General features: G+C 59.1%; 36 protein-coding genes and 1 pseudogene (2 of these 37 cut by a window edge). 14 read left to right on the top strand and 23 right to left on the bottom strand.

Annotated elements, in window-relative coordinates; translation table 11 throughout:
- On the top strand, nt 1-799 hold the 3' portion of the coding sequence (locus tag AC4ANE_RS02800) for a hypothetical protein (protein WP_002551786.1). Its footprint begins 158 nt before the window's first position; 799 of the gene's 957 nt are visible here — the last part of the coding sequence; its start codon lies beyond the left edge, outside the window; it ends in the stop codon at nt 797-799.
- Between the two features lie 47 nt (nt 800-846).
- Here AC4ANE_RS02800 and hldE read toward each other — a convergent pair whose 3' ends face one another.
- On the bottom strand, nt 847-2,271 hold the full coding sequence (gene hldE / locus AC4ANE_RS02795) for a bifunctional D-glycero-beta-D-manno-heptose-7-phosphate kinase/D-glycero-beta-D-manno-heptose 1-phosphate adenylyltransferase HldE (protein WP_002551785.1): 1,425 nt from the start codon (nt 2,269-2,271) through the stop codon (nt 847-849).
- 127 nt (nt 2,272-2,398) lie between these two features.
- Entirely contained in the window at nt 2,399-4,201 is a 1,803-nt protein-coding gene (gene msbA / locus AC4ANE_RS02790) for a lipid A export permease/ATP-binding protein MsbA (protein WP_002551784.1), read from the bottom strand.
- 178 nt (nt 4,202-4,379) lie between these two features.
- On the opposite strand from msbA, the gene AC4ANE_RS02785 reads away from it, so the two are divergent.
- On the top strand, nt 4,380-5,018 hold the full coding sequence (locus AC4ANE_RS02785; RefSeq protein WP_002551783.1) for a BUD32 family EKC/KEOPS complex subunit: 639 nt from the start codon (nt 4,380-4,382) through the stop codon (nt 5,016-5,018).
- A 45-nt stretch (nt 5,019-5,063) separates the two neighbouring features.
- Here AC4ANE_RS02785 and AC4ANE_RS02780 read toward each other — a convergent pair whose 3' ends face one another.
- The 7 genes from AC4ANE_RS02780 to AC4ANE_RS02750 are packed head-to-tail and all read right to left on the bottom strand — an operon-like array spanning nt 5,064 to nt 13,188.
- On the bottom strand, nt 5,064-6,233 hold the full coding sequence (locus tag AC4ANE_RS02780; RefSeq protein WP_002551782.1) for an O-antigen ligase family protein: 1,170 nt from the start codon (nt 6,231-6,233) through the stop codon (nt 5,064-5,066).
- Entirely contained in the window at nt 6,223-6,996 is a 774-nt protein-coding gene (locus AC4ANE_RS02775) for a glycosyltransferase family 2 protein (RefSeq protein ID WP_019742285.1), read from the bottom strand. Before AC4ANE_RS02775 ends, AC4ANE_RS02780 begins: the two co-directional genes overlap by 11 nt.
- A gap of 31 nt (nt 6,997-7,027) precedes the next feature.
- Nucleotides 7,028-7,984 (bottom strand): glycosyltransferase family protein, encoded by a 957-nt coding sequence (locus tag AC4ANE_RS02770; RefSeq protein ID WP_002551780.1) that lies wholly within the window; start codon nt 7,982-7,984, stop codon nt 7,028-7,030.
- A gap of 30 nt (nt 7,985-8,014) precedes the next feature.
- Complete coding sequence (locus tag AC4ANE_RS02765) at nt 8,015-9,424, bottom strand: PIG-L family deacetylase (RefSeq protein ID WP_031594755.1); 1,410 nt, start codon at nt 9,422-9,424, stop codon at nt 8,015-8,017.
- Nucleotides 9,421-10,317 (bottom strand): antimicrobial resistance protein Mig-14, encoded by an 897-nt coding sequence (locus tag AC4ANE_RS02760; RefSeq protein ID WP_002551778.1) that lies wholly within the window; start codon nt 10,315-10,317, stop codon nt 9,421-9,423. The genes AC4ANE_RS02765 and AC4ANE_RS02760 overlap by 4 nt, the downstream gene beginning before the upstream one ends.
- Nucleotides 10,317-11,447 carry a glycosyltransferase gene (locus AC4ANE_RS02755; protein WP_002551777.1) on the bottom strand — a complete coding sequence of 377 codons (1,131 nt, stop codon included), beginning with the start codon at nt 11,445-11,447 and terminating at the stop codon, nt 10,317-10,319. The genes AC4ANE_RS02760 and AC4ANE_RS02755 overlap by 1 nt, the downstream gene beginning before the upstream one ends.
- Nucleotides 11,431-13,188 (bottom strand): carbamoyltransferase family protein, encoded by a 1,758-nt coding sequence (locus tag AC4ANE_RS02750; protein WP_002551776.1) that lies wholly within the window; start codon nt 13,186-13,188, stop codon nt 11,431-11,433. The genes AC4ANE_RS02755 and AC4ANE_RS02750 overlap by 17 nt, the downstream gene beginning before the upstream one ends.
- A 302-nt stretch (nt 13,189-13,490) precedes the next feature.
- On the opposite strand from AC4ANE_RS02750, the gene AC4ANE_RS02745 reads away from it, so the two are divergent.
- Entirely contained in the window at nt 13,491-19,532 is a 6,042-nt protein-coding gene (locus AC4ANE_RS02745; protein ID WP_058886995.1) for a membrane-targeted effector domain-containing toxin, read from the top strand.
- Between the two features lie 10 nt (nt 19,533-19,542).
- Here AC4ANE_RS02745 and AC4ANE_RS02740 read toward each other — a convergent pair whose 3' ends face one another.
- From AC4ANE_RS02740 to glnE, 8 genes are all read right to left on the bottom strand, one after another.
- A complete protein-coding gene (locus AC4ANE_RS02740) occupies nt 19,543-20,988 on the bottom strand; it encodes a lipopolysaccharide kinase InaA family protein (RefSeq protein WP_002551774.1) in 1,446 nt (481 codons plus the stop codon).
- Nucleotides 20,988-21,767 (bottom strand): lipopolysaccharide kinase InaA family protein, encoded by a 780-nt coding sequence (locus AC4ANE_RS02735; protein ID WP_031594754.1) that lies wholly within the window; start codon nt 21,765-21,767, stop codon nt 20,988-20,990. The genes AC4ANE_RS02740 and AC4ANE_RS02735 overlap by 1 nt, the downstream gene beginning before the upstream one ends.
- Entirely contained in the window at nt 21,764-22,498 is a 735-nt protein-coding gene (locus AC4ANE_RS02730) for a lipopolysaccharide kinase InaA family protein (protein WP_002551772.1), read from the bottom strand. Before AC4ANE_RS02730 ends, AC4ANE_RS02735 begins: the two co-directional genes overlap by 4 nt.
- Complete coding sequence (gene rfaP / locus AC4ANE_RS02725) at nt 22,498-23,304, bottom strand: lipopolysaccharide core heptose(I) kinase RfaP (RefSeq protein ID WP_002551771.1); 807 nt, start codon at nt 23,302-23,304, stop codon at nt 22,498-22,500. Before rfaP ends, AC4ANE_RS02730 begins: the two co-directional genes overlap by 1 nt.
- Entirely contained in the window at nt 23,304-24,425 is a 1,122-nt protein-coding gene (locus AC4ANE_RS02720) for a glycosyltransferase family 4 protein (RefSeq protein WP_002551770.1), read from the bottom strand. The genes rfaP and AC4ANE_RS02720 overlap by 1 nt, the downstream gene beginning before the upstream one ends.
- On the bottom strand, nt 24,425-25,489 hold the full coding sequence (gene waaC / locus AC4ANE_RS02715) for a lipopolysaccharide heptosyltransferase I (protein WP_031594753.1): 1,065 nt from the start codon (nt 25,487-25,489) through the stop codon (nt 24,425-24,427). Before waaC ends, AC4ANE_RS02720 begins: the two co-directional genes overlap by 1 nt.
- Nucleotides 25,490-25,491: 2 nt before the next feature.
- On the bottom strand, nt 25,492-26,526 hold the full coding sequence (waaF, locus tag AC4ANE_RS02710; RefSeq protein WP_002551768.1) for a lipopolysaccharide heptosyltransferase II: 1,035 nt from the start codon (nt 26,524-26,526) through the stop codon (nt 25,492-25,494).
- Nucleotides 26,527-26,655: 129 nt separating this feature from the next.
- Nucleotides 26,656-29,613, bottom strand: coding sequence for a bifunctional [glutamate--ammonia ligase]-adenylyl-L-tyrosine phosphorylase/[glutamate--ammonia-ligase] adenylyltransferase (gene glnE, locus AC4ANE_RS02705; protein ID WP_460408686.1), 2,958 nt, complete (start codon nt 29,611-29,613; stop codon nt 26,656-26,658).
- Nucleotides 29,614-29,997: 384 nt separating this feature from the next.
- Between glnE and aceE the strand changes: the two genes are divergently transcribed.
- The 5 genes from aceE to yccS all read left to right on the top strand — a co-directional run bounded on the left by aceE (nt 29,998) and on the right by yccS (nt 39,921).
- Complete coding sequence (gene aceE / locus AC4ANE_RS02700) at nt 29,998-32,643, top strand: pyruvate dehydrogenase (acetyl-transferring), homodimeric type (protein ID WP_002551766.1); 2,646 nt, start codon at nt 29,998-30,000, stop codon at nt 32,641-32,643.
- A gap of 142 nt (nt 32,644-32,785) precedes the next feature.
- Entirely contained in the window at nt 32,786-34,432 is a 1,647-nt protein-coding gene (gene aceF, locus AC4ANE_RS02695; RefSeq protein WP_057442601.1) for a dihydrolipoyllysine-residue acetyltransferase, read from the top strand.
- Between the two features lie 299 nt (nt 34,433-34,731).
- The gene (gene dbpA, locus AC4ANE_RS02690; RefSeq protein ID WP_002551764.1) at nt 34,732-36,111 is read left to right on the top strand and encodes an ATP-dependent RNA helicase DbpA; all 1,380 of its coding nucleotides are present in this window, start codon (nt 34,732-34,734) and stop codon (nt 36,109-36,111) included.
- Nucleotides 36,112-36,407: 296 nt separating this feature from the next.
- A complete protein-coding gene (locus tag AC4ANE_RS02685; protein WP_002551763.1) occupies nt 36,408-37,586 on the top strand; it encodes a BaiN/RdsA family NAD(P)/FAD-dependent oxidoreductase in 1,179 nt (392 codons plus the stop codon).
- A gap of 136 nt (nt 37,587-37,722) precedes the next feature.
- The gene (gene yccS / locus AC4ANE_RS02680; protein WP_032074424.1) at nt 37,723-39,921 is read left to right on the top strand and encodes a YccS family putative transporter; all 2,199 of its coding nucleotides are present in this window, start codon (nt 37,723-37,725) and stop codon (nt 39,919-39,921) included.
- Here the strand turns inward: yccS and AC4ANE_RS02675 are convergent.
- A complete protein-coding gene (locus tag AC4ANE_RS02675; RefSeq protein WP_002551761.1) occupies nt 39,884-40,639 on the bottom strand; it encodes a substrate-binding periplasmic protein in 756 nt (251 codons plus the stop codon). The genes yccS and AC4ANE_RS02675 overlap by 38 nt on opposite strands.
- Before the next feature lie 227 nt (nt 40,640-40,866).
- On the opposite strand from AC4ANE_RS02675, the gene AC4ANE_RS02670 reads away from it, so the two are divergent.
- Together AC4ANE_RS02670 and AC4ANE_RS02665 are read left to right on the top strand one after the other, a co-directional pair.
- Nucleotides 40,867-41,325: a GNAT family N-acetyltransferase gene (locus AC4ANE_RS02670; RefSeq protein WP_002551760.1), complete on the top strand. Its 459-nt coding sequence runs from the start codon at nt 40,867-40,869 to the stop codon at nt 41,323-41,325.
- 61 nt (nt 41,326-41,386) lie between these two features.
- A complete protein-coding gene (locus AC4ANE_RS02665) occupies nt 41,387-41,683 on the top strand; it encodes a winged helix-turn-helix domain-containing protein (RefSeq protein ID WP_002551759.1) in 297 nt (98 codons plus the stop codon).
- A 16-nt stretch (nt 41,684-41,699) separates the two neighbouring features.
- Here AC4ANE_RS02665 and AC4ANE_RS02660 read toward each other — a convergent pair whose 3' ends face one another.
- Both AC4ANE_RS02660 and AC4ANE_RS02655 read right to left on the bottom strand, forming a co-directional pair.
- Nucleotides 41,700-42,224: a M48 metallopeptidase family protein gene (locus tag AC4ANE_RS02660; protein WP_002551758.1), complete on the bottom strand. Its 525-nt coding sequence runs from the start codon at nt 42,222-42,224 to the stop codon at nt 41,700-41,702.
- 33 nt (nt 42,225-42,257) lie between these two features.
- Nucleotides 42,258-44,397 (bottom strand): annotated as a pseudogene (locus AC4ANE_RS02655) (two-component system response regulator).
- A gap of 315 nt (nt 44,398-44,712) precedes the next feature.
- On the opposite strand from AC4ANE_RS02655, the gene AC4ANE_RS02650 reads away from it, so the two are divergent.
- Nucleotides 44,713-45,384: a polysaccharide lyase family 7 protein gene (locus AC4ANE_RS02650; RefSeq protein WP_004654467.1), complete on the top strand. Its 672-nt coding sequence runs from the start codon at nt 44,713-44,715 to the stop codon at nt 45,382-45,384.
- Nucleotides 45,385-45,482: 98 nt separating this feature from the next.
- Here AC4ANE_RS02650 and putP read toward each other — a convergent pair whose 3' ends face one another.
- Nucleotides 45,483-46,970 (bottom strand): sodium/proline symporter PutP, encoded by a 1,488-nt coding sequence (putP, locus tag AC4ANE_RS02645; protein ID WP_002551756.1) that lies wholly within the window; start codon nt 46,968-46,970, stop codon nt 45,483-45,485.
- A gap of 448 nt (nt 46,971-47,418) precedes the next feature.
- On the opposite strand from putP, the gene putA reads away from it, so the two are divergent.
- Both putA and AC4ANE_RS02635 read left to right on the top strand, forming a co-directional pair.
- A complete protein-coding gene (gene putA / locus AC4ANE_RS02640; RefSeq protein ID WP_002551755.1) occupies nt 47,419-51,372 on the top strand; it encodes a trifunctional transcriptional regulator/proline dehydrogenase/L-glutamate gamma-semialdehyde dehydrogenase in 3,954 nt (1,317 codons plus the stop codon).
- A 228-nt stretch (nt 51,373-51,600) separates the two neighbouring features.
- Entirely contained in the window at nt 51,601-53,403 is a 1,803-nt protein-coding gene (locus AC4ANE_RS02635) for an acyl-CoA dehydrogenase (protein WP_002551754.1), read from the top strand.
- A gap of 21 nt (nt 53,404-53,424) precedes the next feature.
- On the opposite strand, the gene AC4ANE_RS02630 is transcribed toward AC4ANE_RS02635, so the two are convergent.
- Both AC4ANE_RS02630 and AC4ANE_RS02625 read right to left on the bottom strand, forming a co-directional pair.
- Nucleotides 53,425-56,043: a dermonecrotic toxin domain-containing protein gene (locus tag AC4ANE_RS02630; protein ID WP_002551753.1), complete on the bottom strand. Its 2,619-nt coding sequence runs from the start codon at nt 56,041-56,043 to the stop codon at nt 53,425-53,427.
- A gap of 106 nt (nt 56,044-56,149) precedes the next feature.
- Nucleotides 56,150-56,323, bottom strand: a complete 174-nt coding sequence (locus tag AC4ANE_RS02625; protein ID WP_162836992.1) for a hypothetical protein — start codon at nt 56,321-56,323, stop codon at nt 56,150-56,152.
- Nucleotides 56,324-56,571: 248 nt separating this feature from the next.
- On the opposite strand from AC4ANE_RS02625, the gene AC4ANE_RS02620 reads away from it, so the two are divergent.
- Nucleotides 56,572-57,671, top strand: the 5' portion of a protein-coding gene (locus AC4ANE_RS02620; protein WP_002551752.1) for a potassium/proton antiporter. Its footprint extends 643 nt past the window's final position; 1,100 of the gene's 1,743 nt are visible here — the first part of the coding sequence; it begins with the start codon at nt 56,572-56,574; the stop codon falls past the right edge of the window.

Raw genomic sequence — 57,671 nt, 5'->3', positions numbered from 1 at the left:
CGAACGTTTCTCCACCGAGCTTGCCAATCTGGGGGTGTCCGTTCGCCTTACCGTCAGCTGGCAGAATCGCGATTACTGGGTGCTGGTTCGCCAGCGTCGCCAGGACCGTGGCGACGTCGTACTCAAGCTGATCTCGGGTTATGTGCCGGCCCACGAACTGACCCTGCCACTGCATACCGCCATTCAGGAAGTGGCCGAAGAGTGCATGATCGAAACGCCTCAGGGCTGGCTGAGTGGACTGTTCAAAGAGACCTGGCTGCCTGCGCCATATGCCGCTGCGCTGCATTATCGCGAGGCCATGCCCTTTCGTCTGAGCCCGCTCTCCGGCGCAGCGCGGCCGGTGCGAAGCGGCAGCCTGACACTGCTGGAACGCCCACGGGCTTATGTGCATTTACCCACCGCGTCCTTGCAGCTGATTTACGACATGCGCCTGGAAATCCCCAAGGAAGCGCGCCCGGTCAGCCTTTTCCATGTCGATGAAGTGCTTGAAAACGATCAACTGGTCGCCCGCCTCAACCGCAGCAAACCCGACCTGTACCTGATGCCGCTGGAAAATGGAGTGCCGCTGCCCGAGCTGTACACGCTCAAGCGCGACAAACTGATTCCGGCTGGCACCCGAGGGCTGTACCTGGCCGAAAGTTTCGCCGCGCAGGATGGCTGGATCGTGCGTGAGGAACGAATTCGCTGGAAAGACTGGCTACGCCAGCAGGGCATGGCCCCACCGGCGAAGAAGTCAGGACTGAAACGCCTGACCGGAAAAGCCCGTGAGCTGCTGCACGCCATGAGCGGCAAGCTATGAGCCTCAAGCCTTTTGATTTGCCTTGGCTTACGGCTTGCAGCTAAAAACTATCCCTGCCCGCGGATCTTCTCGACAATTGCCGTAGTCGAGCTGTTTTCCACCAGCCCCAACACACGCACATCGCCACCGTACGCCTGGACGATATCGGCACCGACCACCTGGTCAACGCCGTAATCACCGCCCTTTACCAGTACGTCCGGTTTGACGTGACTCAGCAGATTTTCAGGGGTGCCTTCAGGGAAGCTGATCACCCAGTCCACTGCACCCAACCCTGCCAGCACGGCCATACGCCGGTCGACACTGTTGATCGGACGGCCCGGCCCTTTCAGGCGGCTGACAGACGCATCATCGTTGACGGCAACGATCAGACGATCACCCTGCGCGCGCGCCTGCTCCAGGTAGGTCACATGACCCGCGTGGAGGATGTCGAAGCAGCCATTGGTGAAGACGATTTTCTCTTTGTGCGCGCGCGCATCATCGACCGCCAGCAATAGTTGCTCCAGCCCCAGCACGCCGCGCTCGGAACCTTCTTCACGCTGAATGGCGCGGCGCAGTTCCGGGGCGCTGATGGCTGCTGTACCCAGCTTGCCGACCACAATGCCTGCTGCCAGATTGGCCAGCGCCACCGCATGCGGCAGTTCCTCGCCCGCAGCAATCGCTGCTGCGAGAGTGGAAATTACCGTGTCACCGGCGCCGGTCACATCGAACACTTCGCGAGCGCGGGCTGGCAGATGCAGCGCCTGCTGATCAGGACGCAGCAGGGTCATGCCATGTTCACCACGGGTCACCAGCAGAGCGCCCAGGTCAAGCTCCTGCATCAGCTGCGCGCCTTTGGTGACCAGCTGTGCCTCGTCTTCACAATGCCCTACGATGGCTTCGAATTCGCTGAGGTTCGGCGTAATCAGGCTGGCACCGCGATAAATCGTGAAATCCTTGCCCTTGGGATCAGCCAACACCGGGATTCCGCGTTTGCGGGCAGCCTGAATCAGTGCCTGATGGTTTCTCAGCGCGCCCTTGCCGTAATCGGACAGGACCAGCACCTTGATGCCATCCAGCAGGCTGTAGACCTCTGCACTCAGTGCCAGCGGGTCAGTATTGAACGCCTCTTCGAAGTCGATACGCAGTAGCTGCTGATGGCGACTGATAACACGCAGCTTGACGATAGTGGGCTGATTGGCAATGCGCTGAAAACGCGCCAGCACACCCGCTGCTTTCAGGCTGTTGGCCAGACTTTCTGCGGCCTCGTCGTCACCCGTCACACCGACCAGCGAAGCCGGTGCGCCCAGTGCAGCGATGTTCAAGGCCACGTTGGCAGCGCCGCCCGGACGGTCTTCGATTTGATCGACCTTGACCACAGGCACCGGCGCTTCAGGGGAAATACGCGAGGTGCCGCCATGCCAGTATCTGTCGAGCATCACATCGCCAACCACCAGGACAGGGGCCTGATCAAAGCGCGGCATGGATAACTTCATGGAACTACCCGTACTTTAAAAATAGACAGGGGCGGAATCTTAGCACAGGGGTTTATAACCGACAGGCTGTTGAATCACACCGCCCGAAGGCAGGCAGGCCGCAGGGGCCCGCCCGGTGAGAGCGAGGTCAGACTGCCCCGACAGGTGCCGGCTCGTCCAGACCCATGGCATGCAGACGGGCGTAATAGCCGTTCTGTGCCAACAGCTCGGTATGCGTGCCGCGCTCGACGATCTGCCCGGCGTCCATGACCAGAATCATGTCGGCCTTTTCGATGGTCGAAAGGCGGTGAGCGATGACTAGCGTGGTTCGGCCCTTCATGACGTGATCCAGGGCCGCCTGGATGTGGCGTTCGGACTCGGTGTCGAGCGCCGACGTAGCTTCGTCGAGGATCAGCAGCGGTGCGTTTTTAAGCAGTGCGCGAGCAATGGCCAGACGCTGCCGCTGACCACCGGACAGCAGCACGCCGTTTTCGCCCACCTGAGTATCGAACCCCTGCGGCAACTGGTCGATGAACTCTTTGGCATAGGCATCGGCGGCGGCCGCTTCGATGTCGGCACGTGGAGCACCTGCCAGATCGCCATAGGCAATGTTGTTGGCGATCGTGTCGTTGAACAGCGTGACGTTCTGGTTGACCTGGGCGATGTGCCTGCGCAGGTTGCGCAGGCGGTAATCATTGACTTCAACGCCATCGAGCAGGATGTTGCCCATCTCGTGCCCGTAAAAACGCGGTATCAGATTGGCCAGGGTCGATTTACCGCTGCCGGAACGGCCTACCAGCGCAATCATCTGCCCAGGCGCTGCGGAGAAACTGATGTCGTTCAACACCTGACGCTCGGTCTGCGGGTAGAAGAAGCTGAGGTTCTTCACCTCCAGGTGGCCGGCCACGCGATCACGCTCGATCGTGCCGGTATCGACTTCTTCTTCCACGTCCAGTTGTTCGAAGATGCTCTCGGCCCCAGCGACGCCTTTCTGGATCGTCGAACTGACTTCCGACAGCTGGCGAATCGGCTTGGGCAGCAGACCGGCAGCAGTGATATAGGCAACCAGATCGCCCGCGGTAGCATCGCCTCGCAGGAACAGCACCAGAAACATCAACACCGCCATGGCGCTGTAGATCACCAGTTGCAGCATCGGTGTGTAGATGGCACCGGTTTTGGTCATGCGCAGTTGTTTGCGCGTATTGCTGTCACTGGCCTGAGCGAAGCGGTTCTGTTCGTAGGACTCGCCACCGAAGCTGCGTACCACGCGATAGCCCTGAATGGTTTCCGAGGCAACGTGCGTAACATCGCCCATCGCTACCTGAATCTTCTTGCTCTGCTTGCGGAATTTCTTGCTCGCACTGCCGACCATGACGGCAATCAGCGGCAGGATGGCGAGCATGACCAGGGTCAGCTTCCAGTTCATCATCAACAGATAGATGAACAGGAAAACCACGGTCAGACCTTCACGAATCACCACTTTGATGGCATCGGTGGCGGCACCGGTGACCATCGTGACGTTGAATGTGATACGCGAAATCAGGTGGCCGGAGTTGGTCGTATCGAAGTAACGATTGGGCAGTACCAGCAACTTGTTGAACAGCTCCACCCGCAGGTCATGGACCAACCCGAGAGACACCTTGGCCAGGAAGTAGTTACCCAGGAAAGAGCCAAGCCCCTGCCATGCGGCGATCAGAACGATCAGCAACGGCACTGCCTGCAACAGTTGCAGCTCACGCAGATAAGGCACATTGGGGAACAGCACGGCTTCAGGATTGGTCAGGCCATCGACGAAGTATTTCAGGATGCCGGCAAGCATTGGCTGGGTCGAGGCGAAGATCACGAAACCAATGATGCTGAGCAGGAAGATGCCCACATACGGACGCACATAAGACAACAGACGGAAATAGATTTTCACGCTGGAAGTCGAGGACGATTCGGAGGTTGTCATGAGAATCCGTCGTATTAAAAAGAGGCCGAATTGTATCACAGCAGTTTTCGCGGCTGCCTGCTGCGGTAACATAGGCGGCTCGTCCATTCCCAAGGGTTTCTGACCGCTGCTTGAAGCCTGCAAATCCGGCTTCTGTATGACGACCAGTAGCCCTTGGGGCGTAAAAACCGGAGTATCGATGCAAGCGCTTGACCACGCCCATTACCTTGATCTGGTTCAAGGTGCCGAAGTGCTTGAAGCCGATGGCACGGGCGACAAAGTACTACGTCTGCGTGACGGCTCCATGTTGAAATTGTTTCGACGCAAACGCCTTGTCAGCTCGGCAGCCTGGTATCCCTATGCCCAACGCTTCGCAGACAACTGTGAAACGCTGATCAAACGCGGCATTCCCTGCCCGCGCATACGCTCGGTAAGCCGCATCGCCGAAATCGAGCGCGATGCCGTGCATTATGATCCGCTGGCAGGCTTCACCCTGCGCCAGCTATTGGGCAGTGCGGTGGCCGACGACAAGCTGCGCAGGCAACTGGGAAGCTTCATTGCCCACCTGCATGAAAAGGGCATCTACTTTCGCTCGGCCCATCTGGGCAACGTTATCCTCACACCGGAAGGCACCCTCGGCCTGATCGACATTGCCGACATGAAAACCTACCGCCGCGCATTGCGTAAAAGCCTGCGCCTGCGCAACTTCAAGCACATGTTGCGCTATCAGGAAGATCGCCAATGGCTGCTGGACAACGGCAACCCGGCCTTCCTCGATGGCTACATGAGCGCTCAGAGCCTGTGCGACACGAGCGAACTGGTTCAGGCTATTCAGTAACACTTTCATAAAAAATGGCCGCTTTCAAAGCGGCCATTTTTTATCTTACTGCTGCTGCCGGAGCCGATGCGCCTGCACAATACGGCCCAGCACCATCGTTGCCGGTAACAATACCAGCACCCAAAGCTCATCCGGGTTACCGACCAGCTGGCCACCGTCAAAGTTGAGCATCAACAGCGCACAGGCCAGGTAAAGGCCCCAGGCATCACCGTTGCGCAAGGTGTTCCACAGCGTCATCGCCATCACGACCAGAAACATCACCAGCGAAGCCGCGCCGGTGTACAGCCCCAGCGACACGAAAATGTTGTGTGGATGCTGGATGGGCATACCGCCCGTTAGAGTCTGGGTGGTATAAAAATCGACACCACAACCCAGCACCCAGCCGCAGCGACGCCATTCACCGGTCATGATTTCAAACAGCTCGACGCGATAGGAGTCGCCTCTGACCATCAGCAGAGCGACCCACTGCTCATCTTTCACAAGCCAGAAGCCTATGGCAGCCACAACGCCTGTCACCACCAAGGCCACTGCTGTGCGCAGCGGAAAGCGGTAAAGCGAATACGCTGCGCACATGGCAAACAGGAAGGCTGCGCCCACCAGCGCGGTGCGGGTCTGGACGACGAAAGCCGTTAACACCAGGGTAACAAGAACTGCAGACACCGCTTCAATCCAGCGCCGCTCTCTGGCCCATAGCGGCAGTGCCAGGGCAAGGCTGCAAACCAGCCATGCGCTGGTGTAGATCACATTCTCCATACGCCCCGGAAGAATGGCCACACGCTGACCGAACTCGAATTTCCCGGTTACCCAGCTGTAAATGCTGCTGAGCAGAATGTACAGGCAGATGGCCCAGAACATGCCGCGCACGAACAAACCGCGCCGGAAGAAACCGTTTTCCGTAATACCGGCCACGACAAAGACAAACAGGCTGACGTAGACAATATGCTTGTAATACTGGAACTCCTGCGCTTGCAGCGCCGGCACCAGAAAACACGCCATGAATACAGCCCAGGCTATGCCCAGCGGCTCTGCAAACACCCCGGCGCCGCGGTACTTGATCAAGAAGAACAAGCCCGGCAAGGCGGTGAATGCGTAAAACAGATTGTTGGTGATCTTGGCTGACGGGTTAAGAATGAAACTCAGCAGGAAGACAACAATCGCTACGGTGAAATACGTCTGTACTTTGTTGCTGGGGATTGTGATTCGGTCAACTGACATTATTGAGCAACCAACCTGTTACCAGACCAGCAAGCACAGCGATGATCAGCTTGACGCGATCACGACGCTTGCGACGCTGTTTGTCGAGCCGCTCCTGCGGCACCACCACATGCTCACCGAACCCGGTGTGCAATACGGCATCATTTTCCAGAATCAGAGCGTAACGGTTTTGCGACGCGAATAATTGTGAAAGTTTCTTCTCGCCACCATGCTCGGCATACGGCGCATGCTGCTGGTAATCAGCCAGGCGGCGCAGCCCGGGATTGAAGGAAAAACCCTGCCACTCCGGCTTGTGCGAGCCCAGCTTGTAAAACGGGATACCTTCGAACACTTCACGCTCGTTCAGGTAAACGTAAGGGCTGTGGATACGCAGATCATGATTGTAGCTGCGCAACCAGACCTGCAAGGCCTGAGGGTCGTGTTCCAGCAGCGTCATCGACTCTTCGATGAAGTGCGGGCGGTAGAAATCCCAGTCGTCTTCGCAATGGAACACCCAGGACGTTTCGATCAGCGAATAGGCCGCATCGACAGAGCGCATCTGCCCCAGCTTGGGGTTGTTGATGATGAAGCGCGTATGCGGGTGCCAGTGCTCGGGAATGCACGCCTGGACCCGGGCATCGCCGGAGTCTTCGGTAATCAGCACATGGCGTATGGGCGCAGTGTTGAAATGGTCGAACGTTTCCAGAGTGCGCTTCAACAGGTCGAACCGACCACAACTGGTGACAACCAGCGTAATGTCGCTGTTTTCGCTGAATACCATCATTCGTTCCCAATCATTGAATATTCATAATTCCTTACCATCCCAACCGTGACCGCAGACGATCGAGCCAGCTCATCGCCGGCATGCTGCGCAGCGGCGAATGCATTGCGTCCACGATGGCTTTTCCAAGGGCATGGAATGTAAAGCGTTCTTCGACCAAAGTCTGCCCATTACAGGATATTTCGCTGGCCAGCAGGGTGTTCTCGCGCAACATCGCCAGCTTTTCACGAAGCTGGGGAATGTCGCGATAGAGCACGATGTTGTGCATGTCGACAAAGCCCAGCGCGCGGTTTTCTTCAGCGCCCTGATCAAAGGCCAGCAGCACGCAACCGCAGGCCATGGCCTCGAAATTCTTGATCATGTACTCGCCCATGCCGACATCGGCACTGACGAAAAAGCGGATGCGGTTAAGGGTGTCGCAATACTCTTCCCCGGACTTGGTACGCGTGACGAGCAGATTCTCGACCTGCCCCAACTCATCCAGCAACGCCTTGCGGCCGCTGTAGGCCACACTGTTGGTGCTGCCCACGAACGCCAGTTCGATGTCACGCTCACGCGCCTGCAATTGCAGCAGGCTCTGGTCATAGCCCTTGGGCACGAACACCGCGTCGAAGCCTTCCTGGCGCAGGCGCTCGCTGACCATGAACCCCGAGCAGATCACCCGCGCCCAAGGCAGCTTGCGATAGTGCGCACTGAACTTGCCGGTGTATTTGCAAGGAATGTAGTTCTGGTAGGCATCGTGTTCAAGGATGACCAGGTTGGGAATCGTGCGGATGAACCCGACCTGACGCACTTCCTGCTTGAAGCGCAGGAAAAACACGATCCGGTCATAACGGCTGACGTCCACTTCGCGGCGGAAATAGCCACGCAGGTTGCGTTGCTCCGCGGAACTCAGCCAGCGCACATCGCATTCGCAGTGTGCCGCGATGCCGTCATAGAGACGGTCCAGAATCGCACGCTGCTCTTTCTGGACCAGAAGTAGAACTTTCATGGTTTTCCTTGCAGTACTGCGCCTGCTGAATCAGATGTCACGGCTGCGCCAGAACAACTCGTGTCGTCGCACAGCTTTGCGGAAGAATTCGTTTTCGCCTTCTGCCGGCCAGTGGCGACCGGCCAGAACGCGTTGCAACGTACGGCGCACACGGCGTTTGAACGGCATCGGCGGCAACAGGTCATGCATCATACCCAGCGCCATTGCCTTGTCGCGTTGGGCCGCAACCGATAAGTGCAGGCTGTACGGTACCAGCGGCAGACTGGCATCGAATACCGGCGGCAGGCTGATGCCACTGTAGGCATCGCCCATTGGCCAACGGTCGTTGTCGTGCAAGTGGTTGGCGTAACCGAGCACCACGTCTGGCTGCCATTCAAGACCGGCCAGCGCTTCACGCACGGCTGCCTGGGCACAGATATGGTCGGGATGCGGATCGATGGCCGGGTGCGGCATGACAATAACCTGCGGCCTGGCCTTGAGGACCAGTGCACGCAGGTCGGCGAGCAGGTTATTCCAGGTCGGCAGGCCGTCATCGCCGGGCAATGGTAGCGTATTGAACTGGCGAAACAACCGCGTATCGGTCAGATCCGCCTCACGCGAAGCGACCGGCGTATCCGGCGCGGCCTGCATGGCGGGTAACTGCAGGCAGAAATAACCCAACTGCACACACTGAGACTCAGGCACACCGCCCCAACGTGCGACGGCGATGCTGTCCCAGGCCCGCAACCGGCCTTTCATGCGCGCAGCTTCGGCGCGCTGCATGCCCATCTGGCGATAATGTTCAGCCTCGATCTCACCGGCGGTCAGCGTGACAATCCAGGCTTCCTCGGCCTGGCTGTAAAGCCCGAACGCGGCGAGCTCGGCATCGTCGGCATGCGGTGCGATGACCATGACACGCTGCTTTCGCGCATCCGCCTGACGAAACAGCCAGAGGCGCGGCGTACCAGCAAGACAACAGAAACGTCCGCGCAGTTGCAGGGCACCCGCAGCAAGCGGCTCGCCAAGCCCGGTCAGGTTCAGATAACGCACGCCGCAAACGCCACGCTCGAAGGCCTGCCGGTCACTCAAGGCCTGCCCCTGCAACTCCACCACCGGGTCGAGAAAACGTCCCAGCCAAGTGCTTTTTACTGTCAGTGCCAGTATCAATGTTTCGTCGCCGTTCAGTTGCACGGCGGGGTCGATCAGCAACGTGCCACCGTCCAGGCGGACGCTTGGTACTTCGCTGTCGGCCGGAAAACTGTACTGATAGTCGTCGGCGGGTGAATAAAACAGATGATCGGCAAACCAGGCTTCATGGGCGACCCATGCGCAAACAGCCACGAGCGGCACCAGCCACCAGAACGTCAACAAGCCGATGGCAATCAACAGCAGCAGGCCACCCAGTAACGCCAGCCGCTTGTTACGGCGATGGCGCTTGAGCAACTGTTGCTTGCGACTCAAATCTGGAACACCGGAACGGGGTTGCACCATCGGTCCTTGTACTCGCGGTCGGCACGACCAAAGGAAAAACGCAGTGATTTGCCCAAGGCGCGGGCGTTCTCCCAGGCGGACTGGGTATTGACGAAACTCAGCACGCTGCCGGGGCTGAAGTCCCGGGTTTCGGGATCGACACCGCCGTTGACGTACTCGATGCTGACCCACTGCGGCGCTTCGACGCGATACACCAGTTGAATGGCAATCGGCGCATCGTTGAGAAACACCACCGAACCGATCAGCAGTTCACGCAGCAATTCGATGACCTCGGCCTTGTGCCGGGCACCGGTGGCCTCAAAGCCCCAGCGACGCTGAAACAGATCGCAATACATACTCGCCAGCTCGGCGCTGCTGAACTCGCTGACAGGTCTTACCGTGCCGCCAGCCTCCTCCAGCAAGCGAAGTTCACGACGCTGGTTGTAACGAAATTTCTTGGACAGTTCTTCGGGCGTACGCGCCATCGCCAGCGATTCGGTCTGCGGCCTGAAGGTGCTGATGCGGCCCTCGTTGAGCGCAGACACATAGCGGGCACGATGGCGGACCGGGACCTGAATGTCATCGGCCACCGGCAAAATCAGCTCGGCGTTGCCCAGGTCGAACAGGCCTTTCTTGCCGTGACGCTTGAGTTCGTCCTTGGACAGCGCCAGCGAACGCCCCCAGGTGGCAATCGCTGCCTTTACTTCGCCGCCCTGCTCCCAGGCCAGATAACGCACAGCAATACCGGAAAACGCCGACAGGCGCGCAACGACCAGCGGATGAGTGGCTACGCTGCCACCCAACCGTTGCCATGCCTGCTCGTAAGCAGCCGCGTCGATCTGCACCCAGCCACGCTCGCGCCAGCCTTTGAATCGATTGAGCATCAGGCCCCCGCCGTCAGGCTGGAGACTTGCGGCAGCCGCCAGAAGACATCGCGCACAGCATGATCGGAAAAGCGTTCGCGCAAACGCAGCAACATGCGCTCGGCGCAGTCCTGACGCTGCTCGGCGTCAAGACCGGCCATGTGTACCAGGCCGTGCGCCAGGCTGTGAACATCACCCAGCGGGAACAGCAGACCCACGTCTTCGACCACTTCCTTCGCGCCGCCGCAGGACGTTGCAACCAATGGCACACCAGCCACCATCGCCTCCAGCAGGACCATGCCGAACGGCTCGTGGTCAGAGCTCAGGGCGAATACATCGAACGCCTTGAAGTAGCGGCGGGCGTCAGGCACCTGCCCAAGAAACAGCACGTGCGGACCAATGCCCAGCTCCAGCGCAAGCGCCTTGAGGTTTTCTTCCAGGCGGCCCTTGCCGAGAATCACCAGCTGGCTGTTCTCGGGAAGATTGGGCAGAGCCTCGGCAAAACCGCGCAACAGCGTGGCCTGATCCTTGTCCGGATGCAGGCGACCGACGTTGGCGACGATCCACGCCGAGGCAGACAGGCCCAGCTCTGCGCGGGCATCTTCAGCGGAAAACTGACTGCCCTGCAGTTGCTCGACGTCGATCCGGTTGTACAACGTCTGAATGCGGTCGGCCGGCCACTTGGGCAGGCTGCTGCGCATGTCGTCGCGGACCGCATCGGAAACACCGAGCAGGCTCAGGCGCTTGCGAAACAGGTTGGCGAACAGCTTGCGACTGCGCCGGTGATAATCGCCGAACGCATGATGCACACCGATCACCGGCAGCTTCGTCGCCAACAGGGCGATGTACACCGGCTTGAAGCGGTGCGCGATGCAAAAGCTGAACGAGCGCGTCGCGGCAATTTTGCGCAGGTCACGGATGGCACCCAGCTTCAGGCCACGAATGGCGCTGGAGCTGTATTCCATGAACAGCACTTCGTCCGAACCGCAGTCAGCGACGACATCCGGATCGGCGGCACCGGTCAGAAACACCGTCGTCACCCGATAACCCTTGCCGGCGAACAGGCTGGCGTATTGCCGTGCGCAGTCCAGAAACGGCCCATCATAGCCGTGACAGAACTGCAGTACGTGACGATCAGCCGAGCGTGTCATAAGCCTCGACGCCCTCTTTGACCACCAGAATGTCTTCCATGATCAGGTACTCGAGGTCCGAGCCGAAGAACATGTTCAGCGCATCGGTCGGCGAACAGATCATCGGTTCGCCACGGCGGTTGAGCGAGGTGTTCAGGGAAACGCCATTGCCGGTCAGTTCTTCCAGCGCCTTCATCATGTCGTAGTAGCGCGGGTTGTATTCGCGCTTGAGCACCTGGGCACGGGAAGTGCCGTCTTCATGGACGACTTCCGGAACACGGGTTTTCCACTCTTCCGCCACTTCGAAAGTGAAGGTCATGAACGGTGCCGGGTGATCGATCTTGATCATCTGCGGCGCGACGGTGTCGAGCATCGACGGGCAGAAAGGCCTCCAGCGCTCGCGGAACTTGATCTGATGGTTGATACGGTCGGCTACCCCGGTAACGCTCGGGCAACCGATGATCGAGCGACCACCCAGCGCACGCGGACCGAACTCCATGCGTCCCTGGAACCAGGCGACCGGGTTGCCCTTGACCATGATTTCGGCAATCCGCTGTGGCGTATTGTCGATCTGACGCCAGACCGGCTTGCTCGGGTGACGGGCACAGGCTGCGATCACGTCTTCGTTGCTGTACGCCGGGCCAAGGTAGACGTGTTCCATCTTCTCGACCGGCACACCGCGAGCGTGGGACACATAAGCCGCGGCACCGACCGCCGTACCAGCATCGCCGGACGCAGGCTGCACGAACAGTTCCTTGACTTCAGGACGGGCAATGATGCGCTGGTTGAGCTTGACGTTCAGCGCACAGCCACCGGCGAAAGCGATCTTGCCGGTCTCCTTGAGGATGTCACCCAGGTAGTGATCCATCATCTGCAACGCGAGCTTTTCGAACAGTGCCTGCATGCTCGCGGCATAGTGAATGTAGGGCTCGTCGGCTACGTCGCCAACGCGTTTCGGGCCGAGCCACTCGATCAGCTTCGGCGAGAAGTAGAAGCCCTTGCCGTTCTCTTTATAGCGACGCAGGCCAATGACATTGGCCAGCTCGGTATTGATGATCAGCTCGCCGTTCTCGAACGTGGCCAGACGCGAAAAATCATACTTGCTGGCATCGCCGTACGGTGCCATGCCCATCACCTTGAATTCGCCGTCGAGCATCTCGAAACCGAGGAATTCGGTGATAGCGCCATACAGGCCGCCCAGCGAGTCCGGATCGAAGAATTCCTTGATCTTGTGGATCTTGCCGTTTTCGCCATAGCCGAAGAAGGTCGTGGCGTACTCACCCTTGCCGTCGATGCCCATGATCGCGGTTTTCTCGGTGAAACCGGAGCAGTGGTAGGCGCTGGATGCGTGGGCCAGGTGATGCTCGACCGGCTCGATCTTGATCTTTTTCGGATCGAAGCCCAGTTGCTCGAGGCACCAGACGATCTTGTTGCGGTAGCGCTTATAGCGGCGGTTGCCCATCAGCAACGCATCAAGGGCGCGATCCGGCGCGTACCAGTAGCGCTTGGCGTAGTGCCAGCGGGCCTTGCCGAACAGGCTGATGGGGGCGAACGGAATTGCAACCACGTCGACGTCCGAAGGCTTGATGCCTGCCTGTTCCAGACAGAACTTCGCCGACTCGTAGGGCATGCGGTTCTTCGCGTGTTTGTCACGAACGAAGCGCTCTTCTTCAGCCGCTGCTATCAGCTTGCCGTCGATATAAAGCGCTGCGGAAGGATCATGGCTAAGGGCGCCGGACAGGCCAAGGATCGTCAATGCCACTAGGGTCTAGCCTCTTTAGTCTGCATGCAGGCGCATTGCGCCCGAGAAAAGGTGTGCCCCCGCACAGCGGGCTGAGGGCAGCTAAAGGGCGGGATTATAACGTAATGACCAAGGATTGGCTCGACGCGCTGAAATGTCATCGGGGATGCCCGCCAGACGGCGTAGGAAACATCTCTTTCTCAGCATCAATAACTATCTACGACCTGACGCCCGTTGCTTCTGATTAATTGAGGTCCATCGTCGCCGGCCCTAAGGCCGTCGCTCAAACCTCAGCGCCTCAAGCGCGCAATGGAACGCCTGTCATGACACAAACACTGTCCTCTTTGGCTATAACGCCTACACCACTGAAACCTGCCGATACCTGGCCTGCCGCCTCCGCCGCACTGAAAAGGCTCGATGAACTGCGCACACTTCTGGCCATCGAGCTGAAGGCCCAGCCTGGCCCGGGCGAAGCGCTGTTGACTGCGCTTGGCGGTGCCGATGTTTCTGAAAGGGAACTGGAAATATTCAGCCTGCTGCAACAGACCGATGACTACTGGACAGACCCTGGCAAAAACGCTGAAAGCCGCCGCGACCGGCTTGTACCTGCCTTGCAGCGAGCCTTGCGTGATGAAGCCAGCGTCAGGATTCACGAGCGTGATCTGGAGAGTGGCTATCTTGTCTGCCTGCCGGACTCGCCCGATCAAAGCCCGGCGCTCACTTACGCCTCGCTGCATGTGCAACTGCACGATGACGAACACGTTGAAATGGCAGGCGCGCTGGCGATATCCGAGGAACAGGGACGCACGCTGCTGATGTTACCCGGGCTCGGTATCATGGGCTTTGCCACGCAGGCACTGATGCTCGCAACCCTGGCGCGCTGGCTCAACACAGCGACGTTGCAGGATGCTCTTCTGAACACGATGGAAAGGCGTCATCAAGATCAGCTTTTCAAGATCATCCAGGACGCCGACCTTTACCTTGAGCCATTCAAGGCTGAAGACCTGCAACTACAGCCGGTCACCACCACCCCCTTCATGCATGTCCTGGATCGCCTGCTGAACAAGCAGCGCAATGACATTCGCCATGCGTGCGAACGACCTGATACTGAAGACCGGGCAACACGTCAGGCGCTGATTCAGGCAGCCATCGACATGCGCGGCCTGCTTGGCCCTGCCTACATGCTCGAACTGCGCGAACTGACCAACAGGCAACGTCAGTATCATCGAAGCCTGCCGGACTGGATGAAGATTGCCAGCGAAGCCGACCTGCAGACCTATGCCTGGCACTTGCGACACTACGATGAGGCGCATGCAGCGATGCTCAGTGTACTGGGCAGCGCGGCCTCTCCAGAACATTTTGCCGAAGCACGTTTGCGCACCCGGCTGGCCGATGACCTGGGCCATGATCTGGACCCACGCGCATTGACCATCGACACGCGGCGCACGCTGCCATCCACGAGCGAGACCTACCGCGTGACATGTTCACTGGTCGAGCTGGCACTCTATGGCCTGCACCCGGAAGACGAGAGTGCAGGCTCGGACTTTCTCGATCACACCGTTATCACTCTTGATGGCAAACCGCTTGATGCAGCCTGCTCGGCATTGAATCCGGCTTACCTTGCCGGAGTTATCGATGAGCTCGATCTGCGGGCGGAGTTTGGCGAGTTTCAACGCAAGGCTTACCAGCAAGAGCACAACCGGCAAATGCTCTGCGCACTGGCGCGAACCCGACTGACCGCGCAGGGTTGGGCGGCGAAGATGCAGGGGCATATCCAGCCCGGTGATTTCGCCATGGTCGCGGCACTGACCGGCCCGGCAGCGCGCGCATCCGATCCAGCACTGCGTGTACAACAGATCAAACTCAACAACCGCAACGTGATGGCCAGATTGCTGGTGTTTCGCAAGCAGGGTGCCGAGGGGCGTACGCAGCGGCTGATCATGGTCGCCACCGATGCACCCGGGCAGCAGTACTTCAAAGCCTTCGACACTGAAACCCAACTGCTGCACGAGGTGGTCGGCTGGACTGCTTCGCCATCAATGGTCAACTACCTGCTCGATCAGGTGGAAGTGGATGCCCGTGCGGCACTGGCAGAGCAACTGACGGCACTGGCACTCAAACCCCAGCCTTCGAAAGACTTCATTCAGTTTATTGATCATGCGGACTGCGAGTCGGCCTTGCGCCGCTTTACCGACGAACAGACCCGCATATTGCTTTCCGAACAGGCCAGGCATACGCCGGACTGGTACCTGCGCGCCAGTCGCGCCCAGCGCCGGGAACTGCTGGCCCTTGAACAGGCCATTGGCGGAGCGCTCGACAACTATCAGGCGCAGCCACACACCGGAGTCAAGCCATTCAAGGATTACGTACACCAACGTGCCAGCCAGCAAATCGGCAAGCTGCTGAACGTACCAGCCGGCACGGTAGACCCCGACCTGATCGTAATTACCACCGAGCGCGAAACACTGACCTACACCGACATGCTGCTCAATGGCTATGACGACAGCATTGACCCCTTGCGTGCTTCCGCAGCAACCAACGCGACGTTCAGCGGCCCGGAAGGCATCGACGTGAGCGCGCTGTCAGCTGCTGCCGTTGCAGGTTCGGTGCGCGGTCAGTGGCTGGCGGACGAGTACATTGCCTTGATCAGAAACACCCTGCTGAACAGCGAAAGCGAAGGCTACGCCTACCGTCGCCAGTTCAGCGTGATAATCACGCAACTGCAGATGCAGGCAGCGGCATTGCGCAGCGTGCTGAAAGGTCATATCGAAGCAGCGCACTATGCGTGGTTGAAACAATCTCTGGATAACGCCCACCTTGACGACACCGCCTCCCGCGAGCGATATCCCCTCTACCCGCTGCAAGTGCATGTGGACAAACCGTTTATCGCCTCGGGGCTGACCGGCGTCGATCAACTGGTCATTCCCAGTACGCTGCTCACCCACGTCGAAACCGTGCAGGGCTGCGTGGTGATCCTGCCGACACAGACTCGCCATGCTGCGCTGCTCTACACGCCGCAGGCGCCTGACGGTATCGAGTTTCGTCTGTTCAGCGACTTTGTGCGCTCGCTCGTTAGCGAAGGCATGATCGATTACTACAAGGATCGCTGCCGGATCAAGGCGCGTCGAACCTTGTCGTTCTTGCTCCGCGACATGCAGCAGGGCAAGGCCAACAAACCTCCGGTCATTCCCAAGGCATTCATTGCAGACTTCGCCGACACCTGTTTCAACAGGCCGCTGGAGCGCAGGTTGCGTGATGTGGAAGAGACCACCACCGGCCGCAACGACATGCTCGTCCGGCTGATCTGGGTCAGCGTCGAGATAATTGCTACCGCCTTGACCCTGCCGTTCCCACCGGCAAGCTTTGCGGTTGGCAGCCTGCTTTCATTGCATGACAGCGGGCAGGCAGTTGCCGCCTTGACTGAAGGCGACCAGCAACGCGCTGCAACATACATGCTCTCGGCACTCTTCAACGGCATCGGCGCAGGCAGCGACTTGTTGGTTGGCATTAAGGGCTTCGGCGGCGTATTGCATCAGCTTGAGCACGGTCATCAATCACCGCCGGTCCTGCGCTCGTTCCAGCGCCAGTCCTCGCTGCCGCGTTACGAGGACCTGTACCCGGTTGAACTGCAGGAGCAGGTTTTTCTGATCGGCAAGCCCAACGCCCATGATCACGCCGCAGTTTTCCATGCACCCCACGTCGCCTCGGCGCCCCCGATGGCAACCGGTCAGTTCGCCCTGCGAGAGGCCGCTGGTGCCTGGCAGCCGCTCCTGCCACCGCCCAACGCCGTGGCGCGCGTGCCTTCGGGGTTGCGCACCGACCTGGCAGTCGACGTTTCGCTGGATAACGTGCCACGTATCACCGACGGCCACGCGAAAGGCGTGTACGCACTCAACGGAAAAAATTACATCAGGTTGTCAGATCACACCTTTCAGGTTCAATACGATGCGCATCTGCGCTGCTGGCAGATCATCGATCCGGCCAATCCATTCGCATTCTTCGGCAAACAGCCGGTTCGCCTGAATGAACAGGGCCAGTGGCTGGTCGTCGACCGGCGCTTGCGCGGCGGCGGGCTGGACGGTCCGGGGAGCTATAGGCCACTGCCTGAAGATGCCGCCGCAGGCTCGCTCAACACGTTGATCGACTATGAGATGCCAAGCACCATGAGAGCGCATCTGGACATCGTCATCAGCAAGGAAGTCTTTGACCCGACCGGCGCAGGTCTGGAAATCTATTTCGAGACCTATTTCACGGAAATACGCCAGACCTTTACAGCGTTTCGGGAAAAGCTCTACCAGGACGCTCAGGCATTTTTTGCCCGATTTTCTCCGCCGCCCAGGCCGACACTGCCCGCTTATGGCCTGCCCGGTAGAGTCGAGACGCTGATCGAGCACATCTTCACGCACAGCAACGGGTTGGTTTTCAGCGAGGCCCCAAAGTCGGTAGCCAGCAAGCGCCTGCTCCTGCTCAACATGCCATTGCTGGCAGAACAGCGTGTCGAGGTCCTGTACATCGAACACCTGCTCACCGACAAACACCTGCGCAAACTGGCCAGATATCGCCAGTTGGGCAAAAAGAGTCGCTCTGGCTCTCATGAGCTCAAGTACTACCTGCACGACGTCAATCGCGGCGCCTTGAACAACTCGAGCAGCGAATACGACTACTACCACCTGATCAAGGAAGCCCACCGTCACGGCATCGAAGTGCGCCCGTTCAGCTCGTCGATAAGCTACCCGTTTTTCGGCCATTCGGTGCTGGCCGCCGCTGATGATCCGGCAGCGGCCAGCAAAATGAGCAACTTCTTCGGGCACAGGCTCATCAGCCAGGACATCGCACCCGGCTCTTCCAAGCGCTGGGTCGCACTGCTCGACCAGAAACTTGCCACGACGCATGATCAGGTGCCCGGCATAGCCGAGACCCGCATAAGTGAAGGTACCAACGGGTCGCATCAAAGCACGCCGACTCGCTGTGACTTCACCATCGCGTTTGCCGACCCTGCGCTGCCGGGCGTTCCGCTGCCCCCCGCCACCCCTGTGGATGACATGCTGATCCGCGAGCTGAGGGTCTCCGTTGCCGAGGGCGAGCATTGGGCGGGCCAGTACGGGTTTGTCCACGGCGAAAACACTACCTGGCTACGCGTACCACCCGAAGAGTGGACTGCCGACAGCCCGATGACAGCGATCCAGCAATCCTTGGCCGACGCGACCTATGAGATGCCGCTTGATACCAGAACGACGCTTCATACATTGGCGAACTTCGAAAGGAAAGGGCTCGACATGGAGTATTTTTTTGAAGACACAAAACTCGACACTGTTCGCAATACGTTCGCCCAGCGCCGCAAAAATCTGCAAAAGGACGCCGCCACGATCAGATCAGCCCAACTGCCACCTCGCCCGACATTGCCAGCCATCGAGCCACAGACGAGCACGGCGGGGCTGCTTGAAACCCTGTACCGTCACACGGAAGGCATCGTTATCGGCGAGTCGCATTTTTCTGTTTCGAGCAAAAAACTGATTATCGACAACCTGCCATTGCTGGCGCGGCAAAACGTCAAGACGCTGTACATGGAGCACCTGCTGACCGACCTGCATCAGGCGGACCTGGATCGTTTCTTCGAAACCGGCCAGATGAGCAAAACGTTGTTGCATGACCTGAAAATCCTGGACCGTGGGCATCACACCGATCCGGACAAGGTCTATAACTTCGAACAACTGATCATCAAGGCGCGGCAGTACGGCCTGGAGGTCCGCGCTATCGACTGCGCAAGCAGCTATCACCTCAAAGGCATTGCCAGGGAAGAGTCCATCACCCGCCAGCAGATGATGAATTACTTTGCGTCGCGCACAATCCGCAGGCATCAGGACGTGATGGGTTCCCACAAATGGATCGCGCTGGTTGGCAACAGCCATTCCAATACCTACCAGGGCGTTGTACCCGGTATTGCAGAACTGCAAGGAGGGATCGGTCTGCGGGTTATCGATGTGGCACCAGGGAAATCGACCGGCGTAGTACCGGATCCGGGAGAGCTTGTTACGGGAGGCATAACCAATGAACAGGTCTACATCAAGGGCGATTACCGAGTGGCTATGGAAGTGTCGCGCCCAGAGTCAGCCAGGCTCTTGAGCATTGACCAACGCCTCTTCAAGCCGGGAATGTTTCTGGTGCAACAGGGCGAAGGCGATTTGCAGACCATCGTCCATCGTGCTCGTGACACATGGATTCATCGCACACCGGTGCAGCGCAATGCCGAGGGCAAACTGTATCTGGAGCGTGTGCGTTGGCCGCGTATCCACCTCAAACCCTTCGACGACATGGACGCGCTGGTGACGGCCCTCGAGGCGATGAACCTCACCCGCATTGCCTGAGAGGCCAGGCTCAGTCTGGCGTGATCTTCGGCAAGCGCTGCTCCAGTATCTGGTGCAGCGCACTCTGCACCGGCCAGTTGCGCATAAACCGCGCCCGGTCACGCGCGTAGGCTGCTGCAAAGGACGATTGAGAACTGTGCTGCTGCATGGCATCCAGGTCGATCATCGCCCAGCGATCGGTGCGCCAGAACAGGTTATGCCCCTTGAAATCACCATGACTGATACGCGCCTGGATAAGCTGTGCGAACAGCGTGTCCAGCGCCAGCAGTTCGGCCTCTGGTGCATCACCGGTTGCCACATGGGGAGCGAAGCGCTCGATGATGTCCGGTCCCTCGATAAACTCGGTCACCAGCCAGGCTTTGCTGCGCAAGCCGAGAAAACGCTTTTCCTGAACTGCCAGCGGTTTTGGCGTGGCGATGCCGAGAAACATCAGGCGGTTACCTTCGCGCCATGAATGCCAGGCCCGGCTGGGACGCCAGAAGCGCTTGAGCCAGTGACTGAAATTCTTGATGTTGTAACGCTTGATGACCAGCGTACGACCACTGATTTCGACACGGCCGACGCTCGCAGCGCCACCGGTCTTGTACAGATGCCCCTTGCCGAGCAGGGCATCAGCCTGAGCCAGCACCGGTAGCATCGCGGGTTCTTCCTCGCGACGAACAGCACGGAACACCGAAGCGCTGTCCTCGACGCTGAACAGACTGCAATCGCGCACGGTCTTGCTCATGAAGTCCTTGAGCCGCCAGCTGCGAACCTTGTCGATCTGCTTTTGCAGCGCCTCCATCGGCAAACCATGTTCGGCGTTGCTCAACAGGTAATGCACCAGCAACTCTTCAGTGAAGGGCTCGAAAGACCTGGGCAACTGGGCGAAGAACACGCCGAGGTTTTCCAGCACCTTTTGCCGGGACAACGGTTTGCCGGCCTGCTCGGCGCGAATGCCAGCACCATCAATCAGGTACAGCCGGCCTTGGTGGCGCAGCAGATTGTCCAGATGCAGATCTTCCTGCCACAAGCCTTTGGCGTGCTGTTGAGCGATGGCGCTCAGCGCCTCGCCGAGCACGGCTTGCTGCTCATCCGCCAGCGGTGGCAGGTGCTGGACAGCATTCCAGGCATCGCCCAGGCTTGACGCCTGCTCCAGAAACTCGAACAGCAGCCAGCCACCCTCGCCATCCTGCAAACCGTCGGCAAGCAGCAGCGGAGTGGTCAGCCCCTGTTCGGCAAGCAGACGCACCCCGGCCAGTTCACGCTGAAAGTGCCGGGCCGCCTTGTCGCCCACCAGCAGTTTTGCCAGCACCGTTCGGCCTCGCCAAACGCCTGCGCCCACATAGCGCTGCCCCGGCAATACCCGCAGCAGGGTCAATAATTGCAGTTCAGCCGAACCGGCAGCATCGGCCAGCGTCAGACTCATCGGCAACTCGGGGGTACGTCCGGCATTCTTGAGTTCAGACAAGCGCATCAACGGGTCTCTTTATCATCGCGGTGTTGAAGGTCTCGTTTGTGAGCGCTGCGCTTGCCCAAACGCGCATTCCAGGCATCGACCAGCAAGCTGTCCGGAGTGGCTTGCAGATAAGCCGCCAACAGTTCGCGGCGATCGGCCTCATTCCACATCGGCGCGCGGCGCAGCAGCGGTTCGAGGTCCCGGGCAAGGTCACGCTTGCCGAAGATCACCGGACGGGTTTTCTCCAGGTCGATCAGTTGCGCCTGGTAGCCCTTTCCCACCGCCTGCAGAAAAATATGCTTGGGATAAAAGCAGCCATGAACCTGTCCGGCGCCGTGCAGCGTGCGCGCCAACTGGCCGCAGGCGTGAAGTACCGCCAGACGCTGGACGCTCTCCATCTGGTTCCACTGCTGCAACAGTTCGTCAAGATCGGTCCAGCCGTCCAGCGCACGCGTCATGAGGATCGCCCGGTATTCCCCGTCGACCTTGCGCTCGCCATAAAACACCGCTTGCAGCGCTGGAATGCCCAGCTTGCGGTAGCGACTGATGTTACGAAACTCACGAGAGAAGGACGGCTCGCCAAACGGATGATGCAACGTGTGGGTCAGGTAATTGCTCTGGCGCTTGAGGTAAAACCCCTGACCGTCCAGGTCGAGACGGAACACACTGCTCCAGCCGCCGCGCCCGGTATTGGGCTCGTCGACCGCATCAAGCCTGATGTTCCAAAGCGATTCAAAATCAGCCAGGTTGTGACGCGCCAGTAACGGCTGGTCAGCACTGGCAATAAAAACGCTCATTCACGGCCCTCGAAAAAGCTGACGATATGTCGAATACGTTTCTTGTCGGAGGCGTTCAACCGCGTTCGCTGACGGTACTGCAGGTAGAAGCGCAGACGCTGGGTAGCTGACAAGTGATACTTGGCGACCTTGTCCAGGCACGCCAGATCCTTGGTGATCCGATAGCGCAGCATGAAGCTCCACCAGAATGCGCCATTGGGGCAATCGATGAAAAACAGCTTGCCTTCGTCATCGACCAACAGGTTGCGCCATTTCAAATCATTATGTGTGAAATGGTTGTCGTGCATGGTCCGGGTACAGGCAGCCAGCTGATGACTTACAGCGTCGACCCATTGCCGGTCGGCCAGTCGCGGATCCTTGCGTTGCGCCAGCGCAGACAAGTCTTCGGTATTGGGCAAGCCGCGAGTGATCAGTGCGCCGCGATCATACGCTGCGCCGTTGCGCTCCAGCCCCCAGGCCACCACTTCTGCCGTGGGAATGCCCCATTTGGCAAAACGTTTGAGGTTCTGCCACTCGGACTTGACCCTGGGCTTGCCGATGTAACGGCGCAGGCCTTTGCCCGCACCTACGTAGCGTTTGACGTAGTAGTAAACCCCGGCGCGCTCGACGCGGATGACGTCGGACAGCGGGTCTCGGGTCAACTGCTGGCCTTGCAAGGCAAACACGGAATCCAGACTGCCGAAATCCTGCTGCAGAAAAGCGTACTCGGGCTCAAGCTTCCAGCCCGCCATCAGAGCGCATCCCCGTAGCGCACTTTGCGCTGATACAGCTTGTCGGCCTTCTTCTCCAGCCAGCTCAGCAGCGGCGCTTCCTTAAGCAGTATTTCGCGCAGCGGTTTCTGGAAATAACCCTTGAGAAAACGCAGCTTGTCGCGTCGCGTGAGACCAATGTCCAGCGCTGAAAAATACAACGCGGCCAGGTCCTTGTTGCGCCAGCGTGGTGTTATTGCTCGACGCGTCTGGGCACGGTGCAGGTCGATGACTGACAATCTGAAATCGTCAGCGGTGACCGGTGTGTCGGTGTGCAACAAAAAATGACAGATGTAACAGTCGCGATGGTTCACGCCGGCGCGATGCATCATACCGACCAAACGGGCAACTTCGGCGATAAACGCTCTTTTCAGACGGGGCTCCGGCGGCTCGTTGCGCCAGTTGATACTGACGTCTTCCAGGCTGGTAGTCGGGGCCAGCTCTTCAGTGACAATAAACGAATGCTGCGCGGCAGGGTTGCTGCCACGTTCACCATAGGCCACGGCCGTCATGGTCGGGACGCCGACTTCATGCAGACGCTCGATGGCGTCCCACTCCTTGCCAGCGCCCAGCACTGGCAACTTGGCAGTTGCCAGGTTCTTGGCGATTTCACCCCAGCCGATACCACGGTGGATCTTGACGAAATAACCACGCCCGTTGACCTCGGTGCGCAGCGTGCGGCGTCCTTCCAGCTCGCGGTAGACCTCGCCGCTCAGGCCCTCGACCTCGACGAACGCATCGCGTCCGGCCCACAGGCTCTTGAACGGTTCAGCCAGGAACAGCTTCATCAATAGTGCTCCGCCAGAATCACATCCGCAGCGTGTTGCGGCATGCTGTAAAGGTCCGCTGTGTCAGCAAAGGCCAGGCCATTACGACCCCAGGCGCTGCGCGCGTCATCATCCTCAAGCATGTCCGACAGGTAGCGATTGAGTTGTACCTGATCGAACGGCTCGTCCAGCACCCGCCCGCAGTCAGCTTCGGCTATGTAATGGGCGTACCCGCAGACTGCACTGACCAGAACCGGCAAACCGGCGACCAGTGCTTCAAGCAATACGGTGCCAGTATTCTCGTTGTAAGCCGGATGAATCAGCAGGTCGGCGCCCAGCAGAAAACGCGGAATATCGCTGCGCCCTTTCATGAACGTCACCTGGTCGCCCAGGCCCAGCGCCGCGCTTTGCAACTGGAATACTTTGGGGTCGTCCTGGCCGATTACAAACAGGCGGGTACGCTTTTTGAGCTCGGCAGGCAACGCCGCTAGCGCCTTCAGGCTGCGATCGACGCCCTTTGTCTTGAAACCGGAGCCGATCTGCACCAATAACAGGTCTTCGTCGGCAAGCCCGAATTCCTTGCGAAAGCCAGCACGGATGTCTGGTGCGTCCGGCGGTGCGCGGCGATCCTGGGAAATGCCCGGTGGCAACAAATGAAAGCGCGACGGCGGGGTGTCGTAATGCTTGATGAACAGCGGCTGCTGTACTTCGGAAATCATCAACACCTGAGTTTTCGAGTCTTTAGCAAACACCGCGCGCTCGTAGTCAGCAAAGTGGCGATAACGGCCCCACTTGCGATACAGCGGGCTGCGCAGGTTCTGCGCCTTGTCCTCGAAGCAGCCGTCGGCGGCGTAATACACATCCAGACCGGGCATCTTGTTGAAACCGATCAGACGGTCCACCGGGCGCCTGGCCAGGTCTGCTTCCATCCACGCCGTGAGCTTTTCATTGCGTCGATGATTGAAGAAAGCCTTGACCGGCGCTACCAGCACTTCAAAACCGGGCGGCACATCGCCTTCCCAGATCAGGGTGTAGACGCGGATCTGGTGGCCGCGCTGCTGGCACTCCAGAGCAATGCGCATGAAATCGCGTTGCAGACCGCCGAACGGAAAGTATTTGTAGAGTACAAAAGCCAGTTGCATCAGCCAGGTTCCTTTGCCAGCAACAGCGCGCCCAGTTGGCTCGCTACTCGCTCGGGATTCAGGCGAGTGAAGCACATCGGCCACTCGCGTTTAAGGTCGAACCGGCGCTGATCATCGGCGGTCGGTTGGTACGTGCATTTCTTTTGCAGGCAAGGTGTGCAGCCCGGATAGTCGCTGGCCAGATGCACCTGCGACTTGCCATACGCTCCGGTCAGGCCCGGGTTGGTCGGGCCGAACAGGGAAATGGTCGGCACGTCCAGTGCGGCGGCCAGGTGTCCGATTCCGGTATCCACCGCAACGCAGGCCTGTGCGCTGGCCAATACCCGCGCTACACCCGCCAGATTCAATTTCGGCAGCACGTGTGCGCTGTCCAGACCGTCGGCAATGCGCTCGGCGCGTGCCTTTTCTGCCGGGTTGCCCCATGGCAATTGCACCTGCAAACCGCGAGCCGCCATCAGTTCGGCCAGTTGTCGCCAGTACAACTCGGGCCAGTGCTTGGTGTCCCAGGTTGTGCCATGCAGAAACAGCACGAACGGAGCCTGCAACGTGTCATCCAGAGTCGCCAGCGGCTTGAGGCCGTAGTCGCCCATACCGGACGGCTGTGAATAACCCAATGCCTGAGCGAACAACTGACGCAGTCGTTCGACCGCATGCTGCCCGCGTGGCACTGCAAAAGCGCGGTCATAAAAGCGACTGGCGACCGGTTCGCGTGCCGAGTCGCGGTCCAGCCCCGCCACCGGCGCATCGACATAACGTGTCAGCCAGGCACTTTTGAACAAGCCCTGAGCGTCAATCACCAGATCGTAGCGCTGTTCGCGCACCTGCTGTTTGAAGCGCCGCCACTCCCCCGACCTGAAGGTCTGCCAGAGGTGCTTGCGCCAGCGGCGGATCGCCACCGGGATCACCCTGTCGACCGCTGGGTGCCAGGCGGGAATTTCGGCGAAACCCTCTTCCACTACCCAGTCAAAGCGGATGCCGGGCAGCGCTCGCTGCGCATCGGTCAGTGCGGGCAAGGCATGGATCACATCGCCCAGCGAAGAAGTCTTGATCAGCAGTACCCGCAAAATCAGGCGACCTCCACCGGCGTGCTGTTCAGGCGGCTCAGCGCCTGAATCACGGCGTCCGGTTCAAGCAGACGCATACAGTTGTAATGGCCGAAACGGCAGGTGCGCTCAAAGCACGGGCTGCACTCTATACCCAGGCGCACCACTTCCACTGCGTCGGCCAGCGGTGGCGTGAAGCCCGGCGAGGTCGAACCGTAGACGGCCACCAGCGGGCGGTTCAGCGCTGCGGCCACATGCATCAGGCCGGAATCGTTGGACACCACCGCGTCAGCACACGAGAGCAGGTCGATGGCTTCGGCCAGCGAGGTTTCACCACTGAGGTTGACCGACTCCTCACGCAGACCGGGAATCAGTTCCTGGCGAATACTCTCGCCGACCGGGTGATCCTTTTTCGAGCCGAACAGCCAGACTTGCCAGCCTTCGCGAATGCTGGCGTCGGCGACTTGTGCGTAATGCTCGGCAGGCCAGCGCTTGGACTCGCCGAACTCTGCACCTGGGCATAGTGCCAGCACCGGACGATCGAGGGTCAGCCCGAACTTGCTCAATGCCGCATCGCGAGTCGCGGTGTCGATGCGCAGGCTGGGCTTGGGATAAGGACGCGGCAACTCGGTGCTCTTGTCGAATGCCAAAGCCATGAAACGCTCGATCATCAGCGGATAGCGCTGTTTGTCGAGGGTGCGCACGTCATTGAGCAGGCCATAGCGGAATTCACCGCGCCAGCCGGTACGCTTCGGTATACCGGCAAAAAAGGGCACCAAAGCGGATTTCAGCGAGTTGGGCAGCAGGATAGCCTGATCGTATTGGCCAGCCAGGGACTTGCCGATCCGGCGACGGGTCGCCAGCTCGAGGGCGCCGTGACCCAGCGGGAAACTGAGCGCAGCACGAACCTGCGGCATGCGTTCCAGTATCGGACGGCTCCATTCAGGGGCCAGCACGTCGATTTCGCACTCGGGATGACGCTGTTTCAGACACTGGAACAGCGTTTGTGCCATCACCATGTCACCGACCCAGCTAGGCCCAACGATCAGAATTTTCATGTTCTATCCAAAAACGACCAGAAACGATCAGGGAGGCCGATCAGACTGCGTGACATTCCCACACAACCTGTCGCCTCCCTGTCATAGCTTTATATAGTGTTGCAGCGGAATATGGCGTTGCCGCGCGGCTCAGCTCAAACCCATCTGCGTCCAGATCCGCATCACCTCACGCCGCTGGGCATGAAACTGATCGCCGCTGACCACGCCCGCCTGCTTCTGTAAAGCCTGACGATGCGCTGCCGAGCGGTACGCCTTGTAGGCTTCGCGCAACAGGCCGGCGTCCGTGTCAGGCAACAGCCCGGCGTCCTCAAGCCCTTCGAGAATCCGAATGTTGTCGGTGTATTGCAGCAGCGCTGGATGCTCTCTGGACCACGCCAAGGCGGCGTATTGCACCATAAATTCGATATCGACGATACCTCCGGCGTCCTGCTTGAGGTCGAACGGCACCGACGCCTCGAAGGCACTGGCCGCCCTTCCGGCTGCTGTCACGCGGGTGCCGAGGTTGTCGCGCATCTTGCCGCGCATCTCTCTGACTTCGGCGCGCAGCTTGTCCAGATCACGCTCGCGCCCCAGCACATCGGCACGGACTTTTTCGAACTGCTCGCCAACATCGCGACTGCCGGTCATCACCCGCGCACGCACCAGCGCCTGATGCTCCCAGGTCCAGGCTTCATTGGCCTGATAACGGGCGAAGGCCCCCAGCGAACTGACCAGCAACCCGGATGCACCCGACGGCCGCAGGCGCATGTCGACGTCATACAGCTGACCGGAGTTGGTTTGCGTGGTCAGCAAATGGATCACCCGCTGCCCCAGACGAGTGAAGAACTGCGCGGTGTCGATCGGTTTGGCACCGTCGGTCTCGGCCTCCAGATCGCCATCATGAATGAACACCAGATCCAGATCGGAGCCGTGCCCCAGCTCGATGCCGCCGACCTTGCCGTAGCCGACAATCACGAAACCTGGGTCGCACAACGTGCCGTCCGGACGTAAAGGCGTACCGTGCCGGGCCACGCTGTAGCGCCAAGCCAGAGCGAGCACCTGATCGAGAATCGCCTCGGCCAGCCAGGTCAGGTAATCACTGACTTTCATCAACGGCAGGCTGCCGGATATCTCGGACGCCGCAACCCGCAGGCTGTGGGCCAGCTTGAAATGCCGCAGGGCTTCCATCTGCTGCTCGAGGTCGTCCTCCGGGATACGAATCAGTCGCTCACGAAGCTCGGCCGCCAACTCTGGTGCCAACGGCGGATTGAACAGGCGACCTTCATTGAGCAGCTCATCGAGCAGCAGCGGGAAGCGTGCGATCTGCTCCGCAATCCATGGGCTGGCAGCGCACAGGGTCAGCAGTTGTCGCAACGCATCGGGGTTTTCGGTCAGCAACACCAGATACGCCGAGCGCCGGGCGACCGCTTCTACCAGCGGCAGCACACGCTCCAGCACCAGGTCGGGCTTCTCATGCTCTACCGCCTGAGCCAGCAACCGAGGGATGAACGCATCCAGCCGCTCACGACTCAGACGCTGCATCGAACGCAGGTTGGGACTGCTGCGCAGGCTGGCCAGATTCTTCAGTGCCTTTTCCGCATCGACGAAACCGGCCTGCAACAGCTGGCGACCCGCGGCGTCCTCGTCCTGGGACTCTTCCCACAGGGGCAGCCACTCGCCACCCACCGCGACTTCACTGTCGTCCTGCTGCTCGTCGTCGGGATCCGAATCGGGGTCGGCGATGACCTGACGGAAATGCCAGGACACCCGACTGCGCCAGTACATAAGGCGCTCGTGAAAACTGACCCAGTCGGCAAAGCCCATGATCAGGGCAATGCGTGCCTGATCCTGATCGTTGTCCGGCAACATTTGCGTCTGACGGTCGGCAATCGCCTGAATGGCGTGCTCGGTGTAACGCAAAAATTCGTAACCCTCGCGCAGCTCTTCAGTCACCGCCGAAGGCAGATAACCCTGCCCTTCAAGGGTTTTCAGCACTTTGAACAGCGGGCGCTGTTGCAGGCTCAGGTCGCGGCCGCCGTGGATCAGCTGGAACGCCTGGGCGATAAACTCGACTTCGCGAATCCCCCCCGCACCGAGCTTGATGTTTTCCGCCATGCCCTTGCGCTTCACTTCCTGCTGAATCAGCTGCTTCATGGTGCGCAGCGCTTCAATGGCCGAGAAGTCCAGGTAACGGCGATACACGAACGGGCGCAACATATCCAGCAGCTCGGCACCTGCGGCCTGATCGCCGCCGACCACTCGTGCCTTGATCATCGCGTAACGTTCCCAGTCCCGGCCCTGATCCTGGTAATACTGCTCCAGCGCGTTGAAACTGAGCACCAGCGCCCCGGAAGAACCGTAGGGCCGCAGGCGCATGTCGACCCTGAACACGAAACCATCGACGGTTACCGGGTCCAGAGCCTTGATCAGCCGCTGCCCCAGGCGAATGAAAAACTCCTGGTTATCCAGCGCACGCTTGGTGCCCAGCGTCTCGCCACCCTCCGGGTAGGCAAAGATCAGGTCAATGTCCGACGAAAGGTTCAGTTCGACCGCGCCTAGTTTGCCCATGCCCAGAATGACCATGTGCTGCGGCTGCCCAGAGTGACGACCGGTCGGTGTGCCGAACTGCTCGCAGTGCCGTGGATACAGCCATTGGTAGGCCAGGTCGATCGAAGCATCGGCCATTTCCGATAGATCACGGCAGGTTTCGATCAGATCTGCCTGACGGGTCAGATCGCGCCAGATGATTCGCACTTGCTGGCGTGCGCGCTGCCGACGTAGATTACGCCCCAACTCGTCATCACTGGTGGCGCTCGACAGGGCATCGGCAATCTGACCGCGCAATTGGCCGGCAGAGAGGCTACGCTCCAGCTCGCCCGAATCGGCCAGTTGCAGGAGCATCTGTGGGTCACGGCAAACTTGCTCGGTGACAAAATCACTGGCGGCGCAAACCCGGTCGAACGCCTTGCGGCGCGCTTCGGGCCAGGCCTCGAAAGACGCCAGCGCGTCCTCTGACAAAGCAGTGAGCGCGGCCTGGAAAGTCTGGCGGGCACGGGTAATCAATGGCAGCAGAATGGCCGGAAATTCAGCCAGTAAAGGTAGGCTCATGGTCTATCCTTGATCGGCGTGCAAACGCCCGTCTGTCATGACGGCAAGACGCGTCTGCCAGCACCGCTTGTCGAACAAAGGTTATAAATTGCTGGAAAAATCAAATTAGAAGCATAAAAATCCGCTTTTTCCCTGCAAGATATTCAATAGCAATCAACAGTAACGTTTTAAGTTACAAGACAACAGGAGCGATTGAGTCGCTTCTCTGTAGTTTTACTACTGGGTCCGATACTCGGAGGGCTGAAATCGTCGTCGATTTGTAGTAAAACTACACGCCGCCGGATCCCACCCTCCGGTAATCCAAGAATTTATGTCGTCTGCCCACAAGGCCAGTCGCAAACTCAGGCAACCGATTCTGGAAGCCTTTCCGCCCTGGAGCAAGCCATGCAAGACCTCGATCCCGTCGAAACCCAGGAATGGCTGGACGCCCTGGAATCGGTTCTCGACAAAGAAGGCGAAGACCGCGCTCACTACCTGATGACCCGTTTGGGCGAGCTGGCCACCCGTAGTGGTTCGCAGCTGCCGTACGCCATCACTACGCCATACCGCAACACGATTCCTGTCACCCACGAAGCACGCATGCCTGGCGACCTGTTCATGGAACGCCGCATTCGCTCGCTGGTGCGCTGGAACGCATTGGCAATGGTCGTCAAAACCAACCTGAACGACCCGGATCTGGGCGGCCACATCTCCAGCTTCGCCTCCAGCGCCACGCTGTACGACATCGGCTTCAACTACTTCTTCCAGGCCCCGACCGACGAACACGGCGGCGACCTGATCTACTTCCAGGGTCACGCATCGCCAGGCGTCTATGCCCGTGCGTTCCTCGAAGGCCGTATCACCGAAGACCAGATGAACAACTTCCGCCAGGAAGTCGACGGCAATGGCCTGTCGTCTTACCCACACCCGTGGCTGATGAAGGATTTCTGGCAGTTCCCGACTGTATCGATGGGCCTTGGCCCGATCCAGGCGATCTACCAGGCGCGCTTCATGAAGTACCTGGAGCACCGCGGTTACATCCCGGAAGGCAAGCAGAAAGTCTGGTGCTTCCTGGGTGACGGCGAGACCGACGAGCCAGAATCCCTGGGCGCCATCGCTCTGGCCGGTCGCGAGAAGCTCGACAACCTGATCTTCGTCGTCAACTGCAACCTGCAGCGCCTCGACGGCCCGGTTCGCGGCAACGCCAAGATCATCCAGGAACTGGAAGGCGTGTTCCGTGGTGCTCAGTGGAACGTCACCAAAGTCATCTGGGGCCGTTTCTGGGACCCGCTGCTGGCCAAGGACGTCGACGGTATCCTGCAACGTCGTATGGACGAAGTCATCGACGGCGAATACCAGAACTACAAGGCCAAGGACGGCGCGTTCGTCCGCGAGCACTTCTTCAACTCGCCTGAACTCAAGGCAATGGTTGCCGATCTGTCCGACGACGAGATCTGGAAACTCAACCGTGGTGGCCACGATCCGTACAAGGTTTATGCGGCCTACCACGAAGCCGTCAACCACAAGGGTCAACCGACCGTGGTTCTGGCCAAGACCATCAAAGGTTATGGCACCGGCGCCGGCGAAGCGAAAAACACTGCACACAACACCAAGAAGGTCGATGTCGACAGCCTGCGTCACTTCCGTGACCGTTTCGACATCCCGGTCAAGGACTCCGAACTCGAAGCCCTGCCGTTCTACAAGCCGGAAGAAGGCAGCGCCGAAGCCCGTTACCTGAGCGAGCGTCGTGCTGCGCTGGGTGGCTTCGTACCTCAGCGCCGCGCGCAGAGCTTCAGCCTGCCGACGCCGCCACTCGATACCCTCAAGGCCATCCTTGACGGTTCGGGCGACCGTGAAATTTCCACCACCATGGCTTTCGTGCGCATCCTGGCGCAGCTGGTCAAGGACAAGGAAGTCGGTCAGCGCATCGTGCCGATCATCCCGGACGAAGCCCGTACCTTCGGTATGGAAGGCATGTTCCGCCAGCTGGGCATCTACTCGTCGGTCGGCCAGCTCTACGAGCCAGTCGATAAAGAACAGGTAATGTTCTATCGCGAAGACAAGAAAGGCCAGATTCTCGAAGAAGGCATCAACGAAGCGGGCGCCATGTCCTCCTTCATCGCTGCCGGTACTTCGTATTCCAGCCACAACCAGCCGATGATTCCGTTCTACATCTTCTACTCGATGTTCGGTTTCCAGCGTATCGGCGATCTGGCATGGGCTGCTGGCGACAGCCGCACCCGTGGTTTCCTGATCGGCGGCACCGCCGGCCGTACCACGCTGAACGGCGAAGGCCTGCAGCACGAAGACGGTCACAGCCACATTCTGGCGTCGACCATCCCGAACTGCCGCACCTTCGACCCGACTTACGGTTACGAACTGGCAGTGATCATCCAGGACGGTATGCGCCGGATGTTCGAAGAGCAGCAGGACGTTTTCTACTACCTGACCGTGATGAACGAGTCCTACACCCAGCCAGCCATGCCGGCCGGTGCGGAAGAAGGCATCGTCAAGGGCATGTACCTGCTCGAAGAAGACACAAGGGAAGCGGCGCACCACGTCCAGTTGCTGGGCTCGGGCACCATCCTGCGTGAAGTTCGCGAAGCGGCGAAGATTCTCCGTGACGAGTTCAACATCGGCGCTGACGTCTGGAGCGTTACCAGCTTCAACGAACTGCGTCGCGACGGTCTGGCTGTAGAGCGTAACAACCGCCTGCACCCTGGCCAGAAGCCGGAACTGAGCTATGTTGAGCAGTGCCTCAACGGTCGCAAAGGCCCGGTCATTGCATCGACGGATTACATGAAGCTGTTCGCTGACCAGATTCGTCAGTGGGTTCCAACCAAGGAGTATAAAGTCCTGGGCACCGACGGTTTCGGCCGTAGCGACAGCCGCAAGAAGCTGCGTCACTTCTTTGAAGTCGATCGTCACTTCGTTGTGCTGGCAGCCCTGGAAGCTTTGGCGGATCGTGGCGATATCGAACCTAAAGTGGTGGCGGAAGCCATCGCCAAGTTCGGCATCGATCCTGAAAAACGCAATCCACTGGACTGCTAAGAGTCTGCTTCAAGAGCGCTGATCAGAGCGTAAACAGCCGAGGATGCGGAATTTACCTACCGTAAATGAGCATCCAACGCTGTTTCGTTGTAACTGAACCAGCGTATTGGTGAGTGAACAGGTTCTCCTAAGGAGAGACATAGTGAGTGAGTTAATTCGTGTACCCTACATCGGCAACGGTGAAGGCGAAGTCATTGAATTGATGGTCAAGGTCGGTGATCGCATCGAAGCCGACCAGAGCATTCTGACGCTGGAATCAGACAAGGCGAGCATGGAAATCCCTGCTCCCAAGGCTGGCGTCATCAAGGCCATGAAGGTCAAGCTGGGCGACCGCCTGAAAGAAGGCGACGAGCTGTTCGAGCTGGAAGTGGAAGGCGAAGCGGCTGCCGCACCTGCCCCCGCAGCCGAACCTGCCGCGGCACCTGCTGCTGCCGAAAAACCGGCTGAAGCTGCACCGGCACCTGCCGCTGCTGCGCCTGCTCCGGCAGCCAGCGCCAGCGTTCAGGACATCCACGTGCCGGACATCGGCTCGTCGGGCAAGGCCAAAATCATCGAGCTGATGGTCAAGGTCGGTGACTCCATTCAGGCTGATCAGTCGTTGATCACCCTGGAATCCGACAAGGCCAGCATGGAGATCCCATCTCCGGCAGCAGGCGTTGTCGAGAGCATCGAAGTCAAGCTGGACCAGGAAGTCGGTACCGGCGACCTGATCCTCAAACTGAAAGTCGAAGGCGCAGCGCCCGCCGCAGCTCCGGCACCTGCTGCCAGCGCACCGGCTGCCGCTCCTGCCAAGGCTGAAGCGGCTGCACCGGCCGCTGCTCCAGCGCCGAAAGCCGAAGCAGCACCTGCTCCGGCTGCACCGGCCAAAGACGGCGCCAAGGTTCACGCAGGCCCGGCTGTTCGTCAGCTGGCACGCGAGTTCGGCGTCGAGCTGAGCGCGGTCAGCGCCACCGGCCCACACGGCCGCGTGCTGAAAGAAGACGTTCAGGTTTACGTCAAGACCATGATGCAGAAGGCCAAGGACGCTCCGGCTGGCGGCGCAAGCGGCGGCTCGGGCATTCCGCCGATCCCGGAAGTCGATTTCAGCCGTTTCGGCGAGATCGAAGAAGTACCGATGACGCGCCTGATGCAACTCGGCGCTTCGGGTCTGCACCGCAGCTGGCTGAACATTCCGCACGTCACGCAATTCGACCAGGCCGACATTACCGACCTGGAAGCTTTCCGTGTTGCGCAGAAAGGTGCTGCAGAGAAGGCTGGCGTCAAGCTGACCGTTCTGCCACTGCTGCTCAAGTCCTGCGCCCACTTGCTCAAGGAGCTGCCGGACTTCAACGCTTCGCTGGCACCTAGCGGCAAGGCCGTGATTCGCAAGAAGTACGTGCACATCGGCTTTGCCGTGGACACCCCGGATGGCCTGTTGGTACCGGTTATCCGCGACGTCGATCAGAAGAGCCTGTTGCAGCTGGCCGCCGAAGCCGCAGCACTGGCTGAAAAGGCACGTAACAAAAAGCTGACTGCAAACGACATGCAGGGCGCGTGCTTCACCATCTCCAGCCTCGGCCACATTGGCGGCACCGGCTTCACGCCGATCGTCAACGCGCCGGAAGTGGCGATCCTCGGTGTTTCCAAGGCAACCATCCAGCCCGTCTGGGACGGTAAAGCCTTCCAGCCGAAACTGATGCTGCCGCTGTCGCTGTCCTACGATCACCGCGTGATCAACGGCGCAGCTGCTGCCCGCTTCACCAAGCGCTTGAGCGAATTGCTGGCGGACATCCGCACAATCCTGCTGTAAGCCCTGCAGGCCCGTTCCCGGACGGGCCTTGCTATACACCTTTGCGAGCTGCCACGCTCGAACCTCAACCCCGCCCTCCAGCGGGGATTTTTTTGCCTGGCTATCGCGCCCATGCTCCGCGCTCATTGCTGGATTCTGTGGGAGTGACCGGGGCGGCGATCCGCATTGCTCACGACCATCTTCTGGGGTTGTACGGACCCCTTCGCGAGCAAGCTCGCTCCCACGACCTTTATCGCGGTGCCAGGTCTGACTGGCGGGTGATACACTACGCGACATTTTTGTTTTGCAGGTCCACCGTCGTGACTAACACCGCTTTCAATTCTCTGCCTCTGTCCGCTGCCATGCTGGCTAACCTGGAGTCGCTTGGTTACGCCGAGATGACACCGATTCAGGCGCAGAGCCTGCCGGTGATCCTCAAGGGCATGGACCTGATCGCGCAAGCCAAGACCGGCAGCGGCAAGACCGCTGCCTTCGGTATCGGCCTGCTCAACCCGATCAACCCGCGGTTCTTCGGTTGCCAGGCACTGGTCATGTGCCCGACCCGCGAACTGGCGGATCAGGTCGCCAAGGAAATCCGCCGTCTGGCGCGCTCGGAAGACAACATCAAGGTGCTGACCCTCTGCGGCGGCGTGTCTTTCGGCCCGCAGATCGGCTCGCTGGAGCACGGCGCGCACATCATCGTCGGTACGCCGGGGCGTATTCAGCAACATTTGCGCAAGGGTTCGCTGGTGCTGGACGGCCTGAACACGCTGATCCTCGATGAAGCCGACCGCATGCTGGACATGGGCTTCTACGACGCCATCGCCGACATCATCGAGCAGACCCCGCAGCGCCGTCAGACCCTGCTGTTCTCCGCGACCTACCCGGTCGGCATCAAGCAGCTGTCGTCGAAATTCATGCGTGACCCACAGACCGTAAAAGTCGAAGCGCTGCACGCCGACAGCCAGATCGAGCAGATTTTCTATGAAATCTCTCCGGAGCAGCGTCTGGAAGCGGTGGTCAAGGTACTCGGTCATTTCCGTCCGGCGTCCTGTGTGGCGTTCTGCTTCACCAAGCAGCAGGTTCAGGAAGTGGTCGACCACCTGACCGCCAAAGGCATGTCTGCCGTCGGTCTGCATGGTGATCTGGAACAGCGCGACCGCGATCAGGTACTGGCGATGTTCGCCAACCGCAGCACCTCGGTACTGGTCGCCACCGACGTGGCCGCGCGCGGTCTGGACATCGACGCACTGGACATGGTGATCAACGTCGAGCTGGCGCGCGATTCGGAAATCCACATTCACCGCGTAGGCCGTACCGGTCGCGCAGGCGAAAAAGGCATCGCGGTCAGCCTTGTGGCACCGTCGGAAAGCCAGCGCGCCCGCGCTATCGAAGAATTGCAGAAAGCCCCGTTGAACTGGCAGCAGTACGATCAGCTAAGCGTTAAGGAAGGCGGCAAACTGCTGCCGACCATGACGACGCTGTGCATCGGTTCGGGTCGCAAGGACAAACTGCGCCCGGGCGACATTCTTGGCGCGCTGACCGGCGAAGCGGGTATTGCAGGCACTCAGGTGGGCAAGATCGCGATCTTCGATTTCCAGGCGTACGTCGCCGTCGAGCGCAGCATGGCCAAACAGGCTCTGGAGCGTTTGAACAACGGCAAGATCAAAGGCAAGTCGCTGCGCGTGCGGATTTTGTAAAGTTTATAGTTGACCCTGATAGTCCCTACACTCCGCGCCGAGCATCATATACAGGCCCCGAAGGTCCTGAAAACGCGGTTTTCAGGCCTCTGCCCGTAGGGCGTGGGAGCGAACTTGTTCGCGAAGACGGTAGTTCAGACGATAAATCTTCGGAGAACATACCGGCCCTTTCGCGAACAAGCGAAGCGTCGCCCGGTCCGCTCCCACGGCCTTCGGCCAGAATCAAAAACAGGCTTGTATATAGCTTAGCGCGGAGCATGGGAACGATCGTGACCTACAGATCGAGGAAACACGCTGTGCCCGTTACCGACGTTGTAATCATTGGCGCTGGCGCCGCTGGTCTGATGTGTGCGTTCACCGCTGCCGCTCGCGGGCGCCGGGTGATGTTGATCGATCACGCCAACAAACCCGGCAAGAAGATCCTCATGTCCGGTGGCGGGCGCTGCAACTTCACCAACATGTACACCGAGCCGGCCAACTTCCTGTCGCAGAACCCGCACTTCTGCAAATCGGCCCTGGCGCGCTACACCCAGTGGGATTTCATCGCGATGGTCGCCAAACATGGCGTGCCTTATAACGAGAAGAAGCTTGGTCAGCTTTTCTGTGACAACAAGTCCAGCGACATTCTGGAAATGCTCCTGGAGGAATGTCGACAGGCCGGTGTCAGCCTGCACATGGATACCTCCGTGCAGCAGATCGAAAAGACCGAATCCGGCTACAGCCTGCAAACCACGCTGGGCACGTTGAGCTGCGAGGCACTGGTCATCGCCACGGGCGGGCTGTCGATTCCGACGCTGGGCGCAACCGGTTTCGGCTATCAGGTCGGCAAGCAGTTCGGCCACACGCTGCTGCCCACCCGCGCAGGCCTGGTGCCGTTCACCATCACCGATCAGCTCAAGGAGCTGTGCACAGAGCTTTCAGGCACATCGGTGGATTGCCTGGTCAGTTGCAATGACACCAGCTTCCGCGAAAACATCCTGTTCACGCATCGCGGCCTCAGTGGTCCGGCGATCCTGCAGATCTCTTCGTTCTGGCAGCCCGGTGACACCGTGGAAATCAACCTGCTGCCCGATCACGATGTGCCCACCTGGCTCAGTCAGCAACAGGCCGAGCGTCCCAACAGCGAATTGAAAACCCTGCTGGGCGAGATTTTCACCAAGAAGATGGCCAATCTGATCGCCGAACACTGGTTCGTGTCCAAACCCATGAAGCAGTACACCCATGCCGAACTGGCCGACATCGCCGAAAAGCTGGCGAGCTGGCAGGTGGTCCCGGCAGGCACCGAGGGTTATCGCACCGCTGAAGTGACGCTGGGCGGTATTGATACCCGTGAAGTGTCGTCCAAGACCATGGAGTCACTGAAATCCCCCGGCCTCTATTTCGTCGGCGAAGTGCTCGATGTGAGCGGTCATCTGGGCGGCTTCAACTTTCAGTGGGCGTGGGCCTCGGCGTACGCAGCGGCGCAGTACGTGTGACGTAGTGCGCGTGGCGTAACATCACGACACTGCAAATCGGTATAAATTTTGCCAAGCGGATGTACAGCCAGTCGTTTGGTCTGTACATATCCTCCTGCAGAATTGATCAATTGCGAACAGGGCCGTCAGCTTACCCATGGCATCGAAATCTCTCCGTCATACATTCCGTCGATTGTGGGCGCTGGATAAATTCAGCTATAGCGTTCGAGTCTTTATCGCACTGACCGGCAGCATGGCGCTGTGCTGGTACCAAAACGAGATGGCATTGCTGATCCCGCTGTTTCTGGGGATTATTGCCTGCGCACTGGCAGAGACTGACGATAGCTGGCAAGGCCGACTCAATGCCCTGGCCGTGACACTGGTGTGTTTCAGCATCGCCGCCCTCGCCGTCGAATTGCTCTTCCCCTACCCCATCCTGTTTGTCTGCTCGCTGGCGCTGGCCAGCTTCTGCCTGACCATGCTCGGCGCGCTGGGTGAGCGGTATGGCGCAATCGCCTACGGCACGCTGATCCTCTCGGTCTACACCATGATCGGCGTCGATCAGCGCGGCGGTGAGGTACTGGACTTCTGGCATGAGCCGATGCTGCTGGTGGCGGGTGCAACCTGGTATGGCCTGCTGTCAGTGCTGTGGCAGATGCTGTTTTCCAACCAGCCGGTGCAACAGGCGCTGGCCCGGCTGTTCCGTGAGCTGGGGCAGTACCTGAAACTCAAGTCGACGCTGTTTGAGCCGATCCGCACACTCAATGTAGAGGCCCGTCGTCTGGAACTGGCGCAGCAGAATGGCAAAGTGGTCGCCGCGCTGAACTCCACCAAGGAAATCATCCTGCACCGCGTTGGCAGCGGCCGCCCCGGTTCGAAAGTCAGCCGCTACCTGAAGCTGTATTTCATCGCCCAGGACATCCACGAGCGCGCCAGCTCGTCGCACTACCCCTACAACTCACTGGCCGACGCCTTTTTCCACAGCGATGTGCTGTTCCGCTGCCAGCGCCTGCTGCGTCAACAGGGCGTTGCCTGCCAGGCGCTGTCAGAATCCATCCAGCTGCGGCAGCCGTTCGTGTATGACCCCAGCTTCGCCGAAGCCATGGAAGACCTGCACGCCTCTCTGGAACACCTGCGCATCCAGAGCAACCCTGCGTGGCGTGGCCTGTTGCGTTCGCTGCGTGCGCTGGCTGCCAACCTCGGCACACTGGATCGCCTGATCAGCGACGCCAGCAACCCGGACGCCGTGGCCGATGCCACCGACAGCAGCCTGCTGGACCGCTCGCCGCGCAACCTCAAGGATGTCTGGACCCGCCTGCGCCTGCAGATGACCCCGACCTCACTGCTGTTCCGCCACGCCCTGCGCCTGCCGCTGGCGCTGACCATCGGTTATGCGATGGTGCACCTGATTCACCCGTCACAGGGCTACTGGATCATCCTGACCACGGTGTTTGTCTGCCAGCCGAGCTACGGCGCCACCCGGCGCAAACTCGGCCAGCGGATCATTGGTACGGCAATAGGTCTGACGGTCGGCTGGGTACTGTTCGATCTGGTTACCAGTCCGATTCTGCAATCGATGTGCGCGGTGTTGGCCGGTGTGGTGTTCTTCGTCAATCGCACCACGCGCTACACCCTGTCGACCGCCGCCATCACAGTCATGGTGCTGTTCTGTTTCAATCAGGTCGGCGACGGTTACGGGCTGTTCCTGCCACGGCTGTTCGATACGCTGCTGGGCAGCTTGATCGCCGGGCTCGCGGTGTTCCTGTTCCTGCCGGACTGGCAAGGACGACGCCTGAACAAGGTGCTGGCCAACACCCTGACCTGCAACAGCATTTACCTGCGGCAGATCATGCAGCAGTACGCCAAGGGCAAGAGTGACGACCTTGCCTATCGACTGGCGCGACGCAACGCACACAATGCCGACGCTGCGCTGTCGACCACATTGGCAAACATGCTTATGGAGCCCGGTCACTTCCGCAAGGAGGCCGATGTCGGTTTCCGCTTTCTGGTCCTGTCACATACGCTGCTGAGCTACCTTTCCGGCCTCGGCGCGCACCGTGATACACAGTTGCCTGGCGATGTCCGCGAACACCTGATCGATAACGTCGGCGCTACGCTGGCAGCCAGTATCGACGAAATCGCCGCAGGGCTGGCCGAGAAGAAACCTGTCGCCGTACAGAGTGACGCAGAGGAAGCACTGGCCGCGCAACTGGAACAGCTACCGGAAGAGATGGACGAAAGCCAGCGTCTGGTACAGGCTCAGCTAGCCTTGATCTGCCGCCAGCTGGCACCGCTACGCACCCTTGCCGCCCACCTGATCAAAGCTCCGGAGGCTGTTGCAGCCCATGCAGTCTGAACAGCTCGTCGTAGGTGCCGTCGGCCTTCATGGCGGCAATTTCACGATCAAAATCGGCGACGATTTTTGCGTGCTGAGGGTTTTTCAGGCTGACCAGAATATGCAGACTGTTCTCGCTCAACGAGCCGGGTAGAAACTCGACACGGTCGCGAACCTCGTCGGGCTCCATCGCCAGGTTATAGCGAGCGACGTATTCGTCCTCCAGTGTCAGGTCCACACGTTCGGCAGCGAGCATGCGTACGGCTGTGGAGAAGTTTTGTACGGGAACCTTCTTGAGCAGACTGTCGCTGTCAAACGCAGGGGAATAGGCATAACCGCGTACAACCGCAATCATGTAATTGTGCAGTTGTTCATGGCTCCGAACCTCGATAGCCGATTCCTTGCGTTTGATGAAGCGCACCCTATTAAGCAGGTATTCGGCTGAAAACTGACCAATTTTTGTGCGATCTTCGCTGAACCATGCGTTGATCAGAACATCGTGCCGCCCTTCACTCAACCCCAGCATTGCCCGCGCCCAAGGCACTTGCTCATACAGAGTGGTGTATCCGGCGCGGCGCAACGCCGTATTGACGATATCGGTCGCAAGTCCGCCGTTGAGCAGCAGCGCATCGGTAAAAGGTGGCCAAGGGTCAGCGACGAGGCGCAGTTTCTCGGCTGCACTGGCATGCGCCATCAGCAAAAAGACCAGCAACCCAACCGCTCGAAGCCACTGCGACATGCTCAGGTTCCTGAAAAGGGCGGTATACCCGATTTAATCCTATCGGCAGCAAAACCATCACTCATGAGAGTGCCAGCAGCTTTTAATTGAAGACCTGAAGCGGTCAGTAGACAAGCCGGAAGAAGAACATGCTCAGTAAAGCTGTACGCACATCGTTGACAGCGTTTATTGGGAATGTCGGCGGATACGTTTAGACTTCTCTTCTGGTTTCCCTGCGAGTCTGCGACATGTCTATCAAATGGATCTGCAAACATCACACCGAGTTGAGCATCCAGCAGCTGTATGCCGTGCTGCAACTGCGCGCCGAGGTGTTTGTGGTCGAGCAGCAATGTGTGTATCTGGACGTGGACGGGCAGGACCTGACGGGCGATACCTGCCACCTGATGGCCTGGCAGGAAGACAAGCTGGTCGCCTACCTGCGCTTGCTGGACCCTATCCAGCAGGGCGGCGACGTCACTATTGGGCGAGTCGTGACAGCCCCTTCGATTCGCAGCCGGGGCATTGGCCATGAACTGATGGAACAGGCTCTGGAAAACGCCGAACGCAAATGGCCTGACCAGCCCATCTATCTGTCGGCACAAGCCCACCTGCAAGGCTATTACAGCCGCTACGGTTTCAACCCGGTGGGCGAGGTCTACCTGGAAGACGACATCCCCCACATCGGCATGCGCCGCGATCTGGACTAAGAGCAGTTGCACGCCTTGAGCTGCAAGCTGCACATTGAAAGCATTGAAAAGGGATTCGTCGATGGAGGTCAGCAAGACCAAAAGCAGTTTCTATCGCCGCCTGTACGTGGCGTACCTGATTGATTCGAAGCTCGCCAGCAGCGTACCCGAACTGACCGCCGTAACCGGCATGCCACGCCGCACCGCGCAGGACACCATCAGCGCGCTCTCCGATCTGGACATCGTGTGTGAATTCGAACAGCAGGAAGGTGCCCGCAATCACGCAGGCAATTACCGTATTCGCAACTGGGGCGCCATCGACAAAACATGGATCGCCCGCAACCTGAACAGCATCAAGGCCGTGCTCGGGTATCCCTAGCAGGGCAGTTGCGAGCTTAAAGCTTGCCGTTCGAAGCCTGCAGCTCGTTATAGGTCAGGTAGACGCGCAGGTCGAATTCCAGCTGGTGATACCCGGGCAGCATGTGCTCGCATAACTGGTAGAACGCCTTGTTGTGGTCTGACTCGCGAAAATGTGCGAGCTCATGAACCACGATCATCTTCAGGAATTGTGCAGGGGCTTCCTTGAACAAGGCGGCTACCCTAATTTCATTGCTTGCCTTGAGCTTGCCGCCCTGCACTCTGGATATTTTAGTGTGCAACCCGAGCGCGCGATGGGTCAGGTCCAGGCGACTATCGAAGAGCACCTTCCTGATGGCCGGCGCGTTGCGCAGGTAATCCTGCTTGAGCGCCAGCGCGTAGGCGTAAAGAGCCTTGTCGCTTTGTATCTGATGACGCTCAGGGTAGCGCTGCTCCAGATAGTCCGCCAGACGGTTCTGGGCAATCAGCTGATGCACTTGATCCTGCAGGGTCTGCGGATAGGCCTGCAGGTATTTGAGCGGAGCATGGCTGGCGGCAGTCATGGGGCCTTTTGCATGATGACGAAAGACGCCATTCTACAGCAATCCACTCGATCTCAAGCCTGCCACCTCAAAGTGCCCGGGGAAGCGCAGCGCGTCTTCGGGCACCATCGGATGCGCGATCAGAAAGCCCTGCATGACCTGACAGCCGTTGTCCGCCAGCCACTGGTATTGCTCGGGGGTCTCGACCCCTTCGGCAATAACCAGCATATCGAGGTTGCGACTCAGGTCGATGATGCTGCTGGCCATCGCCGCCTCGCGCCTGGACTCGACAATGTTGGCGACAAAACGCCTGTCCAGCTTCAAGGTGTCTAGCTGAAGATTGCGCAAGTGCGACAGCGAGCATTCGCCGGTCCCGAAATCGTCCAGCGCAATACGCACGCCGACGTCATGCAGCAACTTCAGCTGTTTATGGCTATGCGTAAGGTTATGCACCAGAGAGCTTTCAGTGATTTCCACCTCGATCTGCCCTGGTTTGAGCTCGAAGCGATCCATGGCACGCTTCAGCTCCGAAGCCAGGTTGGGCATGCAGAATTGCGTGGGGCTGACACAGACACTCAGTACCACATCGGCAGCAAACACCCGACTCCACGCCTGACGCTGTTCGGCACCCTGATCGAAAATCCAGCTGCCTAGCCGGTTGATCAACCTGGTCTCCTCAAGCAAGGGAATGAACAGTGCAGGAGGTACCTCGCCGACCGCCGGATGCTGCCAGCGCAACAACGCTTCGAAACCACGCAGGCGGCCATCCGCAACGTGGACCTGGGGCTGGTACACCACCGAAAAATCCTTGCCATCGATGGCCGTGCGCACGCTTTCCTCAAGCATCAGCCGTGAGCGGGCGCGTCCGTTCATGTTCTGGTCGTAGAACCGGTATTGCTGACGCCCTGCACGCTTGGCCTCGTACATGGCGATATCTGCCGCACGCAGCAAACCGTCCAGATTCGAGCCGCAGTCCGGAAAGGTCGCAATACCGACACTGGCACCCAAGGTGATATCGACACCGTCGACCCTGGCGTCTTCCCGACACCCGTTCAATGAGCTTTTCGGCGATTTTGGCCGCCTGTTCGGGGTAATCAAGCCCATCGATCACGACCGTGAATTCGTCGCCGCCAATGCGCGCCAGAACATCATAGGGGCGCATGCTGTCCTTGAACTGCTCGGCGACCCAGAGCAATACCTGATCACCGGCGTCATGACCCAGCGCATCATTGATCTGCTTGAAGCCGTCCAGGTCCATGAACAGCACAACCAGGTATTTGTCTGTCTGCTCCTTTCGCAGGAGCATGCCTTCAACGGCCTGATAAAGCCCGCGGCGATTGAGCAGGCCTGTCAAAGCGTCGGTAACGGCCTGTTTTTCAAGTTGCTGATAAAGATCACGGACTACCGACATATCCAGAACCGTCATCACCATCGCCTTCTGCTCCGCAGGCAGCGCCGCGCAAGACAAGGCAACCGGCAACTGTGTACCTTGTGCGGTACGCAGAACGGCATCGTGCACCCGGTAGGTGTCGGCCTTGCGATAGTGCTTGTAGAAGCCAGACTCCAGCCAGTCGCCCACTTGCGGTTCGATAATGTAATCCAGCACTTGCGTACCGCGCAGTTGATCGACCGAAGCGCTCAACAACTGGCAGATGGCGGGATTGGCAAAACTGATGGTGCCCGCCTCATCAACGACCAGAATGCCTTCGGCGACGTTGGCCAGCACTGACGCGTTGAACGCTCGGGCCGATTCAAGCTCCAGCGAGAGCTGTTGCAGCGCACGACGGTTACGCTGCTGCTCAAGCAGGGTCTGCACCTTGGGCTTGAGAACGTTCGGGTCGAAGGGTTTGAACAGGTAATCCGTCGCGCCATTCGCATACCCCTTCTGCACGGCATCCTGAGTCTGCTCATTGGCCGTGAGAAAGATAATCGGCGTCAGACGGGTGCGCTGACTGCCTCGCATTAGCCGAGCGACTTCGAAGCCGTCCATGCCCGGCATCTGCACATCCAGCAGAACCAGGTCGACTTCCTGCTCAAGAAGTACCGTCAATGCTTCGATGCCTGAACTCGCAGTCACAATGTGCCAGTCCGTTCTTTGCAGAACAGCGCACATCGTCACCAGATTTTCCGGGTAATCGTCTACAACCAGTAAAACCGAAGAGCCATCATGTGGCTGTGTTGGCACGCGTTCCATGCTGCTTCTCTATGTGGGCATGACGCCTGGGTTTCAGGACGACCGTCATACTTTGGAATAACTCTAGCCCCGTCTCGCAAAAAGCAGAAGCAAGGCACCCCTTCCCTACCATCAAAGTTCGATCTACCCGACTAACGGTCATTCCCTGTACGCCGTGCACACTCTGCTCTGCAGGAAAAGTGACAGCACTTTGACGTCATTGGTTCGACAACTTTTAATTAACAAATCGCCCTACAATCCGTATAAAACGCGCTCAAACCCTCTTGCTAGAGGCCACCCCTTGGTAGCAAACAGACATGCGCGGAAGGATTGAACATGATCGATCTCGGATCGTACCAACTCAGCATTCCAGTGGGCTCCCCCCCCCAAACCATTACCACCGCTCAGCTTGTTAAGGGTTATGACGGCAAATACTTCAAATCAAAATCGGACTCCATTGTGTTCTGGTCTCCGGTGACCGGGACCAAAACCGAAAACGCTAAATATTCGCGCAGCGAGTTACGGGAAACATGGTCAGATGGATCACTGCACAATTGGGTATATCCCGACGCGGACAACTATCTGAACGCTAAACTGGAAGTCGATCAGGTGCCCTCTTCCGGCAAGATCGTGATCGGCCAGATACATGCCTACGAGAGCACCGAGCCTCTTCTGAAAGTCGAGTATCAATACAAGGAAGACACCAAGACCGGAGACATCGTTGCGAAAGTTCGCAATCGTTTCGATGACGACGAAAGCAAGGTCTATAAGATAGTCGAAGGTGTGAAGCTCAATCAGACATTCAGTTACGTCATTCACCTGAGCAAGGGTGGAAAATTGACTGTCAGTGTCAACGACACCGACTGGAGCAAGCGCATCAGCGAGACCTGGCGCGACAAGCCTTTGTATTTCAAAGCCGGTGTTTATACCCAGGACAACACCGGGTATACCTCGGAAGGCGGCAAGGCCACGTTCTATAATCTGGATATTGATCACAACAAGAGCTGAGTCGCACGCAGGCCTTGAATCAAACGATCAAAAAAACGGCCCGCACTTGCAGAAAGTGCGGGCCGCTTTTCATTTCATCGGTTATTCAAGCAGCATTATCAGCGGTTGGCTTTGAACTCCTGCTCAGCCGCCAGGAAACGTGTCTGCATGGACGCAGACGCAGGCTTGCCGATCAGACTGAATACCACGATGGCAATGCTGGCAAGGATGAAACCCGGGATGATTTCATACAGGCCAAGGGTACTGAACTGCTTCCAGAGTACGACAGTCGCAGCGCCGACTATTACCCCAGCCAGCGCACCATTGCGCGTCATGCCTTTCCACAGCACAGATATCAGCACCACAGGGCCGAATGCAGCGCCAAACCCTGCCCAGGCATAGCTCACCAGCCCCAGTACGCGATTCTCGGGATTGGCGGCCAGCAGAATGGCAATGACAGCGATCAGCAACACCATCGCACGCCCGACCCACACCAACTCAAGCTGCGAAGCCCCCTTGCGCAGGTAAGCCTTGTAGAAGTCTTCGGTCAGCGCGCTGGAGCACACCAGCAACTGGCAACTCAGCGTACTCATCACCGCAGCCAGAATGGCCGACAGCAATACACCGGCGATCCATGGATTGAACAGCAGCTTGGCCAGTTCGATGAAGACCCGCTCCGGGTTCTCGGTCACCGGCCCGGCCACATCCGGGTGCGCGGAGAAGTAAGCGATACCAAAGAAGCCTACCGCCACAGTACCGCCAAGGCACAGGATCATCCAGGCCATGGAGATGCGTCGGGCGCTGGCAATCGACTTGACCGAATCAGCCGCCATGAAGCGCGCCAGGATATGCGGCTGACCGAAATAACCCAGTCCCCAGCCAAGCAGGGAAATGATGCCGATGAAAGTCGTGTTCTTGAACATGTCGAAGCTGGTCGGATCTTTCGCTTCAATGGCCAGGAAGGTGGTATCGACCCCGCCTGTTGCCAGCAGGACGATGATCGGCGTCAGGATGAGGGCGAAGATCATCAGCGTGGCTTGTACGGTGTCGGTCCAGCTCACGGCCAGAAAACCACCGACGAAGGTGTACGCAATGGTAGCCGCAGCGCCGGCCCACAGGGCGGTTTCGTAGGACATGCCGAAGGTGCTTTCAAACAGACGCGCGCCCGCAACGATGCCCGAGGCGCAATAGATGGTGAAGAACACCAGAATCACGACGGCCGAGATGATGCGCAGCAGGCCGCTGCTGTCTTCGAAGCGGCTGCTGAAGTAATCCGGCAGGGTCAGCGCGTCACCGTTGTGCTCGGTCTGCACACGCAGACGACCGGCCACGAACAGCCAGTTCAGGTAGGCGCCGATGATCAGACCAATGGCGATCCAGCTTTCCGACAGGCCGGACATATAGATAGCCCCCGGCAACCCCATCAACAGCCAGCCGCTCATGTCCGAGGCCCCTGCTGAAAGCGCTGTTACCACGCTGCCCAGGCTGCGCCCGCCGAGGATGTAATCCGAAAGGTTGTTGGTAGAGCGATAGGCCATCAAGCCGATCAAGACCATTGCCGCTATATAGATCACAAACGTGATCAAGGTAGGGTTACTGACACTCATGAGTTCTGCCTTGGCATTGTTTTTATGTTGGCACCCGATGCCAAAGGGAATAGCGACCGATATACGGCGCATCCGTGCTTTTGCACCCGACACCGCGTTGACTGATCGCTCCGCAAGGATCGGCAATCAATGACTGGCGGTCGCACCGCGGGAATGAATCCTATTAAACAAACCAAACAAGGTGCAACCCATTTCACCGTGCAAGTTGCACCTGTTACAAAAAAACCAATAAAGGCGTTTTTCTGCTCCATTTTAGGGCGCTTTCGACCCTCTCTACAAACAATCGCGCACCAGCTCTGAGCAAAGCAGCACTTTTGCGGGTCACTTGCCGGGAATGTCACAAAATATTATCGAAACAGGGTTGCACTCGGTTGCACCTGACCCCGTCACAGCGCTAATCTTCGCCAAAGCCGATGCCACCGTTGCGTGGCTATAATGAGGACAACACATGGCCACCACTACTCTGGGCGTCAAACTTGACGACCCGACCCGCGAGCGATTGAAAGCCGCCGCCCATTCGATCGACCGCACACCGCACTGGTTGATCAAGCAGGCGATTTTCAATTACCTGGAAAAACTGGAGAGTGGTGCAACCTTGCTGGAGCTCAATGGCGCGACTGGCAAAGACAGCGAAGACCGAGGCGAAGTGGCGGAAGACACAGGCCTGCAATGCTTCCTGTATTTTGCCGAGAGCATTCAACCGCAGTCGGTACTGCGGGCGGCCATCACCTCCGCCTACCGCCGCCCCGAGCAGGAAGTGGTGCCGATGCTGCTGGAGCAGGCGCGCCTGACTGCACCTGTTGCCGAAGCCACCAACAAGGTGGCCGCGTCTATTGCCGAAAAGCTGCGCAACCAAAAAAGCGCTGGCGGCCGCGCTGGCATTGTTCAAGGCCTGTTGCAGGAATTTTCGCTGTCCTCGCAGGAAGGCGTTGCACTCATGTGCCTGGCCGAGGCGTTGCTGCGCATTCCGGACAAGGGCACGCGCGATGCCCTGATTCGCGACAAGATCAGCAACGGCAACTGGCAGCCGCACTTGGGCAACAGCCCCTCGCTGTTCGTCAACGCTGCCACCTGGGGCCTGCTGCTGACCGGCAAGCTGGTCGCCACTCACAATGAGGCAGGCCTCACTTCTTCACTGAGCCGCATCATCGGCAAGAGCGGCGAACCGATGATCCGCAAGGGCGTCGACATGGCCATGCGCCTGATGGGCGAGCAGTTCGTCACCGGCGAAACCATCGGCGAAGCCCTGGCCAATGCCAGCCGTTTTGAAGCCAAGAGCTTCCGCTATTCCTACGACATGCTGGGTGAAGCGGCGCTTACCGAGCATGATGCGCAGAAGTATCTCGCGTCCTACGAGCAGGCCATACACTCCATCGGCAAGGCCTCCCACGGCCGCGGTATCTACGAAGGCCCGGGCATTTCCATCAAGCTGTCGGCACTGCACCCGCGCTATAGCCGCGCCCAGTACGAGCGCGTGATGGAAGAACTGTACCCGCGCCTGCTGTCGCTGACCCTGCTGGCCAAGCAGTACGACATCGGCCTGAACATCGATGCCGAAGAGGCTGATCGTCTGGAGCTGTCACTGGATCTGCTCGAGCGCCTGTGCTTCGAACCGCAGCTCACTGGCTGGAACGGCATTGGCTTCGTGATTCAGGCTTACCAGAAGCGCTGCCCTTATTTGATCGATTACGTGATCGATCTGGCTCGGCGCAGCCGTCACCGCCTGATGATCCGTCTGGTCAAGGGCGCGTACTGGGACAGCGAGATCAAGCGCGCCCAGGTCGAAGGTCTGGAAGGCTATCCGGTGTACACGCGCAAGGTGTACACCGACGTCTCGTACATCGCCTGTGCCCGCAAGCTGCTGGCGGCACCAGAAGTCATTTATCCACAATTCGCCACACACAACGCCCACACCCTGGCGGCTATTTACCAGATCGCCGGGCAGAATTATTACCCAGGTCAGTATGAGTTCCAGTGCCTGCACGGCATGGGCGAGCCTTTGTACGAGCAGGTCGTAGGCAAGGTCGCAGACGGCAAGCTGAACCGTCCATGCCGCGTGTACGCTCCGGTCGGCACGCATGAAACGCTGTTGGCCTATCTGGTCCGTCGTCTGCTGGAAAACGGTGCCAACACGTCGTTCGTCAACCGGATTGCCGACCATTCGATCTCCATTCAGGAACTGGTGGCCGACCCGGTCAGCCAGATCGAACGCATGGCAACACAGGAAGGCGGTTTCGGCTTGCCGCACCCGCGCATTCCGCTGCCGCGCGACCTGTATGGCACCGAGCGCGCCAACTCCAGCGGCATCGACATGGCCAACGAGCATCGTCTGGCTTCGCTGTCATCGGCCCTGCTCGCCACAGCGCACAATGACTGGAAAGCTGCCCCCATGCTCGGCTGCCCGGCCAGCGCAGGCACACTGACTGCCGCGTTGAACCCATCGGACCTGCGTGATGTGGTCGGTCATATTCAGGAAGCCTCGCTGCAGGATGTCGAGAACGCCATCCAGTGCGCCTTGAGCGCTGGCCCGATCTGGCAGGCAACACCGCCTGCCGAACGCGCCGCAATTCTGGAACGTGCTGCCGATTTGATGGAAAGCGACATCCAGCCCTTGATGGGCCTGCTGGTCCGCGAGGCGGGCAAGACCTTCGCCAACGCCATCGCCGAGGTGCGCGAAGCCGTCGACTTCCTGCGTTACTACGCCGTACAGGCGCGCAATGATTTCACCAACGACGCCCATCGTCCGCTGGGGCCGGTGGTCTGCATCAGCCCGTGGAACTTCCCGCTGGCAATTTTCAGCGGTCAGGTCGCTGCTGCACTGGCTGCGGGCAACCCGGTGCTGGCCAAACCGGCCGAGCAAACACCGTTGATTGCCGCCCAGGCCGTGCGCCTGCTGCTTGAAGCCGGCATCCCGGAAGGCGTGGTGCAATTGTTACCGGGGCGCGGTGAAACCGTAGGTGCCGGGCTGGTCGGCGACGAACGCGTCAAAGGCGTGATGTTCACCGGTTCCACTGAAGTCGCCCGCCTGCTGCAACGCAACGTGGCGGGTCGCCTGGACTCGCAGGGCCGCCCCATCCCGTTGATCGCCGAAACCGGCGGTCAGAACGCGATGATCGTCGACTCTTCGGCGCTGACCGAACAGGTTGTCATCGACGTGGTTTCTTCGGCGTTCGACAGCGCCGGGCAACGCTGCTCGGCACTGCGCGTGCTGTGCCTGCAGGAAGACTCTGCCGACCGCGTCATCGAAATGCTCAAGGGGGCGATGGCCGAGAGCCGCCTCGGCAACCCGGAGCGCCTGTCCGTGGACATCGGCCCGGTGATCGATGCCGAGGCCAAGGCGGGTATCGAAAAACACATCCAGGCCATGCGCGACAAAGGCCGTACGGTTTATCAGGTGGCCATTGCCGACAGCACGGAGCTTAAGCGTGGCACCTACGTGATGCCGACCCTGATCGAGCTGGAAAGCTTCGATGAGCTGCAACGCGAAATCTTCGGCCCGGTGCTGCATGTGGTGCGCTACAAGCGCAAGGAACTGGGCCTGCTGATCGACCAGATCAATGCATCCGGCTACGGCCTGACCCTTGGTGTTCATACCCGCATCGACGAGACCATCGCCAAGGTCATCGACAACGTCAACGCAGGCAACGTCTATGTAAACCGTAACATCGTCGGTGCTGTGGTGGGCGTCCAGCCATTTGGCGGCGAAGGCTTGTCCGGTACCGGCCCTAAAGCCGGTGGCCCGCTGTACCTGTACCGCCTGCTGTCGACGCGTCCGCAGGATGCCATCGAGAAATCGTTCGTGCGCAGTGATGCACTGTCTGCTCCGGACACCCGCCTGCGTGACATCCTCAACAAACCGTTGCAAGCCTTGAAGGCCTGGGCAGCCAGTAATCAGCAAAGCGATCTGGATGCCCTGTGCAGCCAATACGCCGAGCAATCGCAAAGCGGCATCACTCGCCAGCTGGCGGGGCCGACCGGCGAGCGCAACAGCTATGCGATTCTGCCGCGTGAACACGTGCTTTGCCTGGCGGATGACGAGAACGACCTGCTGATTCAACTGGCGGCCGTGCTGGCTGTCGGCAGCTCTGCCGTGTGGCCGGAAACAGACATCAGCAAGCCATTGCGCGCTCGTCTGCCAAAGGACGTTCAGGCACGCATCAAGCTGATCCCTGACTGGACCAAGGACGAAGTCGCTATCGACGCCGTCCTGCACCACGGCGATTCCGATCAGCTACGCGCCATCTGCCAGCAGATCGCACAACGCAGCGGTGCAATCGTCGGCGTCAATGGCCTGTCCCACGGCGAAACCAACGTGCCGCTGGAACGTCTGGTGATAGAGCGGGCATTGAGCGTCAACACCGCGGCGGCGGGTGGCAATGCGAGCCTGATGACGATCGGCTGATGCCGCTAGGTAACAGATGACGCAGAGCGTCAAGAAAGGCATTCCCACGCTGGAGCGTGCGGAACGAGAGGTGTCCGAAAGACACCGACCGTTCCCATGCTCTGGACGCTCCGCGTCCGCTCTCGATACCCCCCCGCACACGCTCGACCATCACCCGAATCAATCTTGCTACCCTCCCCCCCTCAACCCGACCTAGACTTGGGTCATTCCAAGAATAGGTACGCCATCATGTCCGAGTCGCTGCTCAGTTCACGAAACCTGGCTTTCGAGCTGTATGAAGTGCTGGACGCCGAAGGGCTGACGCGGCGTGAGCGGTTTGCCGAGCATTCGCGGGAAACCTTCGATGCAGCGCTGGGGACGGCGCGTACTATCGCGGAAAAATATTTTGCGCCGCACAACCGCAAGGCTGACGAAAACGAGCCGCGCTATGAAAATGGCGAAGCGATTCTGATCCCCGAGGTCAAGCCTGCGGTGGATGCGTTTCTCGCCGCTGGTTTTCTCAATGCATCGCGTGATTTTGAAGCGGGCGGCATGCAGTTGCCGACCTTGCTGTCACAGGCCTGCTTTGCCCACTTTCAGGCAGCCAATGTCGGAACCACGGCCTACCCGTTCCTGACCATGGGCGCGGCGAACCTGATTGAGAGTTTTGGCAACGACGAACAAAAACAGCGCTTTCTGCAATCGATGATCGAGGGGCGCTTTTTCGGCACCATGGCGCTGACCGAGCCACACGCAGGCTCGTCGCTGTCAGACATCCGCACCCGCGCCGAACCGGCAGAAGACGGCACCTATCGGCTGCGCGGCAACAAGATTTTCATCTCGGGTGGTGATCACGCACTTTCGGAAAATATCGTGCACATGGTATTGGCAAAGCTGCCGGATGCGCCTGGCGGGGTCAAAGGTATCTCGCTGTTCATCGTGCCCAAGTTTCTGGTCAACGACGACGGCAGCCTCGGCAAGCATAACGATGTGCTGCTGGCTGGCCTGTTTCACAAGATGGGCTGGAAAGGCACGACCTCTACCGCGCTGAATTTCGGCGATAACGGTGAGTGTGTTGGCTATCTGGTCGGCAAGCCTCATCACGGTTTGAGTTACATGTTCCAGATGATGAACGAAGCACGCATCGGCGTCGGCCTGGGCGCGGTCATGCTCGGCTATTCGGGGTATCTGTATTCTCTGGATTATGCCCGCGACCGACCTCAAGGTCGGCTGCCCGACAGCAAGAGCCCCGAGAGCACGCCTGTTCCGATCATTCAGCACGCCGACGTGCGACGCATGCTGCTGACCCAGAAAGCGTATGTAGAAGGCGCGTTCGACCTGTGCCTGTATGCCTCGCGACTGTTCGACGACACACAGACCGGAGAAGCCGAAGACGCCCGCAAGCATGCCCATGAACTGTTGGACCTGCTGACTCCGGTGGTCAAGTCATGGCCCTCGGAGTTCTGCCTGAAGGCTAACGAGCTGGCGATTCAGGTTCTAGGCGGTCATGGCTATACCCGCGAATACCCTGTTGAGCAGTACTACCGCGACAACCGGCTTAATCCGATTCATGAAGGTACTCACGGCATTCAGTCGCTGGACCTGCTTGGCCGCAAGCTGGCGCAGAACGGCGGCACCGGCCTCAAGCAACTGCTGCGCCTGATATCCGATACCTGCGAGCGGGCGCAGGGCTACGATTCACTTCATGAGCTGCGCCAACCTCTGGAGCAATTGGTCGCTCATGTGCAGGCTGTCACCCTCGGCCTGCTGACCGATCTGGCGCAAGGCAGAATCACCAGTACGCTGGCCAATTCGGCGCTGTACCTCAAGGTATTCGGCCACACCATTATCGGCTGGCGCTGGCTGGAACAGGCGATCCGCGCCGAGGAAGGTCTGGGCAAAGGTGATTCGGCCGACAGCGACTTCTACAAGGGCAAGCTGCAAGCTGCCCGCTACTTCCTGACATGGGAATTACCGGGCTGCCATCACGAGCTGAGCATTCTGGAAAACCGCGATGACACCTGCCTCGCCATGCGCGATGACTGGTTTTAAATAAAACCGGGCGGCGCTTGATCAGTGAGGGCTGAACAGGTCAGTCATCGGGTTCTGTGGAAAGAACCGGTCGACCAATACTTTCGCATCTGCCCCCAACTTGAGCGCGTATTGCTCTCGACTGAATGGCTCGCCCGTGCGCATATCGTAAAGCGCCCTTCCCTGAACCGGGCGATCGACCTCCTGCATCTGGACTTTCATGAGACGATAAAAATCGCCGACCACTTCTTGGATACTCTCGATCTGAAAATAACAACCAGGCAAAAAGATCGATTCGGCCTCATCGGGCGAGGCTGAAAATGGCGCGATCGGCGTGGCCCTCAAATACCGTCCTTTGGGTAAAACAAAGACCACCGAAGTATCATCGAACGTTATCGGCCCAATCACCGCATTAGTAGGAGCACCGGCTCGACTGCTGGCGAACGCGCTGACCACATAGGGGTTTTCACTGAACGAAGTGATATCGGTATTGACCAGCACATCGCCAACCTTGATCTGCCCGCTGCGGAACACGGCACCCGAGGTGCCCCGATCACCGCTGCCACCCCGATACAACTCGACATCATTGCTATAGCCCACCACCTGGATGTCATCGGCAAGACGCTCGATGAACCTTACCTGGTTGGGGCCCCTACGTTCGCCTGTACGCAGGAATCGATTGAACACCGTATCCTCCTGGGTATAGAGCATGATGTTAGCGCCGTAATAGTCGTCCTCGCCCAGCTTGAATACCCTGTGTTTACCGTGCCACGGGTCCCGGTACACTTCATCGCCTTCGGGTGAAGAGTCAGACTCCAGAACATCGTCCGTGGTTGGCTCCCAGATATCCATGACCTCTTTCTGACGAGCCAGGGCTCTTTCTGCATAATATTGCTCATTGAATATGTCCGTTTGCAGGTACCTGTCCCAGAACGTTGAATGCACTGTTGCATAAGGTTTTCCTGGCGGGACTGATGAGCTGGTAGACGGAACCTGCGGATCCATAGGCGAGCCACCCTGCAAGCCAGGTGATTGAATCAGCGTCCATTCTCCGTCGAGCCCCAAGCGAACCGGCTTACTGCCAACGAACGCAAAAGGATTGTCAGGGTCAACGATAAACCAGCACTGCTGTTGCTCACTGAACATCACGCGATACGGCAACCGCGCAAGCTTGATCCAGGTTTCGCCATTGCCCAACGAATAAACGCCACGAAACCTGCCTTCCTCGGCTGAGGGCGTGAGGCTGTCCAGCAGCAGGTTGCCTTCCATGTTTTCCAGCGGATCGACAATCACGCCATTCTCCACAACTTCACTGGGGAGCGACACGACATCCGCCCGCACTAATGGCACAGGCTCAGGCATGGCACGAATGGACATCAGTAGCGGCAGATTAAAAAGCAGGTAAAGGGTGTTGATAATGGCACCCAATACACCAGCGCGACGTTGCGCCGGGGTCTTGCCATTGACCGCCTGATCAATGTTCAACCCGGTATTGGCGAGGCCTGCGCCAACCAGCGTCAGAGCAACGGGCCACCCCAACGCGGCTAGCCCGCCAAAAGCCTGCATGAAGGCACTTAGATAACCGATCCATATCTGCTTGCGCAGATCGGCGTTGGACGTCAGCAACTGATGCGCGTCGGTGGTCATGACCTGACGCGCGATATCACGCAGATAAATAAAGGGATCACCCACGATGGGTGCCCGGGATTGATTGATAAGTCGGACATCGGCACGCCAGTCATGCGCGAGCAATTCACTGACCCCGCGCGCAAACCTGACGCTGTCCTGTGTTCGTGCCGCCTCGCCGCGCAGGAAATTGCCTGTCAGTGCCTTACCCGCCTGCTCGCTCGCGAACTGCCCCTTGAGCCAGTTGTACAGCGCGCGTTCGTTTTCGAACACCTGAAAAGGCTGCTCGGCATCAGGCCGGTAAATCACTTCCCGGCCATCAGCGATAACGATACGCAGCATGTCGTAAGTCTTGACGCCGTTGATATCCAGCGTATGCACCGAAAGGCCAGGCGTTACCAAGGGCGAGTCCCGCAAGGCCTTCAGCGTCGCAGGCTGCGAGGGATCAGTGACGACGAATCGAGTGACTTGCTTGAAGTCGTCTGGCGAAAGCTGACCTTTGCGCAGGCAATTACCGGCCGCAACCAAATAGTGCGCTTTGGCCAGAATGCAAAAATTCTCACTGTGCGAACTCCAGAAACGCTCCATGCGGCGGGTGTACAGCGAGCTGAAATCCAGCGTCCACATTTCTGCCAGCAAAGTCTGCGGCAGCATGGGCACCTCGTTGCGCTCGTCGAACACCTCATGATCCGGACCGTCGGTATAAAAACCGCCGTAAAGGGAAAGCTCATCACTGGCCTCTTCGTCGTGGGCGTTGAAGTTCTGCATGAGCAGTTCGATCAACGTCATCGATTGCAGCGGTTTGCCGGAATGTTGCCAGCCGGTGAATGTACGCGGACTGCTGCTTGCGCTGCCGAAACGATGCCAATAGACCTTGTCAGGGTTAAACACCTTTTGCGTGTGCTGAAGCATGATCTTGCTGACTACGCTATAGGCCAGATCGTGCAGATCGGGGTAGTCGAAAACAAATTGCTTCGCGCGTTCACGCAGCAGTTGCTGATCGGTTTTAGGTGTTTTCAGAGATTGGGTCGTCATGACTTCTTCCTGTATGAGAGAAGTCCTGCACGTAATCACTCTTTACGGCATACGTGGCACTAACTATTTATAACGCGACCCTGCGCAGGCAGGCACGTGAACTGATTCAGTCAGAGGCCCGAACAGCAAAGGCGGCGGGTGACTGCAGATTGATCGGGTTCAGCCGGAAGTAATCGCGACCGAAAGTATTTGCTCGCCCGCCTCCAGAACTCTGCATGCGGATCCCGCTTATCGCCGAACGGATTTCCGCCCCTCTTATTTCTGCAATTTCATCGTCCATGATGAAAACCTTCTATAGCTGAAGCTCGACAACAGGCCGCAAGAAGGCTTGGCTTGCGGCATATACGTCTGTGTCGACCGCAAGATTGCGACGAGTCACGTGCTCTGGAACGCCGAATCTGCGTGATCCGCCGAAAATTGATCTTTGACAGCCAAGCAATTCAACAGGTTAAATCGCTTGGCACGCGGACTGCTTGGTCAGTTTTCGCCCCTCTCGCTTCAATTCAGTTTTTCTACGGAGTACCGCCCTTGGACGCCACCACCATCAACAGCCTGTTCCTGATCGGCGCGTTGCTGGTAGCCGCAAGCATCCTGGTCAGCTCTCTTTCATCACGCCTGGGTATTCCGATCCTGGTCATCATCCTGGCCGTGGGCATGGTGGCGGGCGTGGATGGCGGCGGGATCATCTTCGACAACTACGCTACCGCCTACCTGGTCGGCAACCTTGCGCTGGCGGTGATCCTGCTCGATGGCGGGCTGCGAACGCGGGTGGCCAGTTTCCGGGTTGCGCTGTGGCCTGCCTTGTCGCTGGCAACGGTGGGCGTGCTGATCACCACCGTACTGACCGGCATGGTGGCTGCCTGGCTGTTCAATCTGAGCGTTATCCAGGGGCTGCTGATCGGTGCAATCGTCGGTTCGACAGACGCTGCTGCGGTGTTCTCCCTGCTGGGCGGCAAAGGCCTGAACGAGCGGGTCACCGCCAGCCTTGAGATAGAATCGGGCAGCAACGACCCTATGGCCGTGTTCCTGACCGTCACCCTGATCGGCATGCTGGCCAGCGGTCAGACCGGCTTGCACTGGGGGCTGCTGGGACATTTGATCCAGGAATTCGGTATCGGCAGTTTCATCGGCCTGGGCGGCGGCTGGATCCTGCTTCAGCTGGTCAACCGCATCAATCTGGCGGCCGGCCTGTACCCTATTCTGGTGATTGCCGGGGGGCTTGCGATCTTTGCCCTGACCAACGCCATTCACGGCAGCGGCTTTCTCGCGGTCTACCTGTGCGGTCTGGTGCTGGGTAACCGGCCGATCCGCAGCCGCCACGGCATCCTGCACATGCTCGACGGCATGGCCTGGCTGGCACAGATCGGCATGTTTCTGGTGCTGGGCCTGCTGGTCACGCCCCACGACCTGCTGCCGATTGCAATACCGGCACTGGGCCTGGCGCTGTGGATGATTCTGGTGGCACGCCCGCTGTCGGTGATGGTCGGCCTGCTGCCGTTCAAGGCCTTCCATGGCCGCGAAAAAGCCTTTATCGCCTGGGTCGGCCTGCGCGGCGCGGTGCCGATCATCCTCGCCGTGTTCCCGCTGATGGCCGGGCTGCCCAATGCGCAGCTGTACTTCAACCTGGC

It is taken from the genome of Pseudomonas sp. Pme6b, from assembly GCF_058129925.1.
Note: the sequence above shows the minus strand (reverse complement) of the source record. Positions and strands in the feature narration are given on the sequence as shown.

Excerpts from the sequence above, each read along its gene's own strand:
- hldE (WP_002551785.1), bottom strand. The coding sequence starts at position 2,271 with ATGAAGTTATCCATGCCGCGCTTTGATCAGGCCCCTGTCCTGGTGGTT.
- msbA (WP_002551784.1), bottom strand. The coding sequence starts at position 4,201 with ATGACAACCTCCGAATCGTCCTCGACTTCCAGCGTGAAAATCTATTTC.
- AC4ANE_RS02785 (WP_002551783.1), top strand. The coding sequence starts at position 4,380 with ATGCAAGCGCTTGACCACGCCCATTACCTTGATCTGGTTCAAGGTGCC.
- AC4ANE_RS02780 (WP_002551782.1), bottom strand. The coding sequence starts at position 6,233 with ATGTCAGTTGACCGAATCACAATCCCCAGCAACAAAGTACAGACGTAT.
- AC4ANE_RS02775 (WP_019742285.1), bottom strand. The coding sequence starts at position 6,996 with ATGATGGTATTCAGCGAAAACAGCGACATTACGCTGGTTGTCACCAGT.
- AC4ANE_RS02770 (WP_002551780.1), bottom strand. The coding sequence starts at position 7,984 with ATGAAAGTTCTACTTCTGGTCCAGAAAGAGCAGCGTGCGATTCTGGAC.
- AC4ANE_RS02760 (WP_002551778.1), bottom strand. The coding sequence starts at position 10,317 with ATGCTCAATCGATTCAAAGGCTGGCGCGAGCGTGGCTGGGTGCAGATC.
- AC4ANE_RS02755 (WP_002551777.1), bottom strand. The coding sequence starts at position 11,447 with ATGACACGCTCGGCTGATCGTCACGTACTGCAGTTCTGTCACGGCTAT.
- AC4ANE_RS02745 (WP_058886995.1), top strand. The coding sequence starts at position 13,491 with ATGACACAAACACTGTCCTCTTTGGCTATAACGCCTACACCACTGAAA.
- AC4ANE_RS02740 (WP_002551774.1), bottom strand. The coding sequence starts at position 20,988 with ATGCGCTTGTCTGAACTCAAGAATGCCGGACGTACCCCCGAGTTGCCG.
- AC4ANE_RS02735 (WP_031594754.1), bottom strand. The coding sequence starts at position 21,767 with ATGAGCGTTTTTATTGCCAGTGCTGACCAGCCGTTACTGGCGCGTCAC.
- AC4ANE_RS02730 (WP_002551772.1), bottom strand. The coding sequence starts at position 22,498 with ATGGCGGGCTGGAAGCTTGAGCCCGAGTACGCTTTTCTGCAGCAGGAT.
- rfaP (WP_002551771.1), bottom strand. The coding sequence starts at position 23,304 with ATGAAGCTGTTCCTGGCTGAACCGTTCAAGAGCCTGTGGGCCGGACGC.
- AC4ANE_RS02720 (WP_002551770.1), bottom strand. The coding sequence starts at position 24,425 with ATGCAACTGGCTTTTGTACTCTACAAATACTTTCCGTTCGGCGGTCTG.
- waaF (WP_002551768.1), bottom strand. The coding sequence starts at position 26,526 with ATGAAAATTCTGATCGTTGGGCCTAGCTGGGTCGGTGACATGGTGATG.
- glnE (WP_460408686.1), bottom strand. The coding sequence starts at position 29,613 with ATGAGCCTACCTTTACTGGCTGAATTTCCGGCCATTCTGCTGCCATTG.
- aceE (WP_002551766.1), top strand. The coding sequence starts at position 29,998 with ATGCAAGACCTCGATCCCGTCGAAACCCAGGAATGGCTGGACGCCCTG.
- yccS (WP_032074424.1), top strand. The coding sequence starts at position 37,723 with ATGGCATCGAAATCTCTCCGTCATACATTCCGTCGATTGTGGGCGCTG.
- AC4ANE_RS02675 (WP_002551761.1), bottom strand. The coding sequence starts at position 40,639 with ATGTCGCAGTGGCTTCGAGCGGTTGGGTTGCTGGTCTTTTTGCTGATG.
- AC4ANE_RS02670 (WP_002551760.1), top strand. The coding sequence starts at position 40,867 with ATGTCTATCAAATGGATCTGCAAACATCACACCGAGTTGAGCATCCAG.
- AC4ANE_RS02665 (WP_002551759.1), top strand. The coding sequence starts at position 41,387 with ATGGAGGTCAGCAAGACCAAAAGCAGTTTCTATCGCCGCCTGTACGTG.
- AC4ANE_RS02660 (WP_002551758.1), bottom strand. The coding sequence starts at position 42,224 with ATGACTGCCGCCAGCCATGCTCCGCTCAAATACCTGCAGGCCTATCCG.
- AC4ANE_RS02650 (WP_004654467.1), top strand. The coding sequence starts at position 44,713 with ATGATCGATCTCGGATCGTACCAACTCAGCATTCCAGTGGGCTCCCCC.
- putP (WP_002551756.1), bottom strand. The coding sequence starts at position 46,970 with ATGAGTGTCAGTAACCCTACCTTGATCACGTTTGTGATCTATATAGCG.
- putA (WP_002551755.1), top strand. The coding sequence starts at position 47,419 with ATGGCCACCACTACTCTGGGCGTCAAACTTGACGACCCGACCCGCGAG.
- AC4ANE_RS02635 (WP_002551754.1), top strand. The coding sequence starts at position 51,601 with ATGTCCGAGTCGCTGCTCAGTTCACGAAACCTGGCTTTCGAGCTGTAT.
- AC4ANE_RS02630 (WP_002551753.1), bottom strand. The coding sequence starts at position 56,043 with ATGACGACCCAATCTCTGAAAACACCTAAAACCGATCAGCAACTGCTG.
- AC4ANE_RS02625 (WP_162836992.1), bottom strand. The coding sequence starts at position 56,323 with ATGGACGATGAAATTGCAGAAATAAGAGGGGCGGAAATCCGTTCGGCG.